The organism is Amycolatopsis stemonae, from assembly GCF_054781455.1.
The window spans coordinates 53,321-107,428 of sequence record NZ_BAAGUJ010000001.1; the positions used below are offsets into that span (position 1 = coordinate 53,321).

A 54,108-nucleotide genomic window follows, 5' to 3' on the forward strand; every position below is an offset into this window, starting at 1 on the left:
TCTGCGGCGCGCTTACGCCCACGGAGATCGACCAGGCCTGGCGCCTCGGCGCCGCGGCGGTGAAGGTGTTCCCGATCGCCGCCGTCGGCGGGGTGGCGTACCTGCGCGCGGTGCGGGCCCCGCTGCCGGACGTCCCGCTGGTCCCGACCGGCGGCGTCCACCTCGCCGACGTCGAGGGCTACCTGCGCTCGGGCGCGATCGCGGTCGCGGCGGCGACCCCGCTGCTGGGCGACGCGCTCTCCTCGGGCGGCAGCCTCCCGGACCTGGCGGCGCGGGCGGGCGAGTTCGTCGCGGCCGCCGCCCGCTTCGCCACCGCCTGAGCCTATTTCTTGCCGAACGGGTCGCAGGCGGCCGTGCCCAGGTAGATGTCGCCGCTCGCCGGGCCGCCCTGCGGGAACAGCTCGATGTGCACGGCGTGCGTCACGAGGCTGCCGTCCGGCGGCTGGGGCGTCACGGTTTCGTTGAGGACCACCGTCGCCAGCGCCGTGCCCGCGGCGCCGCCGGGGATGACGATCCGGTCGTTCGGCGGGATCTGCGCGGGCACCGTGATCCCCTCGACCGTCCCGATCGAGACCTCGCCGCCGCTGCCGGTCGCGCTCGTGGCGCACTTCGCCGAAAAAGTGCGCACGGTGATCACCGGACCGCCGAAGCGCTTGAGCACGGTGGCTTCGAACCGGTGCCCGGAGGCTTCCGCGATCGCCACGGCGTCCGAGCGCCCGCACCCGCTCTCGCCGACGCCGAACTTCGCGATCTGGCCGGTCGCCCCGCCCGCCGTCCGCGCGCTGTAGGGCCCGTCGGCCGTGCATTTCGCCAGTTCACCGGTGACGACGTGCTCGTTGTCGATGGTCACGTCCACCGAGCCGGAAGACGCCCATCCGGTGGACGTCACCGGCGCCGCGGCCCCCAGGAGCGGTGCCGCCAGCGTCGTCACCGCCAGCAACCGGAATGTCCTCTTCCTGGCGTTTCGCATGCCGCGTCCTCCACGGTCGCCGTGACAGTTCGTAGTTACCCACTTCGTCATCGGCAGGCCCGGCGCCGGCCCTGATCGGGTCCACCCGGACGAGTGGCCGGTGAGGAAGGCAACTTCCGGGGTTTTCGACGGGGTAACGAGCGTTAACCTCGATCGTCTGCTCACCCAGGGAGGTTTCGTGTCTTCGCTGTCCATCGCCGGCAAGCGGCCCGTGCTGGCCGACCTCGTCCCCGGCTCGCTCGTCCGGGACATCGCGCTGGTCGCCGGCGGTGCCGTGCTCACCGGCGCCGCCGCGCAGCTGACCATCCCGGTGCCGGGCAGCCCGGTGCCGATGACCGGCCAGACGTTCGCCGCGCTGCTCGTCGGCGCGTCGCTCGGCATGTCGCGCGGTGCCGCGTCGATGCTCGTGTACCTGCTCGTCGGCGCCGTGGGCGTGCCGTGGTTCCAGCACGGCACCGCGGGCCTGTCCGGCGCCAGCGCCGGCTACATCGTCGGGTTCGTCTTCGCCGGCGCGCTGGTCGGCGCGCTCGCCGGCCGCGGCGGCGACCGGACGCCGGTGCGCACCGCGGGCACCATGGTGCTCGGCAACCTCGTGATCTACGCGTTCGGCGTGCCGTGGCTGATGGCGTCGACCGGCTTCGACCTCCCGACCGCGTTCGCCAAGGGCGTCACGCCGTTCCTGGTCGGCGACGCGATCAAGATCGTCGTGGCCGCCGGGCTGCTGCCGCTGACTTGGAAGCTCGTCTCGGGCCGTACGCAGGACTGATGCTCTTCATCGGGCCGGGGGCTCCGGGTGGCGGAGCCCCCGGCCAGGGGCGCAGGTGATCCGGCGCGAGTGGCCCGTTCGCGCCGGATCACCGATCCTGTCGGCGGTGGCGGCTAATGTGTGTCGCTGTGCCCGCCCGAACTGATTTCCCCGGCGTCCTCGAACTCCTCACCCACGCGGTGGAGTCCGTCGGGGGTGCCGAACGCCCAGGGCAGGTCGAGATGGCCCAGGCCGTCGGCCGCGCCATCCGCACCGGCGAGCACCTCGCCGTGCAGGCCGGCACCGGCACCGGCAAGTCGCTGGCCTACCTCGTGCCCGCGATCCGCCACGCCGTGGAGAAAGAGGCCACGGTCGTCGTCTCGACGGCGACGATCGCCCTGCAGCGCCAGCTCGTCGACCGCGACCTCCCGCGCCTCGCGAAGGCGCTGAAGAAGCCTCTCGGCCGTGAACCGACCTTCGCGATCCTCAAGGGCCGTCGCAACTACATGTGCTTGCACCGCCTGGATTCCGGCGCGCCGGACGAGCCGGAGGACGCCCAGCTCTTCGACCCGTTCGCGGTGTCGCGCCTCGGCAAGGAGGTCACGCGGCTGCGGGAGTGGGCCTCGGACACCGAAACCGGCGACCGCGACGAGCTCGTCCCCGGCGTCTCCGACCAGGCGTGGCGCCAGGTGTCGGTGACGGCGAAAGAATGTCTCGGCGCGTCGCGCTGCCCGATCGGCACGGACTGCTTCGCCGAGCGCGCCCGCGCCGAGGCCGGCCGCGCCGACGTCATCATCACCAACCACGCGCTGCTGGCCATCGACGCCCTGCAGGGCTACCAGGTCCTGCCGGACCACGACGTCGTGATCATCGACGAGGCGCACGACCTCGTCGACCGCGTCACCTCGGTCGCCACCGGCGAGCTGACGAGCGCGATGTGCGCGTCCGCGGCCCGCCGCTGCGGCAAGCTGATCGACGCCGACGTCGCCGACGGCCTGCTGGAAGCGGGCGACGGGCTGGCGCTGATCGTCGACGACCTGCCCGCCGGCCGGCTGGACGAGCTGCCGCGGCCGCTGAAAGGCGCGATCCCGGCGGTCCGCGACGCCGCGCACGCGTGCATCACGGCCCTGGGCTCGGACCGCAAGGAGGACGTCGAGGGCGCCACCGCGCGCAAGCTGGCGCGCTCCCTGCTCGACGAGGTGCACGACACCGCGGTCCGGCTGCTGGAGGCGTTCGACGACGACCAGGCGCACCAGCGCGACGTCGTCTGGCTCTCCGGTGACAAGTACGCGTCGAACCCGCGGCCGCCGGCGTTGAAAGTGGCGCCGCTCGGCGTCGCCGGGCTGCTGCGCGAACGCGTCTTCAACCAGCACACGACGATCCTGACGTCGGCGACGCTGACCCTGGGTGGCACGTTCGACACCATGGCGCGCCAGTGGGGGCTCCCGCCCGCCGCGGCCCGCGTCGAGCAGGCGCCGGGCGCAGCGACGGAGAAGGAGGCGCCGTCGGACGAGTCGGGCCCGAAGTGGACCGGCCTCGACGTCGGCTCGCCGTTCGACCACAAGCGCAACGGCATCCTCTACCTGGCCAAGCACCTGCCGCCGCCGGGCCGCGACGGCCTCGCGACGTCCACAATGGACGAACTGGCCGAGCTGATCGAGGCCGCGGGCGGGCGCACGCTGGGCCTGTTCTCCTCGATGCGGGCGGCCAAGCAGGCCGCCGAGGAGATGCGCGAACGGCTCGACTTCCCGATCCTGTGCCAGGGCGAGGACGCGACCTCGCTGCTGGTCCAGAAGTTCTCCGAAGACGTCCGCACGTGCCTGTTCGGCACGCTGTCGCTGTGGCAGGGCGTCGACGTCCCCGGGCCGTCGCTGCAGCTCGTGGTGGTCGACCGGATCCCGTTCCCGCGCCCGGACGACCCGGTGTCCTCGGCCCGCCAGCGCGCGGTGGAAGCCCGCGGCGGCAACGGGTTCCTCACCGTGGCGGCCACGCACGCGGCGCTGCTGCTGGCGCAGGGCACCGGCCGGCTGCACCGGTCGGTCACCGACCGCGGCGTGGTGGCGGTGCTGGATTCACGGCTGGCGAACGCCCGCTACGGCGGTTTCCTGCGGGCGTCCCTGCCGCCGTTCTGGCCGACGATGGACCCGAAGGTGGCGCGCGACGCCCTGCGGCGCCTGGACGCAGCCGCGCCCGCGTGACGCGGTCCACGGCGTCGCCGGGTACGGTGAACCCACCCACGCAGCAAGGGAGCACCGGTTGACCCAGGATTCGTCCAGCGCACAGTCCCGGACCGTCAGTGTCGACGACACCGGCGTGCGGCGGCGGCTCGCGGACGGCAGCGAAGAGGCCGTCACGTGGTCCGAACTGTCGTCGGTGATGGTCAGAGTCATCCCCGACGGCCCCTGGAACGAAGACGTCTTCTTCATGCTGGTGGGCACGGACGGCAAGGGCACGGCGGTCCCGAGCGGCGACCCGGCGGCCGACGCGCTGATCGAGCGCCTGCAGTCCCTGCCGGGCTTCGACAACGAGAAGTTCATCGAAGCCATGACGACGGACGCCGACCAGGCCTACGTCGTCTGGGAATCGACGACGAACTGAGGTGCGCTGTCCGGTCTGCGGCGCGGAAGACGCGCTGAGCCCACTGGGCGAACTCGACCCGACGGAAGGTTACATGCGCGTCCGCTTCAAGCGGCCGGGCTTCCTCGAGCCGCGTCCGACCTTCTTCGTGCGCGAGAGCCGCGTCTGCCGGTCCTGCGGCGCCGTAGTGCCGTTTCTCGGCCAAGACCAGCGGGAGAAGCTCGCCGAGGAGTGGGACACCCTGATCCCGGTTGCTCCCGACGCTAGGCCGGGAACTCCTCCGTCACCGGAATCCCCTTCTTGAGCGTCCGGCTCACCGTGCACAGCCGCTCGATCGCCCGATCCACGGCACCCGCCAGCGCTTCCCGCTGATCCGCCGCCAAAGTCGACACGTCGACGTCGAAAGCGACGTGCACGGCATCCAGCTCCGAAGCACCCTCACGCCGATCCGCCGTCACGGTGACGCGGAACTTCGCGTCTTCGCCCACCCGCCGGGTGATCAGCTCTTCGGCTGTCACCGCGCTGCAGCCCGCGGCCGCGATCTGCAGCAGCTCGGCGGGCGAGAACGCCCCTTCGGCGCCGGTGCGGCCCAGCCGCACCTCCGCGCCCCGCTCGTTGCGCCCGACGAACGCATGCCGGCCTTCGCGCTGAACTTCGAGTCCCATGCCCGCTCCAACCGGGTCAGGAAGCCGGTTGTTCCGGCTCCCACTGGGCAAGAACCGTGAGGGTGCCGGGGTCGACTTCGGTGAACCCGGCGTCCCGCACGGCGACGACGCCGTCGCGCCGCCACGCGCCCTCCGGGTCGTCGCCCGGGTGCAGTTCCTTCCACCGCGCCTCGCTCGCCGTGCGCACGGCGGTCCGGTAGCCCCGCTCCGCCCACGCCGCGCGCTGCCCGTCGTCCAGCAGCGCGGCGAGGATCATCGTGGCGTGCCCGACCTGCGCGGCCGCCTTGCCGACGGTCATCGGCACGTGCGGGTTCAGCAGGAGCAGCGGAACGCCTTCCGGCGGCGGCCCGGGCTCGTCCGGCGGCAGCTCGCTGCCCGAGATCTGCAGCCGCGAGACCTCCTTGGGCGCCTCGGTGACCAAGCCCGGCACGAGGGCGCGCGCCTCGGCGCCGTCGATCTCCACGGTGATGCCCGGCAGGTCCTGGACGGCCGCCCAGTGCGCGCCCCGCGCCCGCCGCGCGACCTTGCGGATCCGGTTGTCGAGCCACGCGTGCATCGGCTCGGCCCACTCGCCGCCGGGCTCGGCGCGCTCGTCGAGGCAGACGGCCAGCGCGGCAGCCGCCGCGGCCTCCAGCAGGGGCGTGCGGCCGGGCGGTTCGGCCCGTTCGATGCGCAGGATCACCGGCATCGCCCGGACTTCCCCGGGAAGCTCGTCGGAGGTGTCCGACGTGTCTTCGGCCGGGAGCCCCAGCCAGTGGGCGTAGCGGGCGCCCAGGGGGTCGAGAACGCTGCTCACGGACGCATCAGCTCGAGCCCGTCGGCGGCGTCGGCGGCCTCGACCTCGCCGCGGGTCAGGCCGAGCACGAACAGCACGGCGTCGAGGTACGGGTGCGAAAGCGCGGTGTCGGCCACCTCGCGCAGCGCGGGCTTGGCGTTGAACGCGACGCCCATGCCCGCCGCCGAGAGCATGTCGATGTCGTTGGCGCCGTCGCCGACCGCGACGCACTGCTCCAGCGGGATGTCGTACTCGCCGGCGAAGCGGCGAAGCACCTTCGCCTTGCCCGCACGGTCGACGACCTCGCCGACGACCCGGCCGGTGAGCTTGCCGTCGACGATCTCCAGCTCGTTCGCCGCCGCGAAGTCGAGGCCGAGCTCCTCCACCAGGCCGCCGATGACCTGCGTGAACCCGCCGGACACCACGCCGGTCTTGAAGCCCATCCGCTTGAGCGTGCGGATCGTCGTGCGGGCGCCCGGGGTCAGCTCGATCGTCGCGGCGACCTCGTCGATGGCCGTCGCGGGCAGGCCCTCCAGCAGCGCGACCCGCCGCTCCAGCGACTCGCTGAAGTTCAGCTCGCCGCGCATCGCCGCCTCGGTGATCTCGCGGATCTCCGGCTCGACGCCGGCGTGCGCGCCCAGCATCTCGATGACCTCGCCCTGGATGAGCGTCGAGTCGACGTCGAAGACGACCAGCCGCTTCGCCCGGCGCGTGATCCCGGCCCGTTCGACGGCGATGTCGACGCCGACCTCGACGGCCGCGTCGGCCAGTTCCGACCGCAGCGCGGCGTCGGCCTCGGGGGTGTCCCGGTCGACCGAGACGTACAGCTCCAGCCCGGTCACGGGGTAGTCGGCGACGCTGCGGATCGCGTCGATGTTGGCGCCGAGCGACGCCAGCCGGCGCGCGACCTCCGAGAAGCCCCGCGCGGTGACCGGGCGGCCGAGCACCACCAGCACGTGCGTCGAGTCGCGGCGGCCCAGCGCGAACGGGTCCTCGCCGATGGCCGAGCCGATCTTGACCTCGACCTCCATGCCGACGGACGCCATCGCCTGCTCGACGTACTCCTGCAGGCCCTCCGGGTCGCGGTACACCCCGGCGAGCACGCCCAGCACGAGCTGCCCGCGGATGACGACCTGCTCGACGTCGAGCACGTCGACGTCGTGGCGGGTCAGCACGGCGAACAGCACGGACGAGACACCCGGCTTGTCGGGGCCGGTCGTCGTGATCAGGACGGGGGTCTGGGTCACTGGTCATCCCTCGTTCGGCAACGCTGCACGATCAGTCTGCCGGTCCGGCCTCGGACATAAATAGAGCGCGTGCCCGGCTTCACAAAAGCCGGGCACGCGCTCACTCGATCAGGTGCTACTTGTCGTCGCCCTGCTCGCTCGCGTTGTCCTTGGAGTGGTCTCCCGGGATCACCGCTTCGGTGAGCAGCTGCGACGGGGTCGCGTGGCTGTTGACCTTCTGCTTCCCGAAGAAGCCGATCTCGCCTTCGTTGTGGATGCGCTCGATCATGTGCGGGTAGTGCAGCTCGAACGCGGGCCGCTCGGAGCGGATCCGGGGCAGCTCGGTGAAGTTGTGCCGCGGCGGCGGCGAGGACGTCGCCCACTCGAGCGAGTTGCCGTAGCCCCACGGGTCGTCCACCGTGACGATCTCGCCGTACCGGTAGCTCTTGAAGACGTTCCAGATGAACGGCAGCGTCGAGGCGCCGAGGATGTACGCGCCGATCGTGGAGATCGTGTTCAGCGTCGTGAAGCCGTCACTGGACAGGTAGTCCGCGTACCGGCGCGGCATGCCCTCGGCACCCAGCCAGTGCTGGACGAGGAACGTGCCGTGGAAGCCGATGAACGTGGTCCAGAAGTGCCACTTGCCGAGCTTCTCGTCCATCATCCGGCCCGTGATCTTCGGGAACCAGAAGTAGATGCCGGCGAAGGTGGCGAACACGATCGTGCCGTAGAGCACGTAGTGGAAGTGCGCGACGACGAAGTAGCTGTCCGACACGTGGAAGTCGATCGCCGGCGCGGCCAGCATGATGCCGGTCAGGCCGCCGAAGAGGAACGTGACGATGAAGCCCATCGAGAAGATCATCGGCGTCTCGAAGGACAGCTGGCCCTTCCACATCGTGCCGATCCAGTTGAAGAACTTGATGCCGGTCGGGACGGCGATCAGGAACGTCATGAAGGAGAAGAACGGCAGCAGCACGGCGCCGGTGGCGTACATGTGGTGCGCCCACACCGCGACCGACAGGGCCGCGATCGCCAGCGTCGCCCAGACCAGGCTCTTGTAGCCGAACAGCGGCTTGCGGCTGAAAACCGGGAAGATCTCCGAGACGATGCCGAAGAACGGTAGCGCGACGATGTACACCTCTGGGTGACCGAAGAACCAGAACAGGTGCTGCCAGAGGATCACCCCGCCGTTTTCGGGGTCGAACACGTGCGCCCCGAGGTGCCGGTCCGCCAGCAGGCCCATCAGGGCCGCGGTCAGGATCGGGAAGGCGAGCAGGATCAGGATCGACGTCACCAGGATGTTCCAGGTGAAGATCGGCATCCGGTACATCGTCATGCCCGGCGCGCGCAGGCAGACCACGGTGGTGACCATGTTGACCGCGCCGAGGATGGTGCCGAGACCGGAGACCACCAGGCCGGAGATCCACAGGTCCGCGCCGACGCCCGGCGAGTGGATCGCGTCCGACAGCGGGGTGTAGGCGAACCAGCCGAAGTCGGCGGCGCCACCCGGGGTCAGGAAGCCGGACAGCACGATCAGGCCGCCGAAGAGGTACAGCCAGTACGAGAACGCGTTCAACCGCGGAAACGCGACGTCCGGCGAGCCGATCTGCAGCGGGAGCACGAAGTTCGCGAAGCCGAAGAGGATCGGGGTCGCGTACAGCAGCAGCATCACCGTGCCGTGCATGGTGAACAGCTGGTTGTACTGCTCCTGCGACAGGAACTGCTGCCCGGGCCGCGCCAGCTCGGTGCGGATGAGCATGGCCATCGCGCCGCCCGCCATGAAAAAGGCGAACGACGTGACCAGGTACATGATCCCGATCTGCTTGTGGTCCGTCGTGCGGAACAACCGCAGCAGGTACGAACCCTTGACCGACTCGCGCGCGGGATACGGGCGCGTCGCGATCGGCTTGGGGGCTACGGCCGTCACTCCTGCCTCCAACACTGAAACCTTGTGGTGGTCATCGTCCGGCCGCCGGGGTCGGGAACACCCGGTCCGACGGCTCACTGGGGATCGTAGCCCTCGCTACCGACAGTCGCGCGCACCGGCTGGCAAGATCGGGCCGTGACCGACGAATACACGCGGACCGCGGTGCGTGCGGCACGGACCGTGGCCGCCCGGCTGGGCCTGCCCGGTCACGAGCCCGAGGTGCTCCACGAGCGCTCGAACGTGCTGGTGAGGCTGGGTCCGCTGGTCGCGCGGGTGCCCGCGACGATCCGGCTCGCCCGGCCCGGCGCGGCCTGGCAGGAACGCGATCTGGCCGTGTCGGGGTTCCTTACGGAACGTGGTGTGCGCGTCGTCTCACCCACCACGGATCCCCCGGCCGGACCGCATTTCGCCGAAGGTCTGCCGGTCACTCTCTGGCACCACACCCCGCACGATCCGGACCACCGGTACGCACCGGACGCCGTCGCGCGCTCACTCGCCGAAGTGCACGCGGCGTTGCGGGAGTACCCGGGCGAACTGCCCCGCCGCGGCCCGCTCGACGACCTCGAGCGCATCTTCGACCGCCACCCCCTCGACCCCCGCCTGCGCGCCGAGGCGGCCCGGCTCGGCGCGCGGCTGCCCGGGGTCGCCGTGCAGCCGCTGCACGGCGACGCGCACCCCGGCAACCTGATCGCCACCCCCGCCGGGCCGTGCTGGCTGGACTTCGAGGACACCTGGTGCGGCCCGCTGGCCTGGGACCTCGCGATCCTCGCCCGGCAAGGGGGCCCCGAGCACCTCGCCGCGTACCCGGGCGAAGTGGACGAAGAGTCCCTTCGCGTATGTACGCGGCTACGGGAGCTGTACTCGGTCGTGTGGCAGCACGTCATCGCCATCCGGTTCCCGCACCGGCTCCCCGGCGCCCGGTCGGCGCTCGCCGCCTACTTCTCGTGAGTCGCGGGGTACCAGGAGAGAATCGCTTCGACGACGCCCGCCGGGTCTTCCAGCGGGGTCAGGTGGCCGACGCCGGGGAGCACCACGAGCGTCGCGCCGTCCAGTGCCTCGACCATCTCGCTCGCCGCCGCCACCGGGGTGATCGGGTCTTCTTCGCCGACGATGACCAGGGCCGGGACCTTCGCGTCGCGCAGGAGGTCGAGGGAGTCCGGCCGGGTCCGCAGCGCCAGCGCCGTCCACGAAATCCCGGCGGGCGGCTGCGACTCGATGATTTCCCGGACCGTCTCGACGACGTCAGGACGGTCCGAACGGGTCCCTTCGGCCAGCAGGTTCGGCAGGTTCGCCTCGGCGAGCCAGCCGGTGATGCCCTCTTCGTCGACGCGCTTCGCGACGTCCAGCCGGCTCTGCGCGGCCTCGGGGGTGTCGGGCGTGGCCTTGGTGTCGACGAGCACCAGCCCGCCGACCCGCTCCGGCGCCAGCCGCAGCACGGCCATCGCGAGGTAGCCGCCCATCGAGCAGCCGCCGAGCACGACGCGGTCCAGGTCCAGGCGGTCGAGCAGGGCGACGACGTCGCGCGCGGCGTCCTCGAGGCTCGGCTCGCGGTCGGACTCCGGCAGCGGCGAGCGGCCGAGCCCGCGCTGGTCCGGCGTGATCACCCGAAGGTGTGAAGACAGGGGTTCGCGCACCGCGTTCCACATGCGGGCGTCCAGGGGAAAGGCGTGGAGGAGGACCAGCGGCAGTTCGGTCATGCGGGCCATTTTGTCGGACCCCCGCGCTAGCTTCGCCGACGTGTTCACCGACATCGAAACCGACCGGCTCCTGCTGCGTCCGCCCCGCGAGGCGGACCGGCAGGCGATGGTCGACATCCACACCGACCCGCGCACCAACCGCTTCCACCCCGACCCGCCCGACGTCCGGCGCGCGTCGGAGATGTTCTCGGAGTGGCTGGCGCACTGGGCCGAGCACGGCTTCGGCTACCCCGCGGTGCTCGAACGCGGCGGCACCGAGGTGATCGGCATGTGCGGCGTGCGGATGCGGGAGTTCCACGGCGAGAAGGTGCTCAACCTCGGCTACCGGTTCCGGCCGTCGGCGTGGGGCAAGGGGTACGCGGTCGAAGCGGGGCTGGCGATCCTGGCGTGGTGCGCCCGGGACCTGCCGGCGCTGCCGGTGCTGGCGAGCATCAGCGTCGCGAACAAGCCGTCGCTGCGGGTGGCCGAGCGGCTCGGCTTCACCGAGTACACGGAGGAGGTCTACGACGGCGCGTTCTCGCGGCACTACCGGCGCTGAGCCGGGCGATCTTTGACAACTCCAGAGTGAATCCTCACCAGCGGCGGCTGGGCCGGCGGCGGGCCCTGGCCTCCCAGCAGGCGCGGTGCCAGTGCCGCCGGTCGGCGACGGACCCGGTCTCGTCGGCGGGCCAGACGACGACGTGCGGCGTGCCCGGCCGGATCTCGTGGTCGCAGCCGGGGCAGCGGTAGACCTTGCCGGCCTGCGAGCCCGGCACGGTCCGCACGAGCCAGTCCCCGTCGCTCCCGGACTCGGCCCGCGCCCAGCCGGTCGCGGCGCCGAGGTCGCGTTCGGGCGGCCCGCCATCCCCACGGCGGCCGGGACGATTACGTCGAGGCACGCCCAAACCGTAACCGCCCCGCACCACCGCGTCGCACCCCGCGTGTCGCCCCCCAATCACGCGTGATGCCTCCCCAATCACACGTGATGCCTTCCTGGACACGAGTGATGCCCGTCCCAGCACGCGTGATGCCCATCGAGACTCAGGCCGCGCGGCCCGCCACCCGGTCGCCCGCCCGCAGCCGGCGCAGGATCCCGTCATGGCCGAGCCCTTCCCAGCCGAGGCGGGCCAGCGTCCGGCCGGTCCGGCGGAAGTCCTCGCCCCCGAGCACGGACATGATCGTGATCGCGGCGTCGACCATCGGCGTGGCGACCCCGGCACCCCGCGCGAGGGCCTGCAGCGGTACGAGCGTCGAGCGGATGTCCTCGGTCAGGAACCGGTGGTCGAGGCTGGTCGGCGCGGCGATGTTTCGGTACGGCTCCACGGTCCGCAACGCGTCGAGCAGCGTCGTGGCCGGGCAGCCGTAGTAGCGGTCGAGGACCTCGGTCATGGGCAGCAACCGGGCGTCGTACGCCCGCGCGACGGCGGCGAACTCGGCTTCGGTGCGCTCCAGCAACGCGACCGTGCGGTGGGAGACGCCTTCGACGTAGAAGAGCAACTCCTCGGCGCGGTCGATGGTGCCGAGGTTGGCCAGCGCGATCGGCACGTGCGCGACCGCGCCGAAGTCGTGCAGGCCGCGCTCGACCGGGTTGCCCGCGACCTCCAGCATCGGGAACCACTCGCGCAGCAGCCCGGCGTGCCGTCCGACGGCGGCCGGGTCGCTGCCGGAGATCAGGTTCCAGCCCTTGGTGCCGAGCACGGTCACGCCACCGGTCCCGGACGGCCGCGCGGCGAACAGCGCGTCGGTCTCGACGACGTCGACCGCCGGGGCCCCGGCGGCGGCGAGCGCGTGCGCGAATTCGACGCTCCCGCACAGCTTTCCGGAGAACAGCACCACCACCTGGCCCGGGCGCAGGTGCGGCGCGAGCCGGACGGCGACCTCCGGGTAAGCGGTGGTCACGGTGGCCACCAGCACCACGGCCCGCCCGGCCAGCGACGCCGGATCCGCGGTCACCTCCCGCAGCGGGAAGCGTCCGTCGAGCACCCCGTGCGCGACGATCTCCCGGCGACGCGCGATCTCCGCCACGGCCCCGAGATCCCGCGTGCAGAGGTGCACGGGCAACCCCCGCGAGGCGAGGTACGCCGAGACGGCCCGGCCCTCACCCCCGGCCCCGACGACGCCGATCCCGTCCAGCCCACTCATTCCGCCCACTCCCGTCACTCGGGTACGCAGTGGACAGGTCGGTGCTCCGGCCGGGAAAGTTCCCGCGGTCACCCCTGGGCGAGCGCCAGCGGCACGAGCTGTTCGGCGGTCGTGAGCGAGCCGTGCTGCCCGACCAGGGACGTCTCGACGGCCTCGGCGAGCCCGCGCACCATCCCGAACCGCCCCCGGGCCGCGGCGACGACGTCGCCGATGCGCGGCCGCACCCGGTCGCTGACGGTGGGCCCGAACCACCCCTCGGCGACGGCCTCCTCGCGCGAGCGCACCCACGCGCGCTCGCCGAGCACCGAACGCCAGGCCGCCAGGACGTCCGCGGCCGCGCCCGGCTCGGTGTACACGTGCCGGGCCCGCACCTCACCGCCGAACGTGCGGACCCCCGAGAGCAGCTCGGGGACGTCTTCGAGGTCCAGCTTGTCCTCGACGGTGACCATCCCGTGGTCGGCCACCACCGCGAGCAGCGCGCCGGCTGGCAGACCGTCCACAAGGGACTCGACGAGCCGGTCGACCTGCCGCAGCTGCATCCGCCACGCGGCCGAACCGGGGCCGTAGACGTGCCCGAGCAGGTCGAGTTCGCTGTGGTAGGCGTAGCAGAACGCCCGGCCTTCGAGCACCGACAACGTCCGCGCGGCGAGGTCGCCGAGCGCGTGCACCCCGGCGTAGCGCGCGCCGCCCTGGGTGGCCAGGGTCAGGGCCGTGTCGCGGAACTTGGCGGAAGACACCACCGCGGCGTCGATGCCCGCCGCGGCGGCGCGCTCGAACGTCGTCTGCAGCGGCTGGACCTCGCGGGGCGGGAGGGCGCCTCGCAGGTCGCTGCCGTCTTCATGGCTGCACCAGCGCAACGCGTTGAGCACGCCCGTGCCGGGCATTTCGAACGTGTAGCCGACCATGCCGTGCTCCCCGGACGCGAGCCCGGTCCCGATCGCCGCCACGCCGGCGGCCGTCGTGGCCGGGAAACCCACGCGCAGCGACTCGCGGGCCAGCTCGGTCAGCACCGGCGCGTCCGCGGCGTGCTCGGCGAGGAGCTCCCAGCCGAGCCCGTCGACGAGCAGCACGCCGGCACTGCGCGCTTCCGGCAGCGTCAGCGTGTTCGCGCACCCCGGCACGCCCAGCGCGGCGAGGAGGGAGGGGACGACCTGGCCGAGGTGCGGGACATCGGCGAGTGAAGGCGGCAGCACGCGCCCAGCTTCCCATCCACCCGGCCGTCCGGCGATAATCGCGGCATGCCGACCTACGCCTACCGCTGCCGCGAGTGCACCGAGACGTTCGAACTCCTGCGCCCGATGAGCGAATCCAGTGCGCCGGCGGCCTGCCCGGAGGGCCACCGCGACACCGTCAAGCTGCTCACCACGGTCGCCTTGACCGGGGCCGCGAGCGGACCCGCGGTCCCGGCCGGTGGCGGCGGTGGCTGCTGTGGCGGCGGCTGTTGCGGCTAAAGGGCCTTCAGCGCCTGCTCGAGGTCGGCCCAAAGGTCCTCGACGTCCTCGAGCCCGGCGGAGAGCCGGATCAGCTGGTCGGACACGCCCGCGTCGTGGCGGTCGCCGGCGTCGACGATCCGGTGGCTGATCGACCCCGGGTGCTGGATCAGCGTGTCGACGCTGCCGAGGCTGACGGCCGGCGTGATCAGCCGGACCGCGCCGATCAGGGCGTGCGGGTCGCCGTCGACCTCGAAGGCCACCAGCGGCCCGCCGAGGCGCGGGTAGTGGACGGCCGTCACCGACGGGTGGTCCGCGAGCCGTGAAGCCAGCGTCGAGGCGGTCGCCGACGCGGCGTTGACACGCAGCGGCAGCGTGGAAAGCCCGCGCAGCAACAGGTATCCGGCGAGCGGGTGCAGGACGCCGCCGGTGGCGAAGCGGATCTGGCGCAGCCGGGCGGCTTCCTCGGCGTCACAGGCGACGATCCCGCCCATGACGTCGCCGTGGCCGCCGAGGAACTTCGTCGCGCTGTGCAGCACGATCCGCGCGCCGTGGCGGCCCGGGCGCTGGAGCACCGGCGTCGCGAACGTGTTGTCCACGGCCAGGGGCACGTCACCGCACGCCCGGGCCAGCTCGGCGACGTCGACCTCGGCGAGGGTCGGGTTGGCCGGCGTCTCGACGAACACCAGCCCGGTGTCGGGCCGCAGGGCGGCGGCGGCGGCGTCCGGCGCGGCCCAGGTGACCTCGGTGCCGAGCAGCCCCGACTCGAGCAGGTGGTCGCTGCACCCGTAGAGCGGGCGGACCGCGACGACGTGCCGTTTCCCTTGCGCCACCGCGGAAAGCAGGCACGCCGAGACGGCGGCCATGCCACTGGCGAACGCGACGCCGTGCTCGAACCCTTCGAGCTCGGCGAGCGCCCGTTCGAACCGCTCGACGGTCGGGTTGCCCACCCGGCCGTAGATCGGCGGGCCGTCGAGCTCGCCGCCGGCGGCGAAGTCGTCGATCCGGGCGGCTTCGGCGGCGCTGTCGCGAGAGGGGTAGGTCGTCGACAGGTCGAGCGGCGCGGCGTGCACGCCGAGGTCCGTGAGGTCGTCACGGCCGGCGTGGACGGCGCGGGTGCGCAGCGAGGAAGTCATACCCGGCATCGTCGAGCTTTCGCCGGATCGGGGGCAACAGTCTCGGATATCATTCGGCGATGCCCGATTCCGTCGAACTGAGTCCGGTCGATCTCGAGATTCTGCGCCTGCTGCAGAACGATGCCCGGATCACGAACAAGGACCTGGCCGCCGCGGTCGGCCTGGCGCCTTCGACGTGCCTGGACCGCGTCGCCCGGCTGCGGGACACGGGCGTGATCACCGGGCAGCACGCGTCCGTCGACGCGGCGAAGCTGGGGCGGCCACTGGAGGCGTTCCTGTTCGTCCAGGTCCGCCCGCACCGGCGGCCACTGGTCGACCCGTTCGTCGAGCACCTGCTGTCCCTGCCGGAAGTGCGCGCGGTCTACCACCTGACCGGGCCGGACGACTTCCTCGCGCACGTCGCGACCAGCTCGGCCGGCGAGCTGCAGCGGCTGGTCCTCGACGAGCTCACCGCGCGGGACGAAGTCGCCCGCGTGCACACGAACCTCGTCTTCCAGCACTGGAGCGGCGGTCCACTGCTCCCGCCGGCCTGATCTCCCGGCCTGATCTCCCGGCCTGATCTCCCAGCCTGATGTCACAGCGTCGCGAGCCAGCGGTGGGTCTCGCGCACGGAGGTCAACCGGACGACGGCAGGCCCCGGCGGTTCGGCGGCCCAGGCCCGGATCGTCGCCCGCTTCCGTGCGAACGACGTGAAGTGCCAGCGGATGATCGAGTCCGCGGAGAACATCTGGCGGAACGACTCCACGTTGCCGTTGCAGATGCGCTCACGCGTCAGCGAGCGCACGGCCGTCCGGCGGACCAGGCGGCCCAGCGAAAGCCAGCGCGGGTAGTCGAGGCCCACGATCAGCTGCGCGCGGGGCAGGACGACGTCCCGCCACCGGGTGTACGCGGCGTCGAGGACCCAGCGATCCCCCGCGCAGACCTCGGCGATGCGGCGGCGCTGCTCCTCGTCGGGCACCTGGACCCAGCCCGGCAGCCAGGTGAGGTCGTCGGCCGAGACGTACGGCAGGCCGGTGTGCCGGGCGATGCGGGCGGCGAGCGTCGACTTGCCCGAGCCCGTCACGCCGTAGACGACGATGCGGTCAGGCGTCGAGGTCACGGGCGGGCTCCCGCGGTCCGCGGTAGGGCAGGGTCTGGCTGTAGACGACGTTGGTGGTCGTGCTGCCGAACTGGGCCAGCTCGTCCATGGTGCGCTCGAGGTGCGCCATCGACGCGGCGGCGACCTTGAGCGTGTAGCAGTCGTCGCCGGTGGTGCGCAGGCATTCCAGGACCTCGAGGCGCTCGCCCAGCAGCTTGTGCAGCGCCTCGTGCCGGCTGCCGGGGTACTTGAGCCGGACGACGGCGAGCACCGGGTAGCCGACCTTGCCGAGGTCGACGTCCGCGCGGTAGCCGGTGATCACGCCCGTGGCCTCGAGCCGCCGGAGCCGTTCGGTGGCCGCGGACGCGCTGAGGTTCACGCGGCGGCCCAGCTCGGTGAGCGGCAGCCGGGCGTCCTGCTGGAGCTCGACGAGGATGGCCCAGTCCGTCGGGTCGAGGCTCTCGGTCATTCGGCGAATATACCGCGAGATCCACGGCTCCAGCGCCCGAACGCCGTGATCATTCCCTTCCGATCACGGCTTTGACCTCGATAGCCTTTCCCGGTGAAGATCGGCGTGAACGTCCCCAACTTCGGCCCCGGCACGGACCCCGGCGTCCTGCGCGACTGGGCGCGGACCGTGGAGGGCCTCGGCTTCGACCTGCTGATGGTGTCCGACCACGTGGCGGTCACGCCCGACGTCGCCGGCCAGTACCCGGCGCCGTTCTACGAGCCGTTCACGACGCTGTCCTGGCTGGCCGGCGTCACGAGCCGGGTGCGGCTGGGCACCACGGTGCTGGTGGTGCCGTACCGGCACCCGCTGCTGGTCGCGCGGATGGCGGCGAACCTCGACGCGCTCAGCGGCGGCCGGCTGGTGCTCGGCGCCGGCATCGGCTGGGCGAAGCAGGAGTTCGCCGCCCTCGGCGTGCCGTTCGAGCAGCGCGGGAAGCTCACCGGCGAATACCTCCGCGCGATCCGCGCGGCCTGGGCCGACCACGACGACTACCGCGCCGGCCCGATCCCGCTCTGGCTCGGCGGGCACAGCGACGCCGGGCTGCGCCGCGCGGTGGAGCTCGGCGACGCCTGGCACCCGCTGCGGATGACCATGCGCGGGTTCCGGGACGGCTTGGCGCGGCTGAAAACCCTGGCCGGCGACCGGCCCGTGCCGGCCTTCGCGCCGCGGATCCTCTTGCGGGTCACCGAAACCCCGGTGACCGGGCCGGACCGGCGGGCCGGGGAAGGCACCCTCGGCCAGGTCCTCGACGACCTGGCGCGGTTGCGGGACCTGGGCGCGGACACCGTCGTGCTCGACCCGTTCGATTCGGACCCCGCCGAAACCCTCCACCCGGAGGTCGCGTGGCGGGATCTCGCGGCGGTGGCCGCGGCCTGGAAGGAGAACCGGTGAAGGACACCGAAGAAGCCCTGTTGCGGCGCGCGATCGAGCTCGCCAGGGAGGCACGCGAGGACCACGGCAACCCACCGTTCGGCTCCCTGCTGGCCGACGCCGACGGCACCGTCCTGGTGGAGGACCGCAACACCTCGCTGACCGACAACGACATCACCGCGCACCCGGAGCTGAAGCTCGCCCGCTGGGCGGCACGGAACCTGGACCCGGGAACCGCGGCGAAGACGACGATGTTCACCAGCACGCAGCCGTGCGGGATGTGCACCGGCGCGATCGAGCGGTCCGGGCTCGGCCGCGTCGTCTTCGCGCTGTCGACGGAGCAGTTCCTCACGCTGCGCCCGCCGGTCACCTGGGGCTACGAAACGGAAGGCCCGGCGCTGTTCGACGAGGCCCGCGTGCCGGTCGAGGGCTACTACACGTGACGAGCTACGAGGTGCGCCCGGTGGCGCGCGTCGAGTCGCCCCTGACGGACCGCGCGGCGGCCCCGAAGCAGGGTGACGAGGGCGCGCCGCCGGCCCGCGTGGTGTTCGCGCCGGAGTTCCACCGGGCGGCGGCCGACGTCCGCCCGGGCGACCGCCTGGTGCTGCTGACGTGGCTGCACGAGGCCGACCGCGACGTCCGTGCGGTGCACCCGCGCGGCGACCCGGAGCGGCCGAGCACCGGGGTGTTCTCGACGCGCTCCCCCGACCGCCCGAACCCGATCGGCCTCCACACGGTGACGGTGACCGAAGCCGCGAACGGCACGCTGACGGTGACCGGGCTGGAGGCGATCGACGGCACCCCGGTCCTGGACGTCAAGCCGGTCCTCGGCGAGGTGACCGAGCGCTGATCAGTAGTCCTTGAAGCCCTTCCCGGTCTTCCGCCCGAGCCGCCCGGCCGTCACCAGGTGCTCGAGCAGCGGCGCGGGCGCGAAGCCCTCTTCCCGGAACTCGTTGTACAACGTCCGCTGGATCGCCAGGGAAACGTCCAGCCCGACGACGTCCAGCAGCGCGAACGGGCCCATCGGCAGGCCACAGCCCACCTTCATGGCCGTGTCGATGTCGTCCGCTTCCGCGTAGTGGGCTTCCAGCATCTTCACCGCGTCGTTGAGGTACGGGAACAGCAGGGCGTTGACGATGAAGCCCGCGCGGTCGCCACAGTGGACCGCGTGCTTGCCGACTGCGGCGCAGACCGCGCTCGCGGTGGCCACCACGTCCGGGGCGGTCGCGATCGTCGAGACGACCTCGACCAGCTTCATCACCGGGGCCGGGTTGAAGAAGTGGAGGCCGATCACGTCGGACGGGCGGGACGTCGCCGCCGCGCATTCGATCACTGGCAGGGACGACGTCGTCGTCGCCAGGACCGCGCCCGGGCGGACGACCTCGTCCAGGGCCGCGAACACGGCCTGCTTCACCGACAGCTCCTCGGCCACCGCCTCGACGACCAGGTCGACGTCGGCCAGCGCCTCGAAGTCGGTCACCGGGGTGATGCGGGCCAGCGCGGCCGAAGCGTCCTCTTCGGACAGTTTGCCCTTGACCACGGCCTTGTCGAGCGACTTCTTGACGCGCGCCACCGACGCCTGGGCCTTTTCCATGCTCCGAGCCCGCACCACGACGTCGAGGCCGCGCTTCGCGAAGACCTCCGCGATGCCCGTGGCCATCGTCCCGGTGCCGATCACGCCGACGCGGGCGACCGGGCGCGGCTCCACGATGTCCACAGTGGACTCGACGGCGTCGACCACGCGGGGTGAGTCCGGCGCGTCGTAGGTGTAGAAGCCGCGGCCGGTCTTGCGGCCCAGCAGGCCCGCCGTGATCATCTGCTTGAGCAGCGGCGCCGGCGCGTGCAGCCGGTTGCGGGACTGGTGGTACATCGTGTCGAGGATTTCGTACGCGGTGTCGAGCCCGATCAGGTCGAGCAACGCGAGCGGGCCCATCGGGTAGCCGCAGCCGTAGCGCATCGCGGCGTCGAGGTCCTCGCGCGTGGCGTAGCGCTGCTCGTACATCCGGACCGCGTGGTTGAGGTAGCCGAACAGCAGGGCGTTCGCGATGAACCCGGCGCGGTCGCCGATCACCACCGGCACCTTGCCCAGCCGCTCGGCGAACGCGACGACCTCGGTGACCACCTCCGGCTCGGTCACCACCGTCTTCACGATCTCGACGAGCTTCTGCACCGGCGCCGGGTTGAAGAAGTGCATGCCGACGACCTTGCCCGGCCGCGTCGTGTGCACGCCGATCTCGGTGATCGACAGCGACGACGTGTTGGACGCGAACACGACCTCGGGCCGGGTGATCTTGTCCAGCTCGGCGAAGACGTCCGCCTTCAGCCCCAGGCTCTCCGGGATCGCCTCGACCACGAAGTCCACTTCGGACAGATCGGAGAGCGAGGTGCCGTACCGGATCCGGCCCAGCAGCGCTTCCCGGCCGGCGGCGTCGAGCTTGCCGCCGGAGAGCGCCCGCTCGGTGGAGTGCTCCAGGTGCCCGCGGCCCCGGGCGACGCCCGCTTCGTCGAGCTCGACCGTGACGACGTCGAGCCCGCTGCGCGCGAGCACTTCGGCGATCCCGGCCCCCATCGTGCCCAGGCCGACCACTCCGACCGTCGAGATGTCCCGCGCCATCGAGGCCTCCAGAGATGTTACTCGCTGGTAATTGGCCCCGACTCTGCCACACGGAACCGCCGGAAGCCCAGACGGAATCGAGTCAGAACCGCGCAAGTCACCCGGTCGGCGACCGTCGGCTCACTCGCCGAAATTGCTGTCCACCAGCTCTTTCGCCTTGTCCAGCGCGGCCGAAGCCTGCGGGCCGCGCGCCCGCACCCGGATCCGGTCACCCTGCCGGGCGCCGAGCGACATCAGGGCCAGCACGCTGTGCGCGTCCGCCTCCTGGTCGCCGAGCCGGATGGTGACCTCGGCGTCGAACGCGCTCAGCGCGCGCACCAGCACGGCGGCCGGCCGCGCGTGCAGCCCGACCTCGTTGTGCAGCACCAGCTCGATCTCGTCACCCCCGGAGGTCGCCTCCGCGGGTGCGAGGTCCTCGGGCAGCCCGGCCGCCGCGGCGGCCTCCGCCACCGCCTTGCGGTCCTGGCCCGCCTGGGCCGCGACCGCCGCCGCGATCGCGCCTTCGACCAGCGGGCCGTCCGCGACGACGGCGGCCGACGGGTCGGCCAGCGATTCGACGGCGAGCTCCGCCGTCATCTGCGCGCTGCCGAGGTCGTACAGCAGCACCACCCCGGACCCGGAGTCCGCGCGCTGGGTGGCGGCGACGACCTCGTCGTAGTCTGTGCCGATCGAGCCGTCGGAGAGGCCGCCGGCCGCCACGATGGTGACGTCCGGAGCCATCTGGGCGGCCAGCTCGGCCAGGCCTTCCGCGAGTTTCGCGCTGTGCGAGACGAGCACGATCCCGACGCTCACCGGGCGGCCTCCGCGAAGGCGCGCAGCAGCAGCGCCGACGAGCGCGCACCGGGGTCCATGTGCCCCACCGCGCGCTCGCCGAGGTAGGACGCGCGGCCCTTGCGCGGCACCAGGTCCACTGTGGACTCCGCACCGCGGTCGGCCGCGTCGGCCGCCGCGGTCAGCACCGCGGCGACGTCCCCGCCGTCCTCGGCCGCCTTCTCCGCGGCCGACACGGCCGGGATCAGCGCGTCGACCATGGTCGCGTCACCACCGACGGCCTTGCCCCGGGCTTGGACGCCTTCGAGACCGGCGCGCAGCGCGTCGAGCAGGCCCGCGACGTCGAGTTCGCCGGCGGCGCCGAGCTTCGCCGAGGCACGCAGGAAAGCCGTGCCGTACAACGGTCCCGCGGCCCCGCCGACCTTGGAGATCAACGTCGTCGCGACGAGCTTCAGCACCGCGCCCGGCGTCTCGGGCGCGCCGGCGTCGAGCCCCGCGACGACGGCGGCGAACCCGCGGTTCATGTTCTCGCCGTGGTCGCCGTCGCCGATCGCGCGGTCGAGCTCGATCAGCTCGACGCGGTGTTCGGCCATCACGGCCGCCGCGGCGCGCACGGCGGCCGCGACCCCGTCGGCCTTGCAGGTCATCAGATCCCCCACCGCAGGGCCGCGGTGTTGACGGGCGCGTCCCAGAGCTCGGTCAGCTCGTCGTCCAGCTTGAGCAACGTCAGACTCATCCCCTGCATCTCGAGGCTGGTGATGTACGGGCCGACCAGCCGGCGTTCGACCACGATCCCACGCTCGGCGAGCAGGCGCTCGGCGATGCCGTGGGCCAGGTAGAGCTCGACCAGCGGGGTGCCGCCCATCGAGTTAGTGAACAGCAGCACGCGGTCACCGGACTCGAACGGCAGGTCGGAGACGACCGCCTCGACGAGCCGCGCCACCAGCGCGTCGGCCGGTTCGAGCGGGATCCGCTCGCGGCCGGGCTCGCCGTGGATGCCGATGCCGAACTCGATCTCGCCCTCGCCGAGGTCGAAGCTCGGGGTGCCGGCGTGCGGCACGGTCGGCGCGGTCAGCGCGACACCGATCGAGCGCACCTGGCCGATCACCTTCTGCGCCAGCGCGGTCACGGCGTCGAGCGAGTCGCCGCGCTCGGCGGCGGCGCCGGTGAGCTTTTCCAGCAGCACCGTGCCGCCGACCCCGCGGCGGCCCGCGGTGTAGGTCGAGTCCTTGACCGCGACGTCGTCGTCGATCACGACGCTGCGCACGTCGAGGCCCTCGGCGGCGGCCAGTTCGGCGGCCGTCTCGAAGTTCAGCACGTCGCCGGTGTAGTTCTTCACGATGAGGAGGGCGCCCGCGTCGCCGGTCGTCGCGGTGACCGCGGCCTGCACGGCGTCCGGCGTCGGCGAGGTGAACACCGCGCCCGGCACCGCGGCGGCGAGCATGCCCGGCCCGACGAACCCGCCGTGCAGCGGCTCGTGCCCGGACCCGCCCCCGGAGACGACGGCGACCTTCCCCGCGACCGGCGCGTCCACCCGGACCACGACGTCCGGATCGGATTGGACGCGAAGGATGTCCGCGTGCGCGGCGGCGAGCCCCCGCAGCGACTCCGCGACCACGTTCGCCGGATCGTTGATGATCTTCTTCACGGCAGCCTCCGGCACATCGGCGGGTGGGGTGTCCCCTTCCTACCGCCCCGCGCGGCCGACCGCCAGGTCAGGCTTTCGGAAGCTTCGTGACCACGTTCTTCGCGACCGTGACCGCCTTGCCGCAGGGGTCGTCGGTGTCCGCTTGGGCGGCGTAGTTCTGGTAGTCCACTTGGGCCAGCTCGACGTCGTCGCCCTGCCACGGCCGGTGCTGCCACTCGACGGTGCACCGCGACGTGGTCGTGGTCCCCTTCTTCTGGAAGCCGGTGACGCCGCCGCCGAGGTCCACCTTGGAACTGCCGTCCCCGACGATCGGCGGCAGGCCCGGCCGGAACGCGACCCGCACGGTCGGGTCCGTGCCGTTGCTCTGCCACTCGCAGCTGTGCAGACCGATCGGCGCGGACTTCGCGGCCGGCACGACCGGGGTGACGGCCGCGGTGTCGGCCACCGTGCACGAGTCCGCGGCCACCAGGGTGCCCGCCGGCGTCGGGTACTTCTCCGGCGAGTTGTGCATCTTCTGCACGATGGCGTCCACCAGCGTCTGCCCCGGCCGGCACGGGTCGCCGTCGTAGGTCACCGTCACCATCAGCGCCATGTCCGGGTTCAGCGACGTCATCGCCGCGACCGTGCAGTTGCTGTCGTCGGTCTTGCCGACCCGCACCGGCAGCCCGCCGGACTGCCCGGTCGTCTTGTCCGCGTTCGGCAGCAGCGTGCTGCCGATCTCGAACTCGAGCCGCATCTCCTTGCCGCCCGGGTCCTTCACCTTGTTGGTGCAGGTCTCGAAGGCGATCGACGACGGCGACGGGTCCTCCTCGACGGTGCCGAGCCCGAGCGCGCCGAGCGCGTCCTTGGTGAGGAACTGGCACGGCTTGACCGCGCGCAGCGCGTTGACCGCCACCGCGGCGTCGGTGATCGGGCCGTCGCCGGGCTGGCCGGTGCCGGCCGCCGCGGGCACCGTCGTCCGCGCGAAGTTGGCCTTGCCGAGGTCCTGCCCGCACGCGGTCAGCGGCAGCGCGAGGGCGGTGACCAGCAGGAACAGCGTCGGCAGACGACGGCGTCGAACATCAAGGAGCACGCGGTGCACGGTAGCGGCAACCGCGTGCCCCTGTCCGGACAACCCGGCTATTCGGCCGGGTTCGCGGGTGTGTCGTCGCCCTCGGTCCCGGTCTGCGCCGGGACGACCAGCGGCCGCACCTTGGCCCAGACGAAGAACAGCGCGGCGACCACCAGCATGCCGATGCCGGCCCACAGGTTGATGTTGACGCCGGCCGCCTTCGCGATCTCCTGGTCGGAGGTGAAGCCGATGCCCATGACCGTGAGGATGATCCCGTAGACGCCGATCAGCAGGGCGATGATCAGCCGGATGTCGAAGGCGCCCGCCTTGTGCGGCCGCGCGCCGGACTCGGTAGCCATACCGGCCTCCCTAGAAGATGGCGTTGAGGGCGATGGTCAGGATGAGCACGATGCCCGCGAGCAGACCCGGCTTGCGGTACCAGCCCGCGTTCTCGCCGGTGTCGTCGTGCTTGAGGGAGTCGCGCGGGGTGAGCGAGTAGACCAGCCCGACGAGCTCGGAGTCCGGCTTCGGCTTGGTCGCGAGCGACACCACGACGCTCACCACGATGTCGACGACGAACGCGGTGCCCGCGGCGACGAAGCTCGTGCCCTGTCCGCTCAGCCCGATCACCCCGGCCTGGGACAGCCCCCAGACCGTGATGGCGGACGCGGTGCCCAGCAGCAGGCCGCTCCAGCCGGCGTGCGGCGTCATCCGCTTCCAGAACATGCCCAGGATGAACGTCGCGAACAGCGGCGCGTTGAAGAACGAGAACAGGTCCTGCAGGTAGTTCAGGATGTTGCCGGAGTTCGACGCGATGAACGCGGTGCCGATCGCGAGGATCGTGCCGACCGACGTCACCAGGCGGCCGAGACGCAGGTAGTAGCCGTCCGGCTTGTCCTTCTGGACGTAGGTCTGCCAGATGTCGTAGGTGAAGACGGTGTTGAACGAGCTGAGGTTCGCCGCCATGCCGGCCATGAAGGAGGCGAGCAGGCCGGCGATCGCGATGCCGAGCATGCCGTTCGGCAGCAGGTCGCGCATCAGCAGCAGGAGCGCGTTGTTGAACGTGACGCCGCTGGGTGCCTTGCCGCCGTCCAGCAGGATCTGCTTGTCCTTCACGTACTCGGACACGCTGACCGCGGCGATCATGCCGGGGATGATCACGATGAACGGGACCAGCATCTTCGGGAACGCGCCGATGATCGGCGTCCGGCGCGCGGCCGACATGCTCTTCGACGCCATCGCGCGCTGGACCTCGACGAAGTTGGTCGTCCAGTAACCGAAGGAGAGGACGAACCCGAGGCCGAAGACGATGCCCAGGATCGACAGGATGTTGTTGCCGAAGCCGGTGAGGTTGTCGCCCGGCCAGGAGTGCAGCTGCGCGGTGCCGCCGGGGCTGTTGGTGACCTTGTCGACGAGGCCTTCCCAGCCGCCGACCTTCACCAGGCCGATGATCGTGAGCGGCACCAGGGCGATGACGATCACGAAGAACTGCAGCACCTCGTTGTAGATCGCGGCGGACAGGCCGCCGAGCGCGGTGTAGGAGAGGACGATCACGGCGGCGACGATGATCGACACCCAGATCGGCCAGCCCAGCAGCAGGTTCACGACGCTGGCCAGCAGGAACAGGTTCGCGCCCGCGATCAGGATCTGGGCGGCGGCGAAGCTGATGCCGTTGAGCAGGTGGGCGGGTTTGCCGAAGCGGCGGCGCATGAACTCCGGGACGCTGCGGACCTTCGAGCCGTAGTAGAACGGCATCATCACGATGCCGAGGAACAGCATCGCCGGGATGGCGCCGATCCAGAAGTAGTGCACGGTCGGCAGGCCGTACTGGGCGCCGTTGGCCGACATGCCCATGACCTCGACCGCGCCGAGGTTCGCCGAGATGAACGCCAGGCCGGTGACCCAGGCGGGCAGCGAGCGGCCCGAAAGGAAGAAGTCGAGACTGCTCGACACCTGCCGCCGTGCCAGGTACCCGATGCCGAGCACCAGGACGAAGTAGAACGCCAACTCGATGTAGTCGATCGCGCTCGCGTCGAGTCGCAGGTTCGCATCGGCTAGGACGAGCACCCGACCCACCTCCCGCCGTATCTTTTCAAACTGGACAACAACCCACAGGAATCACCACTGTCCTGTCGGATCCGGACAGTACTGCATGGATTCAGGGTCGGCACGCTGACCGGTCCAAAATGGCCGAAAGGCGCGCCTCCCCGGCCTTGAGCTGGGGAAACGCGCCTTCGTCACGCGCCGCGGGAGCGGCCGGTGATCACCGATCGGTCGGCACGGCGATCTCGCCGTCTTCTTCGATCAGCTTGGCGAGCACGGCGTCGGGCAGGTAGGTGCGGTGCGGGTAGCCCGGGCCCCACGAGTTGAGCAGGGGCACGGCGCCGAGCGCGTCGGCACGCGGGTTGGCCAGCACGGCGTGCACGTCTTCGACGGACTTCGCCCAGCGGAACGCCTTGATGCCCTGCTTGATGTCGGGCACGAGCTTGTCGCGCGTCTGCCAGTCGTCGTTCTTGTACGCGTCGTCCCATAGCACGTGCCCGGCTTCCTTGAGCACCTCGGCCGCGGCGCGGACCGACGTGCCGTTGTCGTCGCCGGGGTTGGTCTCGGGCCACTCGTCGCGCTTCTTGGCCGCGTCCCAGAGCCAGAGGGCGGTGTACTCGCTGCCGTTGAAGAGCGACATGCAGCGCGACCAGCCGAAGCCGACGCAGGCACCTTCGCGCCCCTGGTCGTAGAACGCGTAGTAGGCGTCGGTGTCCGGCGTCCCGCCCGGTTCGAGGCAGACGCAGTGCCCGCCGCGGATCCGGCCGAGCTGCGCGACGCCGGCCTTCGCGATGAAGAACTCCCCGGAGGTCTTGTCCTGCTCCGGGGTGTCGAACGCGGAGTACCAGTTGACGCCGATGACGACCGGCACCCGGGTGGGCCGGGCCTCTTCGGCGAGCGCGCTCAGCGGATACCTTTCGACGTGCCGCCAGTCGTCCGGAATGAACCGCCCCAGGCGCGGGTCGGCCGGATCGGAACCGAGTGGGCGATAACGCATGACTTCCTCCTCCGTGCAGGCGAAAACGCGCGCGCACCGGCCGGACCACGTGCGCACACCGAGCTCGAAGGCGGACTGAAACGTTGGCACGACGAAGAAAGACGGCCGAGCGCGCCACCCTCCGGCCACGCCGGACGCACCGGCGGAACCCCTCGAAAAAGATTGTCCCACGAGTTCGCGCAATAAGATCCCGAACTCACCCGAACAGCGCATAAAGGCAGGTCAGAAAGGAGCCGATCACTTCCATGACGGGTATCGGGTGAACGATTTCCTTGCGGAGTAATCGACCGTGAATGAGATACCGGAATTCGGCATCGATTCGGTCTCGGTCCGCCCGCGAGACGGCCGGTTTCTGTCGGTGGTGGCCGGATGATCCTGGTGACCGGCGCGAGCGGCAACGTCGGTTCCGCCCCGCTCGCCGAACTGCGCGCACTCGGCGCACCCGTGCGCCCCGCGTACCGCGACCCCGCCCGGGCCCGTGCGGCACTCCTGGACCTCGCCTACCCCACGGGGCTCCCGGCCACGCTCGACGGCGACATCGCCCGCGTCGCGGCACGGGTCCTGACGACCGGAGGCCACGTCGCCCGCGCGTACCGGCATGGCGGCGCGGAGCGGGTGACGTCGGTGGTCGGCGACCTCACCGGCCGTCCGGCGACGACGTTCGAGGAGTTCGTGCGCGCGAACCGGGAGGTCTTCAGTCCGTGACGCGCCGGAACCGCGGCATCGGGCCCGCCGCCGTCTTGACGGTCTCGCGGAACATCACCTCGGGCCGCACCCACAGCCCCTGCTCGCCGTAAAGCGCGCGGTAAACCACCAAACGCTCTTCGGTTTCGCTGTGGCGGGCCACGCCGAGCACCTCGTACTCGCCGCCCTTGTAGTGGACGTACCGGCCGGGTTCCACGTCAGAACAGCCGGAACTCGTCGGACTCGATGCCACGCAGCTCGTCGTAGTCCAGGGTCAGGCACCGGATGCCGCGGTCCTCGGCCAGCGTGCGGGCCTGCGGCTTGATGATCTGCGCGGCGAACACGCCCTGGACCGGCGCCAGCAGCGGGTCGCGGTTGAGCAGCTCCAGGTACCGCGTCAGCTGCTCGACGCCGTCGATTTCGCCGCGGCGCTTGATCTCCACCGCCACCGACTTGCCGTCGGCGTCGCGGGCCATGATGTCCACCGGGCCGATCGCCGTCGGGAACTCGCGGCGGACCAGCGTGTAGCCGTCGCCGAGGGTCTTGATGTGCTCGGCCAGCAGCTCCTGCAGGTGCGCCTCGACGCCGTCCTTCTGCAGGCCCGGCTCCGCGCCGAGGGCCTGGGAGTAGTCGTGGAAGACCTCCTCGATGGAGATCACCAGCTTCTCGCCCTGCTTGTTCTCGACGATCCAGAGCTTGCCGTCCTCGATCAGCCAGCACGGCGGGCTCATCCAGTTCAGCGGCTTGTACGCGCGGTCGTCGGAGTGCACCGACACCGAGCCGTCGGACTTCACGAGCAGCAGCCGGGTGGCCATCGGTAGGTGGGCGGTCAGCCGGCCGGCGTAGTCGACCTGGCACCGCGCGATCACGAGACGCACCCGAGGAGGGTAGGACAGGGTCGGTGATACTGGGCGCGTGGACCCCATTCAGCGTGTCGCGTCCCGCGAGGTGTACCGGAACAACTGGATGACCGTGCGGGAGGACGACATCCGCCGTCCCGACGGCTCTCCCGGCATCTACGGCGTGATCGACAAGCCCGACTACGCGCTCGTCATCGCGCAGGACGGGGAACGGTTCCGGCTGGTCGAGCAGTTCCGCTACCCGCTGGGCGAGCGGCGCTGGGAGTTCCCGCAGGGCACCGCGCCGGACCTGGCCGACCTGCCGCCCGAGGAACTCGCCGCGCGCGAGCTGCGCGAGGAAACCGGGCTGCGCGCCGGTTCGATGGTCCTGCTCGGCAAGCTCGACGTCGCGCCCGGCATGAGCAGCCAGCGCGGCTGGGTGTTCCTCGCCACCGACCTCACCGAGGGCGAGCCGGAACGCGAGCACGAAGAGCAGGACATGCGCAGCGCGTGGTTCTCGCGCTCGGACGTCGAGAAGATGATCCTCGCCGGCGAAATCACCGACGCGCAGACGATCTCCGCGTGGGCGCACCTCATGCTGGCCGAGCGGCACCGGCCTTGAGCATCCCGCGGATCACCAGGTGGTGGAAGGGTTTGATCAGCGCGAAGTAGGCCGGCCCGACGCGGTTGTGGAAGTGCACGATCGTGCCGACCCGGAACCCGCGGGGCACCGCTTCGAAGGTCAGGTACCCGGTCAGGTGGCTGTCGTCGATGCCGCCGACCAGGTAGCGCTCGGGATCCCCCGCCCGCACGGTGAAGACCGCGACCTGGTCGCCGGGCGTGAAACTGACGTCTTCGGGCCGCAGGCGGCCGGTGCGCGGGACCGCGGCCGTTTCCAGCCGCAGGGCCTTCGCGAGCACGTACCGGACCCCGAAGAGGGCTTTCAGCCACGCCGGCGACCAGCCGAACACGCCCGCGACGAACTCGCGCAGGCTGTTCTCGCTCTCGATCTCCTTGAATTCGACGTAGTCGGCGCCGTCGGCGAAGGGCTCGGTCATTTCCGTCTCCCCAGTACGAGTTCCAGCGCGTTCTTGAGCTGCCGGCCGGGCAGCGGCGGCACGACCTGGCCCGCGCCGACGACGACCAGGTAAAGCGCCTGCGCGAGGTCGGCGTCGCCGCTGATCTCGGTCAGGTAGGCCACGCGGGTCCGGTCGACGCGCTCCTGGACCGCCCTCGCCTCGGCGTCCTGCAGGGCCCACGCCCGGACGGCGATCTCCAGCTCCGGCCCGGGTCCCGGCGCGAGGACGAGCTTCAGCAACGCACCCAGCCGATCGCCCTCGGCGGCTTCGGCCTCCTCGACGAACCGCGTGGTGCGTTCGGCTTCGAAGTGCTCCAGCAGCGCGGTGCGGAAGCCGCCCGTGCCCTTGAAGTGGTGGTAGAAGGAGCCCTTCGACAGGCCGAGCCGTTCGGTCAGCCGCTCGATCGTCACCGCGGGCGCGCCCTGCTCCGCCAGCAGCGCCAACCCCGCGTCCAGCCAGTCCCGCTTGCTCGCCACGGCTCGACCATACCATACCGTATGGTACGGCGACTGGGTGGCGCTCAGTCGGGCCAGGAGGGTTTGCGCTTCTCCAGGAACGCCGCCATGCCTTCGCGTGCGCCGGGCAGCTGCGACGCCGAAGCCATGACCTCCAAAGCGATCGCGTACGCGTCGGCCTCGGGCCGGTCGAGCTGGGCGTACAGCGTCACCTTGCCCATCGTCTTGCTGGCCCGGCTGCCGCGTGTGGCCCGGGCGAGCAGCTCCGCGACGGCGTCGTCGAGCCGGTCGTCGGGGACGACGCGGTTGACCAGGCCCCAGTCCAGGGCGGTCGGCGCGTCGATGACGTCGCCGGTCAGCGCCAGCTCCATCAGGCGCTTGCGGCCGATCGAGCGCGCCACCGGCACCGCGGGCGTGTGGCAGAACCAGCCGCCCTTGCCGCCCGGCAGCGCGAAGCCCGCCGACTCGGCGGCGATCGCGAGGTCGCACGACGCCACCAGCTGGCAGCCCGCCGCCGTGGCCAGCCCGTGCACCCGCGCGATGACGACCTGGGGCACCGACTGCATGGTCTTCATCAGGTCCGTGCACAGCGTGAGCAGCTCGCGCACGCCCATCAGGTCGCGCGCGGCGACGTCGCCGAAGTCGTGCCCGGCGGAGAACACCGGTCCGGCGCCGGCCAGCACGATGCCCGTCGCGTCGGACGACCCCGCCTCGTGGAACGCGGCCAGCAGCTCGGCCAGGTGGCCGGCGGACAACGAGTTGCGCCGCGCCGCGCGGTTCATCGTGATCGTGACGGTGTCGCCGTCCCGCTTGACCAGGATGTGCTCGTACTCGGTCATGCTTCGACCGTAACTCTTCGGAACGTGCGCCGATAGCTGTCGGGCCCGACGCCGACTTCGGCGTGCATCCGGCGGCGCAGGTTCGCCGCCGTGCCCAGCCCGGACCGTTCCGCGACGCGGTCGACCGGCAACGACGTCGTCTCCAGGAGCCGCTGAGCGAGGCGGACGCGCTGGACGCGCAGCCAGCGCCCCGGCGTGACGCCGGTGGCCGCGGCGAACTCGCGGTGGAACGTCCGTTCGCTCATCCGCGCGTGCCCCACGAGGTCTTCGACGCCGATCCCGGACCCCAGGCGCGCCAACGCCCAGTCCATTGTGGACGACAGGCCGGGCTGCGCGGCGGACGGCACCGGGCTGTCGACGTACTGGCGCTGCCCGCCTTCCCGCGCCGGGGGCATGACCAAGCGGCGCGCGAGCGTGGCGGCGACGTCCGCGCCGTGGTCGCGGCGGACCAGGTACAGGCACAGATCGAGGCCGCCGACGACGCCCGCGGACGTCAGGACGCCGCCGTCGTCGGTGTAGAGCACGTCGCGGCGGAGGTCCGCCCGCGGCGCGACGCGGGCCAGCGCGTCCAGATCGCGCCAGTGCGTGGTCGCCGGACGGCCGTCGAGCAGGCCCGCGGCGGCCAGCGTGAACGCGCCGGAGCACAGCCCGGCGACGGTCCGCCCGTCCCGGTGCGCCCGCCGCAGTGCGGCCACCGCCGCCGAAGGCACCGTGGCGAGCGGGTCGTCACGCCCGGGCGCCAGCACGAGGTCACAGCCGTCGAGCCCGGCGAGGCCGTGCGTGGCCGCGACGTCGCCGAACGGCGAGACCGCCGTTCGCACCCGCCCTGAACTGCACAGACGCACGGCGAACGGGCCGATCCCGCTGTCGGTCCGGTCCTGGCCCCAGACCTCGCCGATCACCGCGAGGTCGAACATCCGGGTGCCGGGGAGCAGGAGAACGCCGATGGTGCGCATGGCAGGAAAGTACCGCATCGCGCGTCTTCTGCCACTCCCCTGCACGGCCGGCGGCCACGAAACTCGACGCCATGACCGAAACGGCACTCATCCTGATCGACGTCCAGCGCGGGTTCGACGACCCGGACTATTGGGGCCCGCGCAACAACCCCGGCGCCGAGGCGAACATGAAGGCACTCCTCGACGCCTGGCAGGAGCGGCGGCTGCCCGTCGTGCTCGTGCACCACGACTCCCCGAAGCCGGACTCGCCGCTGCGGCCCGGCCGGCCGGGCAACGACTTCAAGCCGGAACTCGACGGCGCTCGGCCCGACCTCGTGTTCGGCAAGCAGGTCAACTCAGCGTTCATCGGCGACGTCGACCTCGACGCGTGGCTGCGCAAGCGCGGCATCACGAGCTTCGTCGTCGCCGGGATCCAGACGAACTTCTGCTGCGAAACCACCGCCCGGATGGGCGGGAACCTGGGCTACGACGTGACTTTCGCGCTCGACGCCACCTTCACGTTCGACCTCCCGGAGGCGACCGCGGACGAACTCTACCGCGTCACGGCGGCGAACCTGGCGAACCAGTTCGCCACCGTGAAGTCCACAAAGGACATCCTGGGCGGGCTCAGCTGAGGCCGTTGCGCTCCCGGACCAGCGAGACGATGCCGTCCATGATGTCGGTCAGCTCGTAGTCCTTGGGCGTGAACACCCGCGCGATGCCGCGTTCGGTCAGGAGCGCGGCGTCGTCCGGCGGGATGATCCCGCCGACGATCACCGGAACGTCGCCGGCACCCGCGGCGCGCAGGCCGTCGACCACGTGCGGGACGACCTCGAGGTGCGAACCGGACAGCACGGAGAGCCCGACGACGTGCACGCCCTCCTGCACGGCGGCCGCGACGATCTGCTCGGGTGTCAGCCGGATGCCCTGGTAGACGACCTCGAAGCCGACGTCGCGCGCCCGGACGGCGACCTGCTCGGCGCCGTTCGAGTGCCCGTCCAGCCCCGGCTTGCCGACCAGGATCCGCAGCCGTTCGCCGAGTTCCGCCTCGGTTTCGCGGACCCGGGCGCGGACGCGCTCGATCTCGGGGTCGCCCCCACCGCCGGCCGCGGCGGAAACCCCGGTGGGCGCCCGGTATTCCCCGAACACCTCGCGCAGCGCACCGGCCCACTCGCCGGTGGTCACGCCGGCCCGCGCACAGTCCACAGTGGCCTCGAAGAGGTTTTCCGTGGTCTGCGCGCGGTCCTTCAGCGCCGCCAGCGACCGCTCGACGGCGTCGTTGTCGCGCTGGGTGCGCCATTCTTCGATCGCGGTGACGGCGGCCTTTTCGACGGCGGGGTCGATCGTCTCGATCGCCTTCGCGCCCTCGGCCTGCAGCGGCGACGGCTCGGTCGTCTCGAACTTGTTGACCCCGACGAGGATCCGTTCGCCGTTCTCCATCCCGCGCCGGTACTCGGCCAGCGACGCGACCAGCTGGGACTTCATGTAGCCGCTCTCGACCGCGGCGACCGCGCCGCCGAGGTCCTGGACGCGGGCGATCTCCTCGCGCGCGCCGGCCATGATCTCGTCGACCTTGGCCTGGATGACGTGCGAGCCGTCGAAGATGTCCTCGTACTCCAGCAGGTCGGTCTCGAACGCGAGCACCTGCTGCATCCGCAGCGCCCACTGCTGGTCCCACGGCCGGGGCAGGCCGAGGGCCTCGTTCCAGGCGGGCAGCTGGATCGCGCGGGCGCGGGCGCCGCGGGAAAGGGAAACGGCCAGCATTTCCAGCACGATCCGCTGGACGTTGTTCTCCGGCTGGGCTTCGGTGAGGCCGAGCGAGTTCACCTGGACGCCGTAACGCAGGCGGCGCGCCTTCGGATCCGTTACGCCGTAACGGTCCCGCGTGATTTCGTCCCAGAGCGCGGTGAACGCGCGCATCTTGGACATCTCCTCGACGAACCGGACACCGGCGTTGACGAAGAACGAGATCCGCGCGACGACCTTGGCCATGTCGGCCTCGTCGACCTGCCCGGAGTCCCGGACGGCGTCGAGCACGGCGATGGCGGTGCACAACGCGTACGCGACTTCCTGCGTCGGCGTCGCCCCGGCTTCCTGCAGGTGGTAGCTGCAGATGTTGATCGGGTTCCACTTCGGCACGTGGTGCACGGTCCACGCGATCATGTCGGTGATCAGCCGCAGGCTCGGCCCCGGCGGGAAGATGTAGGTCCCGCGGGACAGGTATTCCTTGATGATGTCGTTCTGCGTGGTGCCGGTGAGCTTCGCGAGCACCTCGTCGACGTCCCGGCCCTCGGCTTCGGCCTGCTCGCGCGCCACGGAGACGTACAGCGCGAGCAGCCACATGGCCGGCGCGTTGATCGTCATCGACGTGTTGGCTTCGGCGAGCGGGATGCCGTCGAAGAGGCGTCGCATGTCGCCGATGTGCGACACGGGCACGCCGACCTTGCCGACCTCACCGCGGCTGAGCTGGTGGTCGGGGTCGTAGCCGGTCTGCGTCGGCAGGTCGAAGGCCACCGACAGGCCGGTCTGCCCCTTCGCGAGGTTGCGCCGGTAGAGCTCGTTCGACGCGGCCGCGGAGGAGTGCCCCGCGTACGTGCGCATCACCCAGGGGCGATCCCGCTCGTGGTCGGATGGGTACGGCACTGGGCACCTCCGGCGGTGGACGTTTCGTCGAGTGTACCGACCGGTAACTTAACGTGGCAGTGCAATCGGACACGTCCGGGTGACCGGCTCGACGGGGTTCTTCGCCGAGGCGAGGCGCCGGGGAAGCCGGTTCGGCTGTCCTCAGGCGGCCGAAGTGCCCGGTTCCGGCGGCGCCTGCCGCGCCTTGGCCTCGTCGATGGCCTTGGTGAGCAGGTCCCGCACGCGCTTGGGCTCGCCGACGCCGATCAGCGTCACCGCGCCTGCCTCCGGGAACGTGAGGGTGCCCGTGCGCGACGGCCCCGGCTTGAGCACCGGCGCCGACAGGCCGGCCAGCTCGCTGGCGCGTTCCTTCTGCCGGAACAGGCCCGAGCGCGCGATGATGCGGCTGTCGGTCACGGCGTACGTCGTGCGGCCCAGCGCGAGGTACCGGACGGCGGACCGGCCGATCAGGCCGGACAAACCGATCACCAGCACCACGACGGCGCCGGCCATCGTGGCCCCGCTAGGCTGCTTGGTGAGCAGGAACCAGAGCGCGGCGGCGGTGAGGATGAGTCCGGCAGGGGCGGTCACCCCGTCCGCGGCGACGTAGAGCGGGCGCTGCACCGGCTCTCCCGCCCAGAGCACGCGCTCGCCGGGTAGAAGATCGATTTCCCCTGCTGACATGGCCGAACACTACTCCGCCAGGCCGTCTCCCGCCGAGCCCCGAACGCACCGAACGTGCCCGGGCACCCTCTGTGCGCGGCGGCTTGCGGTGTGACGGAAATCCGCGAGACCCGGCCGGCACCGGTCGGTTAGCGTGCCAGGCGTGACGTGGAGCGTGTACGGGAGTTACCTGGTCATCGTGGTCCTGATCGTGCTGGCGCCGGGCCCGGACACGATGGTGATGCTGAAGAACGCGCTCTCCGGCGGGTTCCGGGGCGGGCTGCTGGCCTCGCTCGGCATCTTCGCCGGCAACGCCCTGCAGGGCAGCGCCGCGGCGCTCGGGCTCGGCGTCCTGATCGCCCGCTCGCAGCCGGTGTTCCTCGTGCTCAAGTGGGTCGGCGCGGCCTACCTCGTCTTCCTCGGCTTCCAAGCGCTGCGGGGCGCGTTCCGCGGCCACTACGACGTCGTCGAGCAGACCCAGCGCCGCCGCGGCGGCGGTTTCCGGCGGTTCCGCGAAGGGTTCCTCTCCAACGTCACGAACCCGAAGGTGCTGGTGCTGTACCTGTCCGTGCTGCCGCAGTTCCTGACGCCGCAGTCGAGCCTCGGGGACTCGCTCGTGCTCGCCTACACCGTCGCGGTGCTCGGCGGGCTGTGGCTGCTGGTGCTGCTGGTGTTCGTGCACCGCGTCCGCGCGTGGCTGGGCCGCCGCCGCGTGCGCCGCACGCTCGATGGCGTCACCGGCACCGCGCTGCTCGGGTTCGGCGCCGCGCTGGCTCTGGAGTCCTGATGACCTGGAGCACCTACCTGACGTTCGCCGGGATGATGGCGTTCCTGGCGATGATGCCGGGCCCGGACACGATGGTCGTGCTCAAGAACGCCCTGACCGGCGGCGCCCGCGGCGGGGGCTGGGCGTGCGCGGGGATCAGCGTCGCGAACTTCCTGCAGGGCACGGCGGCGGCCCTCGGCCTGGGCGCGGTGATCACGCGCTACCAGCCGTTGTTCGAGACGGTGAAGTGGCTCGGCGCGGCGTACCTGGTGTTCTTGGGCGTCCAGGCGCTGCGCGGCGCGTGGCGCGGCGACTACGAAGCCCTGGACGACGTCCGCCGCGCGCGTGCTTCGCGGGGACGGCGGTTCCGCGAAGGGTTCCTGTCCAACATCACCAACCCCAAGGTGATCGTGCTGTACCTGTCGGTGCTGCCGCAGTTCCTGACGCCGGAGTCGGGGTTCGGGGATTCGCTGCTGCTCGCGTACACGGTCGCCGCGCTCGGTGTGGTGTGGCAGGTGTTGCTGTTGGTGTTCGTGCACCGGGTGCGGGGCTGGCTGCGGCGGCGCCGCGTCCGCCGCGCCATGGACGGCGCGACGGGCGCGGCACTCATCGGCTTCGGAGCCGCGCTGGCCCTCGAAGGCTGATCCAGGGACCGCAGCGCCGGCGCACGGGACCGTAGTCCCCTTCGCCTCGGCCGAAGACGGTCGCGGACCGGGAACCCGGTTCGGCCCGTCAGAGGGTGCGGTCCAGCCAGTCGTAGATCCGGCCGGACGCGAGCCGCTGGGCGCCGACGTGGCAGTGGGCGTCCGCGCCTTCCTCCGCCGTGAACGTCAGCAACGTCTTCGGCGCGTTCAGGTGCGCGTACAGCCGGCGCGGCTCGGTTTCCGTTTCCCCGCCGAAGAACAGGTCGTCCGCCGCTTCGCAGACCAGCGTCGGGCACTCGATCTTCTCCGCGACGCCGTCTTCGAGCGTGTATTCCAGGTACTTCGCGACGAACTCGCGGTCGGTCGCCGCGCCCATGACGTACCGGCCGTGGTCGCACGCCCAGCGCAGCGTCGGGCTCGCCTCGCGCCCCGCCGCGAGCAGCGCGTCGAACTCGGGGTCCTCCGCGGTGCGGGCCCGGCGGACGATCTCCTCGCGCGGCCACGGCAGCATCTGCGTCACCGCCGCTCCCGCGTCGTACACGCCGTCCACCGCGACCAGCGCCGCCAGCCGGTGTTCGAACGCCGCCGCGCGCGGGGCCAGTTCGCCGCCGAGGCTGACGCCGAGCAGCGCGATCCGGGCCGGGTCGACGCCGTCGAGGCCGAGCGCGAAGTCCACCACCGGCGTGACGACGTTCTCCCAGTCCGCCCGGAACACGAGCTTGCCGCCCCGGAGGGCACCGGGCTGGCCGGGACCGTCGAACGTCAGCACGTGGTAGCCGCGTTCGGCGCCGGCGCCCGCGCCCATGAAGTGCAGTTCCTCGGCGCTGCCGTCGAACCCGCTGTGCATGATCAGCAGCGGCTTCGGGCCGGCACCGGGCGCCCGGTACAGGTACCCGGGCAAAACCGTTCCCTCGTAGGGGATCTCGACCGGCTCCGCGACGCCCGCGCGCCGGAAGCACTCGACGCTGCGGTCGTACGCCGCGTCGATCCGCGGGTCCGCCGGGTCGCCGTGGAGGAAGAACTCCGCGGAGAAGTAGTACATCGACGCGCGCAGCAGCAGATCCCGCGCGGTGACCGGGCCGGCGTCGGCCGCTTCCGCGTAGAGGCGGTCGGCCATGCCCCGGTAGGCGTCGTGCCAGCTGTCGTAGTCGCCGGCCGTCACGGCCGACGCGGCGGCGAGCACCTCGCCGAAATCCGAGCCGCCGTAGGCCGAGTGACCGAACAGGCGCAGCGTCTCGAACCAGAACTGCGGGTCTTCGGGGAACAGGATCTGCTTCATCGGACTTCCTCCTCGACAAAGGTGCGGAACGAGCGGGCGGGCCGGCCGGTGACCTCTTCGACGGCCGGGGTGACGCGGTCTTCGGCGCCGTGGCGGATTTCCTCGTCGAGCGCGGCGAGCACCGCGGAGAACTCTTCGGGGATACCGGACGCGGTCAGGCGCGCCGCGAATTCGGGGGTGCTCACCGCGCGGTGCCGCACCGGGCGGCGAGTGTGCGCGGCGATGATCGAAGCGGCTTCGGCGTAGCTCACCGCGCCGGGGCCGGTGAGCACGTGTTCGGTGTTGTGCGGTTCGGGATCGGTCAGCGCGCGGACGGCGACCGCCGCGATGTCGCCGGCGTCGACGAACGCGACCCGGGCGTCGCCGGTGGCGGTGACGATCTCGCCGTCCCGCACGCCTTGGGCGACGAGGTGCCCGCCCGTGAAGTTCTGCATGAACCACGACGGCTTCAGCACGGTCCACTCCGGTGCCGAGCGCACCAGCCGCTGCAGGTCGCCGAGTCCCGGCGTGTCCGCCGTGACGGCCGACGAGCTGAGCAGGACGACGCGGCGCACGCCGGCCTCCAGAGCGTCGGCCAGGAACGGCTCGACCAGCCCGGCGGGTGCGACCTCGCCGATCGGGGCCAGCAGGAACACCGCCGAGACGCCGCGAACGGCCTCGGCGTGCGTCGCGCGGTCGGCCCAGTCGAACCGGACCTGCCCCGGCTCGCCCGGCTTGCGCGTGGCCGCCCGCACCGGGAAGCCCGCGGCACCCAGGCCCGCGACGACCCGGCGCCCGGTCGTGCCGGTGCCGCCGAGGACCAGGACGTCACCCACCGAAGGCCGCCGTCAGTTCGTCGACGCCGCCGAGCAGCTCGGCCGCGGCCAGGGGGCTCCAGTAGTCGCGGTAGTGCCGGATCTCGCCGTCCTCGACGGTGATCACGGCGACGTAGGACAGCTCGTACGGCTTGCCCGACGCGACCACGACTCCCGCGACGGTGAACTCGCAGACGACCACGGCCGGGTCGGTCGTCTCGTGCACGGTCTTGGCGACGACTTCGCGGACGTCCAGCAGGTTCGGGTAGTCGCGCAGGTACTCGCGGATCGCTTCGCGCCCGTCGACGCGCTTCGGGTAGCCGGGGCCGGCGAAGGGGAACTCGAGGACGCCGTCCTCGGCCCAGAGCCCGGCGAACCCGGTCATGTCGTGCTTCAGCAGCAGGTCGAGCGCGTGCTCGACGAAGTCGTGCATCGCAGCCTCCTTGAACGTTTGGACGAGACGGTACCGTCCCGACGTCAGGATAGACGGGACGGTACCGTCTCGTCCACCCGCTAGACTGCGCGGCATGGCACGCACCCCGACCGGCGCCGCGGTCCTCCAGCCCGAGGTCACGCAGGCGATCACCGACGCGGTCCTGCACGAGCTGGCCGAGCAGGGCTACGGACGGCTGTCGATGGAGGCCGTGGCGAAGCGCGCCGGCGTCGGCAAGAGCGCGCTCTACCGGCGCTGGAAGTCGAAGGAGGAGATGATCGCCGCGGTGGTCACCGAGTTCAGCGTGTCCCGGGCGGTGCTCGAAGACACCGGCTCACTGCGCGGCGACCTGCGCGCGACGCTGCAGGCGGTGCTCGACTGGCTGACCCACCCGCTGTTCTCGCGGATCCTGCCGGACCTGGTCGCCGAGGCCGCGCGGAACCCGGAGCAGGCCCGGGCCACCAGCGAGAACATCGGCGGGCCGCGGCGCGAAGTCGCCGAGGTGATGCTGCGCCGTGCGATGACGCGCGGCGAGCTGCCGGCGGACCTCGACCTGGAGATGGCGATGGACGTCCTGGCCGCACCGATCTACTGGCGGCTGGTCGTCCGGCAGGCGCCGGCGGAACCCGACTACCTGGACCGGCTGGTGGAGTTCGCCCTGCGCGCACTCGGCGCGCAGAGCGTTTGACCTACTTGCGTTCGGGCTCGCCGGTGACGCGCTCGATGTTGGCGCCCAGGCGGTTCAGGTTCTCCACGAAGTGCGGGTAGCCGCGGTCGATGTGGAACACGTCCCAGACCTCGGTGACGCCGTCCGCGCACAGGCCCGCCAGCACCAGCCCGGCGCCCGCGCGGATGTCCGACGCCCAGACCGGGGCACTGGACAGCCGGGAAACCCCGCGGACCACCGCGTGGTGGCCGTCCGTGCGCGCGTCGCCGGACAGCCGGACCATCTCCTCGATGAACCGGAAGCGCGCCTCGTAGACGTTTTCCGTGATCATCGACGTGCCTTCGGACACCGCCGAAAGCGCCACCGCGAACGGCTGCAGGTCGGTCGCGAAGCCCGGGTACGGCAGCGTCACCCAGTCGACCGCCTTCGGGCGCTCCGGCTGGACCACGCGGAACCCCTTGTCGCCGAACGTCGTGACGTCCGCGCCGGCCAGCTGCAGCTTGTTCAGCACCAGGTCGAGGTGGTGCGGGTTGACGCCGCGGACGGTGATGTCGCCGCGGGTCATCGACGCCGCGAACGCCCAGGTCGCGCCCACGATCCGGTCGCCGATCACGCTGTGGGTGGTCGGGTGCAGCTGCTCCACGCCGTGCACGGTCAGCGTCGACGTCCCGGCGCCTTCGATCTTCGCGCCCATCTCGACGAGCATCGTGCAGATGTCGACGATCTCGGGCTCGCGCGCGCAGTTGTCGATGACCGTGGTGCCCTCGGCCAGCACGGCCGCCATCAGGATGTTCTCGGTCGCGCCGACGCTGGGGAAGTCAAGCCAGATCTGCGCGCCGACCAGCGTCTCGGCCTTCGCGACGACGCAGCCGTGCTCGATCGTGCTCGTCGCGCCCAGCTTGCGCAGGCCGTTCTGGTGCATGTCCAGCGGGCGCGAGCCGATCGCGTCGCCGCCCGGCAGCGCCACCACGGCCTGCTTCAACCGCCCGACCAGCGGGCCCAGCACGCAGACGGACGCGCGCAGCTTGCCCATCGCGGCGGAGTCCGCGCGGTGCGACAGCTCGGCCGGCGTCGTGATGGTGGCGGTGTCGCCCTCGATGACGACCTCGCAGCCGACGCTCCGCAGCACGTCGCCCATCAGCGGGACGTCGAGGATCTGCGGGCAGTTCGTGATGGTCGTCGTGCCCTCGGCCAGCAGGGCCGCGGCCATCAGCTTCAGCACGCTGTTCTTCGCGCCGACCACGTCGACCTCGCCGACCAGCCGGGCTCCGCCATGCACGTCGAAGTGCTCGCTCATGGCCGCCAATCATGCCCTCTCGCCCGGATTCGGCCCGGGCGGGGGCCGCTATGGTGGGTTCATGGTCGTTCGCATCAACCGCGTCTACACGAAGGTCGGCGACAGCGGCACGACCGCGCTCGGCGACGGGTCCCGCGTGCCCAAGACATCGCCGCGGCTGGGCGCGTACGCGGACACCGACGAGACGAACTCGGTGCTGGGCCTGGCCATCGCCGTCGGGCAGCTGCCCACCGAAATCACGGACGTCCTGCGCACGGTGCAGAACGATCTCTTCGACGTCGGCGCGGACCTGTGCCTCCCGATTTCCGACGACCCGCCGTACCCGCCGCTGCGCATCACCGAGAAGTACGTCGAGCGCCTCGAAGGCTGGTGCGACGAGTTCAACGAGCGTCTGCCGAAGCTGACGTCGTTCATCCTGCCCGGCGGCACGCCCGGTGCGGCGTTCCTGCACCAGGCGCGCACGGTGTCCCGCCGCGCGGAGCGGAGCGCGTGGGTGCTCTACGAGGCCGAGCCGGACACGACGAACCCGGTCGCGGTGAAGTACCTCAACCGGCTGTCGGACCTGCTGTTCATCCTCGCCCGGCTGGCGAACCCCGAGGGTGACGTGCTCTGGGCGCCGGGCGGGCAGCCCTCCTAGATCCCCCAGCTCTCCCGCAGCGCGCCCAGCGCCTGGTGGAAGCCGGGGAACGTCTTCTTCACGCACTCCGGGTCGTCCAGGGTGATGCCGGGCGTGCGCAGGCCGGTGATGCTGAACGCCATCGCGATCCGGTGGTCGCGGCGGCACTTGACCAGGGCACCGGTGGGCGTGCCCGGCTGGATCTCGATCCAGTCCCGGCCCGTCTCGACCTGGATGCCGAGCGCGCGCAGGTTCTCCTCGCACGCGTCCAGCCGGTCGCACTCCTTGATGCGCGTGTTGTAGACGTCCTCGATGCGCACCGGCCCGGACGCGAACGGCGCGATCGCCGCCAGCGTCGGGACCGTGTCGGAGATGTCGCGCATGTTCACGGTGATGCCGCGCAGCCCTTCGGACGGGCCCGCGACCGTCACCGAATCCTCGGCCAGTTCGACGTGCGCGCCCATCTCGCGCAGCACGTCGGCGAACTTGACGTCGCCCTGCAGGGCCGACGAACCCAGGCCCGGGACGGTCACCGTGCGGCCGGTGACGGCCGCCGCGGCCAGGAAATAGCTGGCCGTCGACGCGTCCGGCTCCACCGGGTACTCGCAGGCCTGGTACGGCTGCGGGGGCACCACGAACGTCTTGCCTTCGCGCCGGACGTCGACGCCGAAGCGGCGCATCATCTCCAGCGTGATCTCGACGTAGGGCACCGACACGAGGTCGGTGACCGTGATCCGCAGGCCTTCCGCGGTCAGCGGCCCGACCAGCAGCAACGCGGTCAGGAACTGGGACGACAGCCCGGCGTCGAGGGTCAGTTCCCCGCCCTTGACGCCGTTGGCGCGGATCGTCAGCGGGTGGTGGCCCGGCTCGCCTTCGAAGGTCAGGTCGACGCCCAGCTCCTGCAGCGCGTCGGTCAGCGGCCCCAGCGGCCGCCGGCGCATCTGGTCGGAGGCGTCGAAGTGGAACGTCCCGGTGCCGGCCGCGGCGAGCGCGGGCAGGAACCGGGCCGTCGTGGCGCCGTCGCGGCAGAAGACGTCGGCTTCGGCGACGCCGGGCCCCGCCGGGCGGCCTTCGATGGTCCACGCGCCGGGCTGCCGGTCGACGCGGTAGCCCAGCTTCACGAGCCCCTCGGCGAAACCCTCGGTGTCGTCCGAGTGCAGCGGACGGCCGAGGGTGGTGGTGCCGTGCGCGGCGGCGGCCAGGAAGAGGCCGCGGGCGGTGACGGACTTGGAGCCGGGGATCTCGACGAGGGTCACGGACCCAGTTTAGTGCGGCTGGATCTCCGCCATCGGGCCCCAGTCGGAGGCGTCCTGCACGTTGATGATCTGCGGGTGGTCGCTGATGTAGGCACCCAGGTTCGCGACCGCCCACTTGAAGTGGTCGGAGCCGACGTGCGCGACCGCGGCGTCCTGGCCTTCGAAGCCCTCGACCAGCACGTAGGTGTTCTTGTCCTCGAGGCTGCGGGACCACTCGAAGAACCGGTTGCCGTCCTCGGCGCGGGTGTTCTTCGTGTAGTCGGCGACGATGTCCGGCCAGTTTTCCGCGTGCTCGGGCTTGACCGGGAACTTGACCACGATGAAGATCATGCGTTCCACGGTAGGCCAAACCGGCGGCCGTGGCTGTCCCAGTTTGAGACAGGCGTCAGGAGGCGCGCGGGAGGCGTCGTCCGGGCGGGGCGGACTCGAGCCAGGAGAGGAATCCGGTCAACGCTCCGGGGCCCATCGCGATCTCGATCGCTTCCTGGGTCTCGGACTCGCAGCGCAGCACGGTCGAGCCTTCGGGAACGGCGTAGGCCTCACTGCCGGACGGGTCACGGCGGTCGGCGATCTGCATGCTTTCGCGCTGGAAGACCCGGTCCGGGCCGGTCCGCAGGCTCCACACGCGGTACCAGACGAACTCGTCACCCTCGTAGCGGCCCAGCCCCAGGTGCCAGCTGGACCGCGCGGCGTCCGGACGCCACCGCAGCGCGACGCTCACGCCCCCGCCGCGGCGCATCCGGATCCACCGCTGGCCGTACCAGGCGACCAGCACGGCGAGCACGATCAGGAGCCCGACTACGACCACGGTGATCTTCACGGCCCGGCTCCTGCCCGTCTCCCGCTCAGGCCGACTGACCTGCCGCGCGGAGCTGGGCCGTGGCCCTCGTCCGCTCGGTCTCGTCGTCGGCGCTCAGGGCCGCCTTCGCCGCGTCGACGTCGATTTCGTCGGACAGCTCGGCGCTCTCGGCGAGGATGCTCACGCCGCTGCCGGTCACGGAGAGGAATCCGCCGTGCACGGCCGCGCAGACCGTCTCGCCGTCGGTGGTCGTCACCTTGACCACGCCACCCTCGACGAGCTGCCCGAGCACGGGTTCGTGGCCGGCCATGATGCCGATCTCGCCCTCGGTGGTCTGGGCCACCACGAAAGTGGCGGTACCCGACCAGAGACGGCGCTCGACGGCCACCAGCTCCACGGACATCTCAGCCACGTAGCACTCCTTAGCTCGGGGTGTTACTCCCGAGTGTAATAGGTCTGACTCAAGCTATGAGAACGGCGGGGGCCGGAGTCCACATAGGACACTGCCCCCGCCGAGCTCACGGATTCACTTCTTGGTGATTTCCTTGTACTTCTTCTCGAGGTCCTCGAGGCCACCGATACCCAGGAACGCCTGCTCCGGGTAGTGGTCGAAGTCACCCTTCGAGATGCGGTCGAACGACTCGATGGTCTCCGACAGCGGCACCGTCGAGCCCGGGATCTGCGTGAACGCCTCGGCGACCAGCATGTTCTGCGACAGGAACCGCTCGATGCGGCGCGCGCGCTGAACGGTGAGCTTGTCCTCTTCCGAGAGCTCGTCCATACCGAGGATCGCGATGATGTCCTGCAGCTCCTTGTACTTCTGCAGGATCCGGATGACCTCGGAGGCGACGCGGTAGTGGTCCTCGCCGACGATCGCCGGGTCGAGGATCGTCGACGTCGACGCCAGCGGGTCCACCGCCGGGAAGATGCCCTTCTGGAACACCGACCGGGAGAGCTCGGTGGTGGCGTCCAGGTGGGCGAACGTCGCGGCCGGCGCGGGGTCGGTGTAGTCGTCCGCGGGGACGTAGATCGCCTGCATCGAGGTGATCGACCGGCCCCGGGTCGAGGTGATCCGCTCCTGCAGCTGGCCCATCTCGTCGGCCAGCGTCGGCTGGTAACCCACGGCCGAAGGCATGCGGCCCAGCAGGGTCGACACCTCGGAACCGGCCTGGGTGAACCGGAAGATGTTGTCGATGAACAGCAGCACGTCCTGGTTCTGGACGTCGCGGAAGTACTCCGCCATGGTCAGCGCCGACAGCGCGACGCGCATGCGCGTGCCCGGCGGCTCGTCCATCTGGCCGAACACGAGGGCGGTGTCGTTGATGACGCCGTCTTCGCTCATCTCCAGGAAGAGGTCGTTGCCCTCACGGGTGCGCTCGCCGACCCCGGCGAACACCGACGTACCACCGAAGTTCCGGGCGACGCGGGTGATCATTTCCTTGATGAGCACCGTCTTGCCCACGCCGGCGCCGCCGAACAGGCCGATCTTGCCACCCTGGACGTACGGGGTGAGCAGGTCGACGACCTTCAGGCCGGTCTCCAGCATCTCCGTCTTGCCCTCGAGCTGGTCGAAGGACGGCGGGTTGCGGTGGATGCCCCAGCGCTCGAGGTCGTCGCCGTAGCCGGGCTCGTCGAGGCACTCGCCGAGCGCGTTGTAGACGTGGCCCTTGACCTTGTCGCCCACCGGCACGGTGATCGGCTTGCCGGTGTCGGTGACCTCGGCGCCCCGGACCAGGCCGTCCTGCGGCTGGAGCGAAATGGTGCGGACGAGGTTGTCACCCAGGTGGCTGGCGACCTCGAGGGTCACCGTCTTGCGCAGCTGCTCGAACTCGATTTCGACCTTGAGCGCGTTGAACTGGTCGGGAACGGAACCGCGCGGGAACTCGACGTCGACGACCGGCCCGGTCACCGAGACGATGCGCCCCTTGGCGCGCGGGGCTTCAGTACTGGTCATCAATCATCACTTCCTGCTGCGGTGAGCGCGTTCGCGCCACCGACGATTTCGGAGATCTCCTGGGTGATCTGCGCCTGGCGGGCCTGGTTCATCTCCCGCGTCAGGGTGCCCACCAGCTCGTTCGCGTTGTCCGACGCGGCCTTCATCGCCGTGCGGCGGGCGGCCAGCTCGGAGGCCGCGGCCTCGAGCAGCGCCGCGTAGAGCCGCGTGTTGATGTACTTCGGCAGGAGCGCGTCCAGCAGCTTGTCGGCACTCGGCTCGAACTCGTAGCTGGGGAGCAGCTCGCCCGCGGGCTTCTGCTCCTCTTCGCCGTCCGTGTACTCGACCTCGAGCGGCGCGACGCGCTTGGCGACCGGCCGCTGGGTCAGCATCGACACGAACTCGGTGTAGACGATGTGGATCTCGTCGACACCGGTGATGCCGTCGGCGTTGCCGTGCGCGTCGTCGGCGCCGAGCATGAACGACCGCACCAGCGCGTCCCCGGCGGCGACGGCGTCGGAGTACGCCGGCTGGTCGGAGAAGCCCGTCCAGCTGTCGACGACGTCGCGGTCGCGGAACCGGTAGTAGTTCAGGCCCTTGTTGCCGGTGACGTAGACCTCGGGCTCCTTGCCCTCCGAACGGAGGAGGGCGAGCAGCTCTTCGGTCGCGCGCAGGACGTTGGAGTTGTAGCCACCGCACTGGCCCTTGTCACTGGTCACGACCAGGACGGCGGCCCGCGTCGGGTTCGGGCGCTCGACCAGCATCGGGTGGTCGAGGTTGGCCGCCGCACCGGCCAGCGCCGAGAGCACCTTCGTGATCTCGTCCGCGTACGGCCGGGAAGCGGCGACCTTCGCCCGCGCCTTGGTGATGCGCGCGGTGGCGATGAGCTCCATCGCCTTGGTGATCTTGCCGATCGACTTGGTCGCCTTGATGCGCGACCGGAGTTCCCGGAGTTGTGCGGCCATGAGCTATCAGCTCACTTCTTCGGGGCGGGCTTGTTGACCTTGACGGTCTCGTGCCCGACCTTGTCGGCGTCCATCGCGTCGGCGTCCGCCTCGACCAGGGGCTTGCCCTCGGAGGTGGTGAACTCCTTCTTGAACTCGTTCACCGCGTCGACGACGGCCTCGCGGGTCTCCTGCGGGAACTTGCCCGACTCGCGGATGCCCTTGATCAGGTCGGCGTGCTTGCGGCGGGCCGAGTCGATGAACTCGTGGTTGAACCGGCGGACGTCCTCGGTCGGGACCGAGTCGTAGTGCCCGTTCGTGCCCAGGTACACCGTGAGGACCTGCTCCTCGACCGGGATCGGCGAGTACTGCGGCTGCTTGAGCACCTCGTACAGCCGGGCACCGCGCTCGAGCTGCGCCTTCGACGCGTCGTCGAGGTCCGAGGCGAAGGCCGCGAAGGCCTCCAGCTCGCGGTACTGCGACAGGTCGATCCGGAGCGAGCCCGCGACGTCCTTCATCGCCTTGACCTGCGCGGCACCACCCACGCGGGACACCGAGATGCCCACGTCGATGGCCGGGCGCTGGCCGGCGTTGAACAGGTCCGACTGGAAGAAGCACTGGCCGTCGGTGATCGAGATGACGTTCGTCGGGATGTAGGCCGACACGTCGTTGGCCTTCGTCTCGATGATCGGCAGCCCGGTCAGCGAGCCGGCACCCAGCTCGTCCGACAGCTTCGCGCAGCGCTCCAGCAGGCGGGAGTGCAAGTAGAAGACGTCGCCGGGGAACGCCTCGCGGCCCGGCGGGCGGCGCAGCAGCAGCGAGATCGCGCGGTAGGCGTCGGCCTGCTTGGTCAGGTCGTCGAACACGATGAGGACGTGCTTGCCCTCGTACATCCAGTGCTGGCCGATGGCCGAGCCGGTGTACGGCGCGATCCACTTGAAGCCGGCCGAGTCGGACGCGGGGGCCGCGACGATGGTGGTGTACTCCAGCGCGCCGGCGTCCTCGAGGGACTTCTTCACGGCGGCGATCGTGGAGCCCTTCTGGCCGACCGCGACGTAGATGCAGCGAACCTGCTTCTTCGGGTCGCCGGTCTCCCAGTTGGCCTTCTGGTTGATGATCGTGTCCACGGCGACGGCGGTCTTGCCCGTCTTGCGGTCACCGATGATCAGCTGGCGCTGGCCACGGCCGATCGGGGTCATCGCGTCGATGGCGGTGATGCCGGTCTGCAGCGGCTCCGACACCGGCTGGCGCTCGACGACCGAAGCGGCCTTCAGCTCCAGCGCGCGGCGCTCGGTGGTCTCGATGTCGCCGAGGCCGTCGATCGCCTGGCCCAGCGGGTTGACGACGCGGCCGAGGTAGCCGTCGCCGACCGGCACCGACAGGACCTGGCCGGTGCGCTTGACCTGCTGGCCTTCTTCGATGGTCTCGAAGTCACCGAGGATCGCGGCACCGATGGAGCGCGCGTCCAGGTTCAGGGCGACGCCCAGGATGCCGCCGGGGAACTCGAGCAGCTCGTTGGCCATGGCCGAGGGCAGGCCCTCGACGTGGGCGATGCCGTCACCGGCGTCCACCACGATGCCAACTTCTTCCCGGCTCACGTCCGGGGCGTAACTCGAGACGTAGTTCTCGATCGCGCTACGGATCTCATCCGAGGAGATCGTCAGCTCGGCCATGTCTTTCCCGCTCTCGCTTCGTTCTTGCCAGTATGCAAAGTCTTGGGTGACCGGGGCTATGCCCGGGCCAGCCGCCTGCGCAGCGCCGCCAGCTGACCCGCCGCGCTCCCGTCGATGACCTCGTCGCCGACGCGGACGACGAGCCCGCCGCCGAGCCGGGGGTCGACCTCGACGTGCAGCGCGATCGGCCGCCCGTAGATGTCGTCGAGCTTCGCGCCGAGCTGGGCGGTCTGCTCGTCGGACAGGGCGTTCGCGCTGGTCACGTAGGCGACCGAGCGCTCACGGCGTTCCGCGGCCAGCTTGACCAGCTTGTCGAGCCCGACGCCGACGCCGCGGCCCTTGGCCCGGCGCACGACCTGCTCGACGAGGGTCTCGGTGATCACGTCCACCTTGTCGGCGAACAGCCCGCGCACCAGGGTGCGCTTGGCGTCGGCGGAACCGGTCAGGTCCGACAGGGCGGCCTCGAGCTCCGGGTGGTGGGCCACGATCCGCGCGACCTGGAAGAGCTGGGACTCGACGGTGTCGACGTTCCCGGTCTTCTCGGCCGCGGTGAGCAGCGCCGAGCGGCCGAGCTCCTCGAGCCCGTCGGTCAGCTCGCGGGGGCTGGACCAGCGGCTGCCGGCCACGGCGTCGAGCACCTTGAGGGCCGGTTCGGACAGCTTGCCGTCGAACAGCCGGCGCACCAGCCCGGTGCGCGCCTCCGGCGTCGTCGACGCGTCGCTCACCGCCCGGCGCAGGCCGATCTCCCGGTCCAGCAGGTCGACGACCGAGAGCAGCTCGTCGCCGACCGTGGCGGCATCGGCTCCCGCGTCGGCCAGAACCTCGCCGAGGCGTTCCTCGGCGAGGCCGAGCGCTTCACGGCTCGCAGCATGCAGCGTCATTTCTGGTCTACTTCCCCGCTCCGTTGGAGGCACCGGCGGTCTCCAGCTCCGCCAGGAACCGGTCGACGGTGCCGCGGCGGCGCGCCTCGTCCTCGAGCGACTCGCCGACGATGCGGCTCGCCAGCTCGACGGCGTTGCGGCCCATGTCGGCCCGCAGCTCGGCGATGATCTGCGCCTTCTGGGCCTGCAGCTGAGCCTGGCCCTGGGCGACGATGCGCTGGGACTCGGCCTCCGCTTCGGCCCGCAGCTCCGCCTTGATCTGCTCGGCTTCGAGCCGGGCGTCGTCGCGGATCTTCGCGGCCTCGGTCCGGGCCTCCTGCAGCTGGGCCTTGTACTTGGCCAGCGCCTCTTCGGCCTCGGCCTGGGCCTTCTCGGCCTTCTCGATGCCACCCTCGATCATCTGGGCGCGCTCTTCGTACGCCGCTTCGAAGCGCGGAACGACGTACTTCTTGAGGACGAACAGCAGGATGAGGAAGGCGACGAGCCCGAGGATGACCTCGGGAATGTGCGGGATGATCGGGTTGGGCGCCGCTTCGGCGGCCAACACCAGGTCCGTCTTCAGCACAACGTCTCCTTAAGCGATGAGCTAACCGAACTCAGGCGGCGGAGGCGATGAAGTAGATGACGATGCCGATCAGGGCGAGCACCTCGGTCAGAACGAAGGTGGAGAAGCCGATGCCCTGCAGCTTGCCCTGCGCCTCCGGCTGACGCGCGGTGCCGTTGATGACGGCGGCGAAGATCAGACCCACACCGATGCCCGGGCCGATCGCGCCCAGGCCGTAACCGATGGCGGCGAGGCCGGGGTTGATGTTGACAGCCTGCTCGGCGGCCTGGGCCAGAACGATGTTGCTCACGTGCGTTTCCCTTCACTTCGGTCCACGCGCTCGCGTGGATCGGGGGCTTGTGTTTCTCAGTGCTCCGACGCCAGCGCGGCGCCGATGTACCCGGCCGACAGCAGGGCGAAGATGAAGGCCTGCAGCACCTGGATGAAGGCCTCGAGGAAGGTCATCAGGATGGCGAAGAGGAACGCCACCGGCGAAACCAGCTTCAGCCCGAAGCCGTCGGTCTGCGTCAGCAGGAAGCTGCCGCCGAGCGTGAACACCATGATGATGAGGTGCCCGGCGAACATCGCGGCGAAGACACGGATGGCGAGCGTGGCCGGCGCGATGAAGAACTTCTGCGCGAACTCGATGGTCGAGTACAGCGGCAGCACGAACCCGGGGATGCCCGGCGGCGCCAGCTCCTTCTTCAGGTAGTGCCCGAAGCCGTGGCGCTTGATCCCGACGTAGTGGTACACCGGGTAAACGACCAGGACGGACAGCGCGAGCGGGAACCCGATCCGCGCCATCGTCGGGAACTGGAAGAACGGGATGATCCCGAACAGGTTGTTCACCAGCACGAAGACGAACAGCCCGAGCACCAGCGGGATGAACGGCTTGAAGTCCTTCGAGCCGATCTGTTCCCGCGCGATGTTGTTGCGGCCGAAGTTGTAGATCGACTCGGCGATGAACTGTCCCTTGCCGGGGACGACCTTCAGCTTCCGGGACGCCAGCATGAAGTAGGCGACGATGATGACCACGGAGATCACCACGAGCAGCATCGGCTTGGTGAAGCTGCCCCAGTACCCGGAGCCGAAAAGAGGCGGCAGGTTGAAGTCCGCCACACCGGGGGGCGTGAATGTGCCACCCTCGGTCAGTACCAGCGCGCCCACTGGGCTCCTTCCGGTTCTCCCGGCCGGCGTTCACTCCGCCGGGGGAATCGTCACGATCTGGACTTAACGTACCCGATACGTATCGGGACGTCGGAGGCGGCTACCCCACGGTTCGCAGAACACACCTTCACGTTCTGCACACGGGGTTGTCTCGCGTGAACACTGCCCTGCGGTCTACTTCGGACCAGCGGCTGAGAGGCGGAACTACACGGTCGCCACACTGCTGATCGCGGTTCGTCTTAGGGAGCGCGCGGCCGAGGCCGCCACCCTTGACGCGGACCATACCAGCAGGTCAATCAGTGCCGTACAGGCGTACTCCATACCAACCGATCAGCCCAGGACTTAGGTCCCGGGTGCACCCGGGACCCAGGTCCGGACCGGGCCGGGACCGCGTCCGCAACGCCGCAGGCGACAGGTCCCGCGGCGATTTCGCGGGGCGCACGGAAGCGCACTTTTGTGGCGCCGGTCACACTCAGGCGGCCGCAGGCCGGTTCACTCTCCGTAACGGAAGTTCGGGACGAACCAGACAGGCGTCAGGAGGGGATGATCGTCGGGATCTTGGTCTTGCGGAAGGCCGCGAACTCGGCCGCGGCGGCCAGCAGGATGGCCACGATCATCGTGATGCCCAGGGAAAGCGGGTGCAGCGCGGTGACGCCCTTCAGCAGCGTCAGCGCCCCGAACAGCAGGACGATCTTCACGACGTACCCGCCGAGCGCGATGACCATGACGAACATCGGGTCCTGCCCGGCGCTGAACTTCATCAGGCCCAGCGTCGACAGCGACGCGAGCATCGCGAGCACGCCGCCGACGAGCGAGCCCAGGAAGCCGGGCATGCCGTTGAGGATGCTGAAGAGCGCGATGCAGACGATCACCGCCGGCGGGGTGACCAGCAGGGAAGCCTTCGTCATCGCGCGGGCCGCCTGCAGCACCACCTTGGCGTGCGGGTTCTCCTGGTCCTGCGTTTCGGTCTCGCTCACGACTGGCTCCCTGGTCGGTTCAGCCACCGAGTGTAGAGAACACCGCTGGTCAGGTTCCCGGCTGGTTGCGGGAACGCAGCCTCGGCACGATGGAGACCACCACCGCGAACACCAGCCCCACCCCGATGATCCACAGCGCGGCGGCGTCGTCGAACAGCGTCACCGACACCGCGCCGAACGCCAGGATCCCCGCCCACAAGTAGATCAGGAGCACGGCCCGGCGCTGCGAATGCCCGATCTCCAGCAGCCGGTGGTGGAGGTGCATCTTGTCGGCCGCGAACGGGCTTTCGCCGCGGCGGGTGCGGCGGACCACCGCCATGATCAGGTCCAGCAGCGGGACGAACAGCACCGCCGCCACGACCACCAGCGGCGACAGCAGCGCGATCGCGTCCTTGCCGCTGAACTGCGGGTAGGGCACGCGCCCGGACGCCGACGTCGTCGCACCGGCGAGCATCAGGCCGATCATCATCGACCCGGAGTCGCCCATGAATATCTTCGCGGGCTGGAAGTTGTACGGCAGGAAGCCCAGACACGCTCCCGCGAGCGTCGCCGCGATCAGGGCCGGCGGGTACGTGCCGACGTCGCCGCCCGAGCTGTCGAGCAGGCCCAGCGAGAACGCGCACGTCGCCGCCGCCGCGATGAAGCCCAGGCCGCCCGCGAGCCCGTCGAGGCCGTCGACGAAGTTCATCGCGTTGACCATCACCACGACCATCACGACCGTGAGCAGCGCGCCCTGGTTCTTGTCCAGCACCAGCACCGAGCCGAACGAGTCGCCGCTGCCGCCCCACGGCACCCAGAACGACACCCACTGCACGCCGAAGATCACCAGGATCCCGGCGCACATCACCTGGCCGGCCAGCTTCGTCCAGGCGTCCAGCTCGAACCGGTCGTCGAGCGCGCCGATCAGCGAGATGACCCCGGCGGCCAGCAGCACGCCGACCGAGTCGAACGACGCGTCGAAGCCGTGCGACAGCGCGGGCAACTGGTGGGCCAGGCCCATCGCACCGGCGACGCCGAGGAAGATCCCGATCCCGCCCATCCGCGGGATCGGCGCGACGTGCACGTCGCGCGCCCGCGGGTTGGCGATCGCGCCGACGCGGATCGCGACCCGGCGCACGACGCCGGTGAGCAGGTAGGTCACGGCCGTCGCGGTCAGCGCGACGAGGATGTATTCCCGGATGGGGAGAAGACCGGATGTGGGCGGCACGGGTGCGTCACGCTCGCGGGGTCGGGGTCACCCGCGACACGCTATCGTGCCGCGGCGCACGCCATGATCCGGCTTCACGCCAACGATTCCGCGGGCACACCGAGCACCTCCGCGATCGCGTCCTTCTTCACCGCGCCCTCGCGCAGCACCACCGGCTCGGTGCCGGTGAGGTCCACGATGCTCGACGCGACGGCCTCGCCGCTCGACCCGCCGTCGAGGTACACCGCGACCGAGTCGCCGAGCTGTTCCTGCGCCTCCTGCGCGGTGCTGGCCGGCGGGCGGCCCGAGACGTTCGCGCTCGACACGGCCATCGGGCCGACATCGCGCAGCAGTTCCAGCGCCACCGGGTGCAGCGGCATGCGCAGCATCACGGTGCCGCGCGCGTCGCCGAGGTTCCACTGCAGACTCGGCGCGTGCGGGAGCACGATGGACAGATCGCCCGGCCAGAACGCTTCGATGAGCGCGCGTGCCTGCGGGGGCACGCCGAGCACGAGTCCGTCCACAGTGGACCACGAGCCGACGAGCACGCCGACCGGCATGTCCGGGCCGCGGTTCTTCGCGCGCAGCAGCGCCTGGACGGCGCCCGCGTCGAACGCGTCGGCGCCGATGCCGTAGACCGTGTCGGTCGGCAGGACGACCAGCCTGCTCGACCGGACCGCGCCCGCGGCCGCCGCCAGTCCGTCGGCCCGGGACTCCCGCTTGCTGCAGTCGTAGACCACGCTCATGGTGGTCAAGAGTAGTCCCGCCGCCGGAGGGGGCGTCGGCCGCGTCACACCGGCCTGGTCTGCAGCAAGGACGGCGACACGGCGAACCCCTGCCGTTCGTAGGCCGGCACGGCCCGGCCCGACGAATGGACCGTGACCCGCTCCAGCCCGAGCTCGGCGGCCAAGCGGAGGGTCGCCCCGATCAGCAGGCCGCCGAGCCCGCCGTCGCGGGCCTCCGGCACCACGTACACGCTCTGCACGTCACCGCAGGCCCGCTCGAACGCCGCCGGCGTCGGCACGCGCGGGGTGATCGCGAGGAACGCCATCCCGAGCACCCGGTCCGCGCGGGTGAGGACCAGGCAGCGGTGCGTGGCCGCGTTGTCGCGCGCCCACGCGGCGAACTCGCGCACGAACGCGTCGCGCCCGTCGCCGGGCAGGCCGTCCTGCTCGGCGACCCAGCGCCACCGCAGCGCGGCGACGGCTTCGAGGTCGTCGGGACGGGCGGGGCGGACTTCGATCTCCGGCACACCCCCATCCTGGCCCGGCCAGACTTTCGTCG

At 71.1% G+C, this 54,108-nt stretch carries 65 protein-coding genes (1 of these 65 running past the window's edge); 18 read left to right on the forward strand and 47 right to left on the reverse strand.

Annotated features, from left to right (window positions below; translation table 11 throughout):
- On the forward strand, positions 1-320 hold the 3' portion of the coding sequence (locus ACYVLJ_RS00315) for a bifunctional 4-hydroxy-2-oxoglutarate aldolase/2-dehydro-3-deoxy-phosphogluconate aldolase (protein ID WP_451967669.1). The gene continues 325 nt to the left of window position 1, outside the view; the window shows 320 of its 645 coding nt (coding positions 326-645); its start codon lies beyond the left edge, outside the window; it ends in the stop codon at positions 318-320.
- Positions 321-322: 2 nt separating this feature from the next.
- Here ACYVLJ_RS00315 and ACYVLJ_RS00320 read toward each other — a convergent pair whose 3' ends face one another.
- Positions 323-940: a choice-of-anchor P family protein gene (locus ACYVLJ_RS00320; protein ID WP_460437988.1), complete on the reverse strand. Its 618-nt coding sequence runs from the start codon at positions 938-940 to the stop codon at positions 323-325.
- A 208-nt stretch (positions 941-1,148) separates the two neighbouring features.
- Between ACYVLJ_RS00320 and ACYVLJ_RS00325 the strand changes: the two genes are divergently transcribed.
- The 3 genes from ACYVLJ_RS00325 to ACYVLJ_RS00335 all read left to right on the forward strand — a co-directional run bounded on the left by ACYVLJ_RS00325 (position 1,149) and on the right by ACYVLJ_RS00335 (position 4,313).
- Positions 1,149-1,736: a biotin transporter BioY gene (locus ACYVLJ_RS00325; protein ID WP_460437371.1), complete on the forward strand. Its 588-nt coding sequence runs from the start codon at positions 1,149-1,151 to the stop codon at positions 1,734-1,736.
- Between the two features lie 128 nt (positions 1,737-1,864).
- A complete protein-coding gene (locus ACYVLJ_RS00330; RefSeq protein ID WP_451967673.1) occupies positions 1,865-3,913 on the forward strand; it encodes an ATP-dependent DNA helicase in 2,049 nt (682 codons plus the stop codon).
- Between the two features lie 58 nt (positions 3,914-3,971).
- On the forward strand, positions 3,972-4,313 hold the full coding sequence (locus tag ACYVLJ_RS00335; protein ID WP_451967675.1) for a hypothetical protein: 342 nt from the start codon (positions 3,972-3,974) through the stop codon (positions 4,311-4,313).
- Between the two features lie 242 nt (positions 4,314-4,555).
- On the opposite strand, the gene ACYVLJ_RS00340 is transcribed toward ACYVLJ_RS00335, so the two are convergent.
- The 4 genes from ACYVLJ_RS00340 to ctaD form a co-directional block, all read right to left on the reverse strand.
- A complete protein-coding gene (locus tag ACYVLJ_RS00340) occupies positions 4,556-4,957 on the reverse strand; it encodes an OsmC family protein (protein ID WP_451967677.1) in 402 nt (133 codons plus the stop codon).
- Positions 4,958-4,973: 16 nt separating this feature from the next.
- Positions 4,974-5,753: an aminoacyl-tRNA hydrolase gene (locus tag ACYVLJ_RS00345; protein WP_460437372.1), complete on the reverse strand. Its 780-nt coding sequence runs from the start codon at positions 5,751-5,753 to the stop codon at positions 4,974-4,976.
- A complete protein-coding gene (serB, locus tag ACYVLJ_RS00350) occupies positions 5,750-6,979 on the reverse strand; it encodes a phosphoserine phosphatase SerB (RefSeq protein ID WP_451967681.1) in 1,230 nt (409 codons plus the stop codon). The genes ACYVLJ_RS00345 and serB overlap by 4 nt, the downstream gene beginning before the upstream one ends.
- Before the next feature lie 115 nt (positions 6,980-7,094).
- Positions 7,095-8,885: an aa3-type cytochrome oxidase subunit I gene (ctaD, locus tag ACYVLJ_RS00355; RefSeq protein WP_451967683.1), complete on the reverse strand. Its 1,791-nt coding sequence runs from the start codon at positions 8,883-8,885 to the stop codon at positions 7,095-7,097.
- Between the two features lie 135 nt (positions 8,886-9,020).
- Between ctaD and ACYVLJ_RS00360 the strand changes: the two genes are divergently transcribed.
- The gene (locus tag ACYVLJ_RS00360) at positions 9,021-9,833 is read left to right on the forward strand and encodes a phosphotransferase family protein (protein ID WP_460437373.1); all 813 of its coding nucleotides are present in this window, start codon (positions 9,021-9,023) and stop codon (positions 9,831-9,833) included.
- On the opposite strand, the gene ACYVLJ_RS00365 is transcribed toward ACYVLJ_RS00360, so the two are convergent.
- A complete protein-coding gene (locus tag ACYVLJ_RS00365; RefSeq protein ID WP_451967687.1) occupies positions 9,821-10,582 on the reverse strand; it encodes an alpha/beta fold hydrolase in 762 nt (253 codons plus the stop codon). The genes ACYVLJ_RS00360 and ACYVLJ_RS00365 overlap by 13 nt on opposite strands.
- On the opposite strand from ACYVLJ_RS00365, the gene ACYVLJ_RS00370 reads away from it, so the two are divergent.
- Positions 10,581-11,120, forward strand: a complete 540-nt coding sequence (locus tag ACYVLJ_RS00370) for a GNAT family N-acetyltransferase (RefSeq protein ID WP_460437374.1) — start codon at positions 10,581-10,583, stop codon at positions 11,118-11,120. The genes ACYVLJ_RS00365 and ACYVLJ_RS00370 overlap by 2 nt on opposite strands.
- A gap of 34 nt (positions 11,121-11,154) precedes the next feature.
- Here the strand turns inward: ACYVLJ_RS00370 and ACYVLJ_RS00375 are convergent, their stop codons facing one another.
- The 3 genes from ACYVLJ_RS00375 to ACYVLJ_RS00385 form a co-directional block, all read right to left on the reverse strand.
- Positions 11,155-11,460 carry a hypothetical protein gene (locus ACYVLJ_RS00375; protein ID WP_451967691.1) on the reverse strand — a complete coding sequence of 102 codons (306 nt, stop codon included), beginning with the start codon at positions 11,458-11,460 and terminating at the stop codon, positions 11,155-11,157.
- A 142-nt stretch (positions 11,461-11,602) separates the two neighbouring features.
- Positions 11,603-12,703, reverse strand: coding sequence for an NAD/NADP octopine/nopaline dehydrogenase family protein (locus ACYVLJ_RS00380; protein ID WP_460437375.1), 1,101 nt, complete (start codon positions 12,701-12,703; stop codon positions 11,603-11,605).
- Between the two features lie 68 nt (positions 12,704-12,771).
- Entirely contained in the window at positions 12,772-13,896 is a 1,125-nt protein-coding gene (locus tag ACYVLJ_RS00385; protein ID WP_460437376.1) for an alkaline phosphatase family protein, read from the reverse strand.
- A gap of 45 nt (positions 13,897-13,941) precedes the next feature.
- On the opposite strand from ACYVLJ_RS00385, the gene ACYVLJ_RS00390 reads away from it, so the two are divergent.
- A complete protein-coding gene (locus tag ACYVLJ_RS00390) occupies positions 13,942-14,154 on the forward strand; it encodes an FmdB family zinc ribbon protein (RefSeq protein ID WP_451967696.1) in 213 nt (70 codons plus the stop codon).
- On the opposite strand, the gene ACYVLJ_RS00395 is transcribed toward ACYVLJ_RS00390, so the two are convergent.
- The gene (locus ACYVLJ_RS00395; RefSeq protein WP_460437377.1) at positions 14,151-15,269 is read right to left on the reverse strand and encodes a trans-sulfuration enzyme family protein; all 1,119 of its coding nucleotides are present in this window, start codon (positions 15,267-15,269) and stop codon (positions 14,151-14,153) included. The genes ACYVLJ_RS00390 and ACYVLJ_RS00395 overlap by 4 nt on opposite strands.
- A gap of 59 nt (positions 15,270-15,328) precedes the next feature.
- Between ACYVLJ_RS00395 and ACYVLJ_RS00400 the strand changes: the two genes are divergently transcribed.
- A complete protein-coding gene (locus ACYVLJ_RS00400; RefSeq protein ID WP_451967698.1) occupies positions 15,329-15,802 on the forward strand; it encodes an Lrp/AsnC family transcriptional regulator in 474 nt (157 codons plus the stop codon).
- Positions 15,803-15,843: 41 nt separating this feature from the next.
- On the opposite strand, the gene ACYVLJ_RS00405 is transcribed toward ACYVLJ_RS00400, so the two are convergent.
- Positions 15,844-16,368, reverse strand: coding sequence for a P-loop NTPase family protein (locus ACYVLJ_RS00405; RefSeq protein ID WP_460437378.1), 525 nt, complete (start codon positions 16,366-16,368; stop codon positions 15,844-15,846).
- A complete protein-coding gene (locus ACYVLJ_RS00410; protein ID WP_451967700.1) occupies positions 16,352-16,816 on the reverse strand; it encodes an Lrp/AsnC family transcriptional regulator in 465 nt (154 codons plus the stop codon). Before ACYVLJ_RS00410 ends, ACYVLJ_RS00405 begins: the two co-directional genes overlap by 17 nt.
- A 93-nt stretch (positions 16,817-16,909) precedes the next feature.
- Here ACYVLJ_RS00410 and ACYVLJ_RS00415 point away from each other — a divergent pair, with 93 nt between their 5' ends.
- From ACYVLJ_RS00415 to tsaA, 3 genes are read left to right on the forward strand one after another with little or no spacing between them, the layout of a single operon-like run.
- The gene (locus tag ACYVLJ_RS00415; RefSeq protein ID WP_460437379.1) at positions 16,910-17,749 is read left to right on the forward strand and encodes an LLM class oxidoreductase; all 840 of its coding nucleotides are present in this window, start codon (positions 16,910-16,912) and stop codon (positions 17,747-17,749) included.
- The gene (locus tag ACYVLJ_RS00420; RefSeq protein ID WP_451967704.1) at positions 17,746-18,171 is read left to right on the forward strand and encodes a nucleoside deaminase; all 426 of its coding nucleotides are present in this window, start codon (positions 17,746-17,748) and stop codon (positions 18,169-18,171) included. Before ACYVLJ_RS00415 ends, ACYVLJ_RS00420 begins: the two co-directional genes overlap by 4 nt.
- Positions 18,168-18,578, forward strand: coding sequence for a tRNA (N6-threonylcarbamoyladenosine(37)-N6)-methyltransferase TrmO (gene tsaA, locus ACYVLJ_RS00425; RefSeq protein WP_451967705.1), 411 nt, complete (start codon positions 18,168-18,170; stop codon positions 18,576-18,578). The genes ACYVLJ_RS00420 and tsaA overlap by 4 nt, the downstream gene beginning before the upstream one ends.
- On the opposite strand, the gene ACYVLJ_RS00430 is transcribed toward tsaA, so the two are convergent.
- From ACYVLJ_RS00430 to ACYVLJ_RS00465, 8 genes are all read right to left on the reverse strand, one after another.
- Positions 18,579-20,342, reverse strand: a complete 1,764-nt coding sequence (locus ACYVLJ_RS00430) for a 3-hydroxyacyl-CoA dehydrogenase family protein (protein WP_460437380.1) — start codon at positions 20,340-20,342, stop codon at positions 18,579-18,581.
- A gap of 120 nt (positions 20,343-20,462) precedes the next feature.
- On the reverse strand, positions 20,463-21,134 hold the full coding sequence (gene dhaM, locus ACYVLJ_RS00435) for a dihydroxyacetone kinase phosphoryl donor subunit DhaM (RefSeq protein WP_451967708.1): 672 nt from the start codon (positions 21,132-21,134) through the stop codon (positions 20,463-20,465).
- Complete coding sequence (dhaL, locus tag ACYVLJ_RS00440) at positions 21,131-21,760, reverse strand: dihydroxyacetone kinase family protein (RefSeq protein ID WP_460437381.1); 630 nt, start codon at positions 21,758-21,760, stop codon at positions 21,131-21,133. Before dhaL ends, dhaM begins: the two co-directional genes overlap by 4 nt.
- Positions 21,760-22,761, reverse strand: coding sequence for a dihydroxyacetone kinase subunit DhaK (dhaK, locus tag ACYVLJ_RS00445; protein ID WP_460437382.1), 1,002 nt, complete (start codon positions 22,759-22,761; stop codon positions 21,760-21,762). Before dhaK ends, dhaL begins: the two co-directional genes overlap by 1 nt.
- Positions 22,762-22,828: 67 nt before the next feature.
- The gene (locus tag ACYVLJ_RS00450) at positions 22,829-23,833 is read right to left on the reverse strand and encodes a DUF3558 domain-containing protein (protein ID WP_460437383.1); all 1,005 of its coding nucleotides are present in this window, start codon (positions 23,831-23,833) and stop codon (positions 22,829-22,831) included.
- 47 nt (positions 23,834-23,880) lie between these two features.
- Positions 23,881-24,171, reverse strand: a complete 291-nt coding sequence (locus ACYVLJ_RS00455; protein ID WP_451967713.1) for a hypothetical protein — start codon at positions 24,169-24,171, stop codon at positions 23,881-23,883.
- 10 nt (positions 24,172-24,181) lie between these two features.
- Complete coding sequence (locus ACYVLJ_RS00460; RefSeq protein WP_451967715.1) at positions 24,182-25,879, reverse strand: sodium:solute symporter family protein; 1,698 nt, start codon at positions 25,877-25,879, stop codon at positions 24,182-24,184.
- A 196-nt stretch (positions 25,880-26,075) separates the two neighbouring features.
- Complete coding sequence (locus ACYVLJ_RS00465; protein WP_451967716.1) at positions 26,076-26,852, reverse strand: hypothetical protein; 777 nt, start codon at positions 26,850-26,852, stop codon at positions 26,076-26,078.
- Positions 26,853-27,221: 369 nt separating this feature from the next.
- Between ACYVLJ_RS00465 and ACYVLJ_RS00470 the strand changes: the two genes are divergently transcribed.
- The gene (locus ACYVLJ_RS00470) at positions 27,222-27,557 is read left to right on the forward strand and encodes a hypothetical protein (protein WP_460437384.1); all 336 of its coding nucleotides are present in this window, start codon (positions 27,222-27,224) and stop codon (positions 27,555-27,557) included.
- On the opposite strand, the gene ACYVLJ_RS00475 is transcribed toward ACYVLJ_RS00470, so the two are convergent.
- On the reverse strand, positions 27,547-27,753 hold the full coding sequence (locus ACYVLJ_RS00475; protein ID WP_460437385.1) for a DUF1653 domain-containing protein: 207 nt from the start codon (positions 27,751-27,753) through the stop codon (positions 27,547-27,549). The two genes, ACYVLJ_RS00470 and ACYVLJ_RS00475, sit on opposite strands and share 11 nt — an antisense overlap.
- Position 27,754: 1 nt before the next feature.
- Complete coding sequence (gene nucS / locus ACYVLJ_RS00480; RefSeq protein WP_014467679.1) at positions 27,755-28,414, reverse strand: endonuclease NucS; 660 nt, start codon at positions 28,412-28,414, stop codon at positions 27,755-27,757.
- Positions 28,415-28,451: 37 nt separating this feature from the next.
- Between nucS and ACYVLJ_RS00485 the strand changes: the two genes are divergently transcribed.
- On the forward strand, positions 28,452-28,997 hold the full coding sequence (locus ACYVLJ_RS00485) for an NUDIX domain-containing protein (RefSeq protein ID WP_451967720.1): 546 nt from the start codon (positions 28,452-28,454) through the stop codon (positions 28,995-28,997).
- Here ACYVLJ_RS00485 and ACYVLJ_RS00490 read toward each other — a convergent pair.
- The 4 genes from ACYVLJ_RS00490 to ACYVLJ_RS00505 are packed head-to-tail and all read right to left on the reverse strand — an operon-like array spanning position 28,969 to position 31,704.
- Positions 28,969-29,433 (reverse strand): DUF2867 domain-containing protein, encoded by a 465-nt coding sequence (locus ACYVLJ_RS00490; RefSeq protein WP_451967721.1) that lies wholly within the window; start codon positions 29,431-29,433, stop codon positions 28,969-28,971. The genes ACYVLJ_RS00485 and ACYVLJ_RS00490 overlap by 29 nt on opposite strands.
- Complete coding sequence (locus tag ACYVLJ_RS00495; RefSeq protein WP_451967723.1) at positions 29,430-29,930, reverse strand: TetR/AcrR family transcriptional regulator; 501 nt, start codon at positions 29,928-29,930, stop codon at positions 29,430-29,432. The genes ACYVLJ_RS00490 and ACYVLJ_RS00495 overlap by 4 nt, the downstream gene beginning before the upstream one ends.
- Before the next feature lie 44 nt (positions 29,931-29,974).
- The gene (locus ACYVLJ_RS00500) at positions 29,975-30,748 is read right to left on the reverse strand and encodes an enoyl-CoA hydratase-related protein (RefSeq protein ID WP_451967724.1); all 774 of its coding nucleotides are present in this window, start codon (positions 30,746-30,748) and stop codon (positions 29,975-29,977) included.
- Entirely contained in the window at positions 30,745-31,704 is a 960-nt protein-coding gene (locus ACYVLJ_RS00505) for a GlxA family transcriptional regulator (RefSeq protein WP_460437386.1), read from the reverse strand. The genes ACYVLJ_RS00500 and ACYVLJ_RS00505 overlap by 4 nt, the downstream gene beginning before the upstream one ends.
- A gap of 71 nt (positions 31,705-31,775) precedes the next feature.
- Here ACYVLJ_RS00505 and ACYVLJ_RS00510 point away from each other — a divergent pair, with 71 nt between their 5' ends.
- Positions 31,776-32,318 (forward strand): cysteine hydrolase family protein, encoded by a 543-nt coding sequence (locus ACYVLJ_RS00510; protein WP_451967728.1) that lies wholly within the window; start codon positions 31,776-31,778, stop codon positions 32,316-32,318.
- Here ACYVLJ_RS00510 and ACYVLJ_RS00515 read toward each other — a convergent pair.
- On the reverse strand, positions 32,311-34,326 hold the full coding sequence (locus ACYVLJ_RS00515) for a protein meaA (protein ID WP_451967729.1): 2,016 nt from the start codon (positions 34,324-34,326) through the stop codon (positions 32,311-32,313). The genes ACYVLJ_RS00510 and ACYVLJ_RS00515 overlap by 8 nt on opposite strands.
- A 141-nt stretch (positions 34,327-34,467) precedes the next feature.
- The gene (locus tag ACYVLJ_RS00520) at positions 34,468-34,989 is read right to left on the reverse strand and encodes a PH domain-containing protein (protein ID WP_460437387.1); all 522 of its coding nucleotides are present in this window, start codon (positions 34,987-34,989) and stop codon (positions 34,468-34,470) included.
- A 142-nt stretch (positions 34,990-35,131) separates the two neighbouring features.
- On the opposite strand from ACYVLJ_RS00520, the gene ACYVLJ_RS00525 reads away from it, so the two are divergent.
- Together ACYVLJ_RS00525 and ACYVLJ_RS00530 are read left to right on the forward strand one after the other, a co-directional pair.
- Positions 35,132-35,755 carry a LysE family translocator gene (locus ACYVLJ_RS00525; RefSeq protein WP_451967732.1) on the forward strand — a complete coding sequence of 208 codons (624 nt, stop codon included), beginning with the start codon at positions 35,132-35,134 and terminating at the stop codon, positions 35,753-35,755.
- The gene (locus ACYVLJ_RS00530) at positions 35,755-36,378 is read left to right on the forward strand and encodes a LysE family translocator (RefSeq protein WP_460437388.1); all 624 of its coding nucleotides are present in this window, start codon (positions 35,755-35,757) and stop codon (positions 36,376-36,378) included. The genes ACYVLJ_RS00525 and ACYVLJ_RS00530 overlap by 1 nt, the downstream gene beginning before the upstream one ends.
- Before the next feature lie 88 nt (positions 36,379-36,466).
- Here ACYVLJ_RS00530 and ACYVLJ_RS00535 read toward each other — a convergent pair whose 3' ends face one another.
- Genes ACYVLJ_RS00535 through ACYVLJ_RS00545 form a run of 3 tightly spaced genes read right to left on the reverse strand, consistent with a single transcriptional unit; the run spans position 36,467 to position 38,884 of the window.
- The gene (locus tag ACYVLJ_RS00535) at positions 36,467-37,657 is read right to left on the reverse strand and encodes an alpha/beta hydrolase family protein (protein ID WP_460437389.1); all 1,191 of its coding nucleotides are present in this window, start codon (positions 37,655-37,657) and stop codon (positions 36,467-36,469) included.
- On the reverse strand, positions 37,654-38,472 hold the full coding sequence (locus tag ACYVLJ_RS00540) for a Rossmann-fold NAD(P)-binding domain-containing protein (RefSeq protein ID WP_460437390.1): 819 nt from the start codon (positions 38,470-38,472) through the stop codon (positions 37,654-37,656). The genes ACYVLJ_RS00535 and ACYVLJ_RS00540 overlap by 4 nt, the downstream gene beginning before the upstream one ends.
- A complete protein-coding gene (locus ACYVLJ_RS00545) occupies positions 38,465-38,884 on the reverse strand; it encodes a nuclear transport factor 2 family protein (protein WP_460437391.1) in 420 nt (139 codons plus the stop codon). The genes ACYVLJ_RS00540 and ACYVLJ_RS00545 overlap by 8 nt, the downstream gene beginning before the upstream one ends.
- Positions 38,885-38,978: 94 nt before the next feature.
- Here ACYVLJ_RS00545 and ACYVLJ_RS00550 point away from each other — a divergent pair, with 94 nt between their 5' ends.
- A complete protein-coding gene (locus ACYVLJ_RS00550) occupies positions 38,979-39,572 on the forward strand; it encodes a TetR/AcrR family transcriptional regulator (protein WP_460437392.1) in 594 nt (197 codons plus the stop codon).
- Position 39,573: 1 nt separating this feature from the next.
- On the opposite strand, the gene murA is transcribed toward ACYVLJ_RS00550, so the two are convergent.
- Positions 39,574-40,848: a UDP-N-acetylglucosamine 1-carboxyvinyltransferase gene (gene murA, locus ACYVLJ_RS00555; protein WP_460437393.1), complete on the reverse strand. Its 1,275-nt coding sequence runs from the start codon at positions 40,846-40,848 to the stop codon at positions 39,574-39,576.
- A gap of 61 nt (positions 40,849-40,909) precedes the next feature.
- Here murA and ACYVLJ_RS00560 point away from each other — a divergent pair, with 61 nt between their 5' ends.
- Positions 40,910-41,485 (forward strand): cob(I)yrinic acid a,c-diamide adenosyltransferase, encoded by a 576-nt coding sequence (locus tag ACYVLJ_RS00560; RefSeq protein ID WP_460437394.1) that lies wholly within the window; start codon positions 40,910-40,912, stop codon positions 41,483-41,485.
- Here the strand turns inward: ACYVLJ_RS00560 and aroA are convergent.
- The 15 genes from aroA to ACYVLJ_RS00635 form a co-directional block, all read right to left on the reverse strand.
- On the reverse strand, positions 41,482-42,720 hold the full coding sequence (gene aroA, locus ACYVLJ_RS00565) for a 3-phosphoshikimate 1-carboxyvinyltransferase (RefSeq protein WP_451967745.1): 1,239 nt from the start codon (positions 42,718-42,720) through the stop codon (positions 41,482-41,484). The two genes, ACYVLJ_RS00560 and aroA, sit on opposite strands and share 4 nt — an antisense overlap.
- Positions 42,721-42,729: 9 nt before the next feature.
- Complete coding sequence (locus ACYVLJ_RS00570; protein WP_451967747.1) at positions 42,730-43,050, reverse strand: putative quinol monooxygenase; 321 nt, start codon at positions 43,048-43,050, stop codon at positions 42,730-42,732.
- Between the two features lie 55 nt (positions 43,051-43,105).
- The gene (locus ACYVLJ_RS00575; protein ID WP_257918441.1) at positions 43,106-43,540 is read right to left on the reverse strand and encodes a DUF2550 domain-containing protein; all 435 of its coding nucleotides are present in this window, start codon (positions 43,538-43,540) and stop codon (positions 43,106-43,108) included.
- Positions 43,541-43,565: 25 nt separating this feature from the next.
- Positions 43,566-43,931, reverse strand: coding sequence for a F0F1 ATP synthase subunit epsilon (locus ACYVLJ_RS00580; RefSeq protein WP_451967748.1), 366 nt, complete (start codon positions 43,929-43,931; stop codon positions 43,566-43,568).
- A 114-nt stretch (positions 43,932-44,045) separates the two neighbouring features.
- A complete protein-coding gene (gene atpD / locus ACYVLJ_RS00585; protein WP_400879531.1) occupies positions 44,046-45,473 on the reverse strand; it encodes a F0F1 ATP synthase subunit beta in 1,428 nt (475 codons plus the stop codon).
- Positions 45,473-46,417 (reverse strand): F0F1 ATP synthase subunit gamma, encoded by a 945-nt coding sequence (locus ACYVLJ_RS00590; RefSeq protein ID WP_451967750.1) that lies wholly within the window; start codon positions 46,415-46,417, stop codon positions 45,473-45,475. The genes atpD and ACYVLJ_RS00590 overlap by 1 nt, the downstream gene beginning before the upstream one ends.
- Before the next feature lie 11 nt (positions 46,418-46,428).
- Positions 46,429-48,069, reverse strand: coding sequence for a F0F1 ATP synthase subunit alpha (gene atpA / locus ACYVLJ_RS00595; RefSeq protein WP_451967752.1), 1,641 nt, complete (start codon positions 48,067-48,069; stop codon positions 46,429-46,431).
- A gap of 56 nt (positions 48,070-48,125) precedes the next feature.
- Positions 48,126-48,950, reverse strand: a complete 825-nt coding sequence (locus tag ACYVLJ_RS00600) for a F0F1 ATP synthase subunit delta (RefSeq protein ID WP_451967754.1) — start codon at positions 48,948-48,950, stop codon at positions 48,126-48,128.
- A 7-nt stretch (positions 48,951-48,957) separates the two neighbouring features.
- The gene (locus ACYVLJ_RS00605) at positions 48,958-49,515 is read right to left on the reverse strand and encodes a F0F1 ATP synthase subunit B (protein WP_460437395.1); all 558 of its coding nucleotides are present in this window, start codon (positions 49,513-49,515) and stop codon (positions 48,958-48,960) included.
- A 31-nt stretch (positions 49,516-49,546) separates the two neighbouring features.
- On the reverse strand, positions 49,547-49,804 hold the full coding sequence (locus ACYVLJ_RS00610; protein ID WP_026468506.1) for an ATP synthase subunit c family protein: 258 nt from the start codon (positions 49,802-49,804) through the stop codon (positions 49,547-49,549).
- A 56-nt stretch (positions 49,805-49,860) separates the two neighbouring features.
- Positions 49,861-50,661, reverse strand: a complete 801-nt coding sequence (atpB, locus tag ACYVLJ_RS00615) for a F0F1 ATP synthase subunit A (protein ID WP_451967757.1) — start codon at positions 50,659-50,661, stop codon at positions 49,861-49,863.
- A gap of 533 nt (positions 50,662-51,194) precedes the next feature.
- A complete protein-coding gene (locus ACYVLJ_RS00620) occupies positions 51,195-51,638 on the reverse strand; it encodes a hypothetical protein (protein WP_451967759.1) in 444 nt (147 codons plus the stop codon).
- A gap of 49 nt (positions 51,639-51,687) precedes the next feature.
- Complete coding sequence (locus ACYVLJ_RS00625; RefSeq protein WP_451967761.1) at positions 51,688-52,845, reverse strand: glycosyltransferase family 4 protein; 1,158 nt, start codon at positions 52,843-52,845, stop codon at positions 51,688-51,690.
- 74 nt (positions 52,846-52,919) lie between these two features.
- Positions 52,920-53,570, reverse strand: a complete 651-nt coding sequence (locus ACYVLJ_RS00630) for an L-threonylcarbamoyladenylate synthase (protein WP_451967763.1) — start codon at positions 53,568-53,570, stop codon at positions 52,920-52,922.
- A gap of 44 nt (positions 53,571-53,614) precedes the next feature.
- Positions 53,615-54,076 carry a GNAT family N-acetyltransferase gene (locus ACYVLJ_RS00635; RefSeq protein WP_460437396.1) on the reverse strand — a complete coding sequence of 154 codons (462 nt, stop codon included), beginning with the start codon at positions 54,074-54,076 and terminating at the stop codon, positions 53,615-53,617.
- Positions 54,077-54,108 lie beyond the last annotated feature (32 nt).

Coding starts and splice junctions, on each gene's coding strand:
- ACYVLJ_RS00545 (WP_460437391.1), bottom strand. CDS start 38,884: ATGCACGACTTCGTCGAGCACGCGCTCGACCTGCTGCTGAAGCACGAC.
- ACYVLJ_RS00365 (WP_451967687.1), bottom strand. CDS start 10,582: ATGACCGAACTGCCGCTGGTCCTCCTCCACGCCTTTCCCCTGGACGCC.
- murA (WP_460437393.1), bottom strand. CDS start 40,848: ATGAGCGAGCACTTCGACGTGCATGGCGGAGCCCGGCTGGTCGGCGAG.
- ACYVLJ_RS00395 (WP_460437377.1), bottom strand. CDS start 15,269: ATGACTTCCTCGCTGCGCACCCGCGCCGTCCACGCCGGCCGTGACGAC.
- ACYVLJ_RS00570 (WP_451967747.1), bottom strand. CDS start 43,050: ATGATCTTCATCGTGGTCAAGTTCCCGGTCAAGCCCGAGCACGCGGAA.
- ACYVLJ_RS00340 (WP_451967677.1), bottom strand. CDS start 4,957: ATGGGACTCGAAGTTCAGCGCGAAGGCCGGCATGCGTTCGTCGGGCGC.
- ACYVLJ_RS00505 (WP_460437386.1), bottom strand. CDS start 31,704: ATGCGCACCATCGGCGTTCTCCTGCTCCCCGGCACCCGGATGTTCGAC.
- ACYVLJ_RS00630 (WP_451967763.1), bottom strand. CDS start 53,570: ATGAGCGTGGTCTACGACTGCAGCAAGCGGGAGTCCCGGGCCGACGGA.
- ACYVLJ_RS00470 (WP_460437384.1), top strand. CDS start 27,222: ATGATCCTGGTGACCGGCGCGAGCGGCAACGTCGGTTCCGCCCCGCTC.
- ACYVLJ_RS00530 (WP_460437388.1), top strand. CDS start 35,755: ATGACCTGGAGCACCTACCTGACGTTCGCCGGGATGATGGCGTTCCTG.
- ACYVLJ_RS00370 (WP_460437374.1), top strand. CDS start 10,581: ATGCGGGCCATTTTGTCGGACCCCCGCGCTAGCTTCGCCGACGTGTTC.
- ACYVLJ_RS00410 (WP_451967700.1), bottom strand. CDS start 16,816: ATGACCGAGAGCCTCGACCCGACGGACTGGGCCATCCTCGTCGAGCTC.
- ACYVLJ_RS00535 (WP_460437389.1), bottom strand. CDS start 37,657: ATGAAGCAGATCCTGTTCCCCGAAGACCCGCAGTTCTGGTTCGAGACG.
- ACYVLJ_RS00430 (WP_460437380.1), bottom strand. CDS start 20,342: ATGGCGCGGGACATCTCGACGGTCGGAGTGGTCGGCCTGGGCACGATG.
- ACYVLJ_RS00390 (WP_451967696.1), top strand. CDS start 13,942: ATGCCGACCTACGCCTACCGCTGCCGCGAGTGCACCGAGACGTTCGAA.
- ACYVLJ_RS00510 (WP_451967728.1), top strand. CDS start 31,776: ATGACCGAAACGGCACTCATCCTGATCGACGTCCAGCGCGGGTTCGAC.
- atpD (WP_400879531.1), bottom strand. CDS start 45,473: ATGACCAGTACTGAAGCCCCGCGCGCCAAGGGGCGCATCGTCTCGGTG.
- ACYVLJ_RS00400 (WP_451967698.1), top strand. CDS start 15,329: ATGCCCGATTCCGTCGAACTGAGTCCGGTCGATCTCGAGATTCTGCGC.
- ACYVLJ_RS00490 (WP_451967721.1), bottom strand. CDS start 29,433: ATGACCGAGCCCTTCGCCGACGGCGCCGACTACGTCGAATTCAAGGAG.
- ACYVLJ_RS00590 (WP_451967750.1), bottom strand. CDS start 46,417: ATGGCCGCACAACTCCGGGAACTCCGGTCGCGCATCAAGGCGACCAAG.
- ACYVLJ_RS00600 (WP_451967754.1), bottom strand. CDS start 48,950: ATGACGCTGCATGCTGCGAGCCGTGAAGCGCTCGGCCTCGCCGAGGAA.
- ACYVLJ_RS00380 (WP_460437375.1), bottom strand. CDS start 12,703: ATGAGTGGGCTGGACGGGATCGGCGTCGTCGGGGCCGGGGGTGAGGGC.
- ACYVLJ_RS00500 (WP_451967724.1), bottom strand. CDS start 30,748: ATGACCGAGTACGAGCACATCCTGGTCAAGCGGGACGGCGACACCGTC.
- atpA (WP_451967752.1), bottom strand. CDS start 48,069: ATGGCCGAGCTGACGATCTCCTCGGATGAGATCCGTAGCGCGATCGAG.
- ACYVLJ_RS00465 (WP_451967716.1), bottom strand. CDS start 26,852: ATGCGTTATCGCCCACTCGGTTCCGATCCGGCCGACCCGCGCCTGGGG.
- dhaL (WP_460437381.1), bottom strand. CDS start 21,760: ATGACCTGCAAGGCCGACGGGGTCGCGGCCGCCGTGCGCGCCGCGGCG.
- ACYVLJ_RS00520 (WP_460437387.1), bottom strand. CDS start 34,989: ATGTCAGCAGGGGAAATCGATCTTCTACCCGGCGAGCGCGTGCTCTGG.
- ACYVLJ_RS00550 (WP_460437392.1), top strand. CDS start 38,979: ATGGCACGCACCCCGACCGGCGCCGCGGTCCTCCAGCCCGAGGTCACG.
- ACYVLJ_RS00455 (WP_451967713.1), bottom strand. CDS start 24,171: ATGGCTACCGAGTCCGGCGCGCGGCCGCACAAGGCGGGCGCCTTCGAC.
- ACYVLJ_RS00560 (WP_460437394.1), top strand. CDS start 40,910: ATGGTCGTTCGCATCAACCGCGTCTACACGAAGGTCGGCGACAGCGGC.